Origin of the sequence: Pseudomonas sp. NPDC090208, assembly GCF_044746785.1 — a bacterium.
Lineage (GTDB): Bacteria > Pseudomonadota > Gammaproteobacteria > Pseudomonadales > Pseudomonadaceae > Aquipseudomonas.
In genome coordinates, this window is sequence record NZ_JBIVCU010000029.1 from 1 (window position 1) to 50,346 (window position 50,346).

General features: G+C 62.5%; 42 protein-coding genes. 15 read left to right on the top strand and 27 right to left on the bottom strand.

Annotated features, from left to right (window positions below):
* Nucleotides 1-399: 399 nt before the first annotated feature.
* The 11 genes from ACIPL0_RS29755 to ACIPL0_RS29805 form a co-directional block, all read right to left on the bottom strand.
* Nucleotides 400-1,383 (bottom strand): GlxA family transcriptional regulator, encoded by a 984-nt coding sequence (locus tag ACIPL0_RS29755; protein ID WP_400601214.1) that lies wholly within the window; start codon nucleotides 1,381-1,383, stop codon nucleotides 400-402.
* A 66-nt stretch (nucleotides 1,384-1,449) separates the two neighbouring features.
* Nucleotides 1,450-2,448, bottom strand: coding sequence for a 4-hydroxyproline epimerase (locus ACIPL0_RS29760; RefSeq protein WP_400601070.1), 999 nt, complete (start codon nucleotides 2,446-2,448; stop codon nucleotides 1,450-1,452).
* A 199-nt stretch (nucleotides 2,449-2,647) separates the two neighbouring features.
* A complete protein-coding gene (locus ACIPL0_RS29765) occupies nucleotides 2,648-3,496 on the bottom strand; it encodes an ABC transporter permease (protein ID WP_400601069.1) in 849 nt (282 codons plus the stop codon).
* Nucleotides 3,493-4,341, bottom strand: a complete 849-nt coding sequence (locus tag ACIPL0_RS29770) for an ABC transporter permease (RefSeq protein ID WP_400601067.1) — start codon at nucleotides 4,339-4,341, stop codon at nucleotides 3,493-3,495. Before ACIPL0_RS29770 ends, ACIPL0_RS29765 begins: the two co-directional genes overlap by 4 nt.
* Nucleotides 4,328-5,455: a glycine betaine/L-proline ABC transporter ATP-binding protein gene (locus tag ACIPL0_RS29775; protein WP_400601065.1), complete on the bottom strand. Its 1,128-nt coding sequence runs from the start codon at nucleotides 5,453-5,455 to the stop codon at nucleotides 4,328-4,330. Before ACIPL0_RS29775 ends, ACIPL0_RS29770 begins: the two co-directional genes overlap by 14 nt.
* A 210-nt stretch (nucleotides 5,456-5,665) precedes the next feature.
* Nucleotides 5,666-6,511 carry a glycine betaine ABC transporter substrate-binding protein gene (locus ACIPL0_RS29780; RefSeq protein ID WP_400731755.1) on the bottom strand — a complete coding sequence of 282 codons (846 nt, stop codon included), beginning with the start codon at nucleotides 6,509-6,511 and terminating at the stop codon, nucleotides 5,666-5,668.
* A 79-nt stretch (nucleotides 6,512-6,590) separates the two neighbouring features.
* Nucleotides 6,591-7,937: an NAD(P)/FAD-dependent oxidoreductase gene (locus ACIPL0_RS29785; protein WP_400601062.1), complete on the bottom strand. Its 1,347-nt coding sequence runs from the start codon at nucleotides 7,935-7,937 to the stop codon at nucleotides 6,591-6,593.
* Entirely contained in the window at nucleotides 7,934-9,451 is a 1,518-nt protein-coding gene (locus tag ACIPL0_RS29790) for an aldehyde dehydrogenase (protein WP_400601061.1), read from the bottom strand. The genes ACIPL0_RS29785 and ACIPL0_RS29790 overlap by 4 nt, the downstream gene beginning before the upstream one ends.
* Complete coding sequence (locus ACIPL0_RS29795) at nucleotides 9,444-10,355, bottom strand: dihydrodipicolinate synthase family protein (RefSeq protein WP_400601059.1); 912 nt, start codon at nucleotides 10,353-10,355, stop codon at nucleotides 9,444-9,446. The genes ACIPL0_RS29790 and ACIPL0_RS29795 overlap by 8 nt, the downstream gene beginning before the upstream one ends.
* Nucleotides 10,352-11,065, bottom strand: a complete 714-nt coding sequence (locus ACIPL0_RS29800; protein ID WP_400601058.1) for a GntR family transcriptional regulator — start codon at nucleotides 11,063-11,065, stop codon at nucleotides 10,352-10,354. The genes ACIPL0_RS29795 and ACIPL0_RS29800 overlap by 4 nt, the downstream gene beginning before the upstream one ends.
* 1,494 nt (nucleotides 11,066-12,559) lie before the next feature.
* Nucleotides 12,560-12,952: a tautomerase family protein gene (locus ACIPL0_RS29805; RefSeq protein ID WP_400601056.1), complete on the bottom strand. Its 393-nt coding sequence runs from the start codon at nucleotides 12,950-12,952 to the stop codon at nucleotides 12,560-12,562.
* 120 nt (nucleotides 12,953-13,072) lie between these two features.
* Between ACIPL0_RS29805 and ACIPL0_RS29810 the strand changes: the two genes are divergently transcribed.
* Together ACIPL0_RS29810 and ACIPL0_RS29815 are read left to right on the top strand one after the other, a co-directional pair.
* A complete protein-coding gene (locus ACIPL0_RS29810) occupies nucleotides 13,073-13,975 on the top strand; it encodes a LysR family transcriptional regulator (protein WP_400601054.1) in 903 nt (300 codons plus the stop codon).
* Nucleotides 13,976-14,414: 439 nt separating this feature from the next.
* Nucleotides 14,415-14,849: an NUDIX hydrolase gene (locus ACIPL0_RS29815; RefSeq protein ID WP_400601051.1), complete on the top strand. Its 435-nt coding sequence runs from the start codon at nucleotides 14,415-14,417 to the stop codon at nucleotides 14,847-14,849.
* 39 nt (nucleotides 14,850-14,888) lie between these two features.
* On the opposite strand, the gene ACIPL0_RS29820 is transcribed toward ACIPL0_RS29815, so the two are convergent.
* Nucleotides 14,889-15,866: a helix-turn-helix transcriptional regulator gene (locus ACIPL0_RS29820; protein WP_400601050.1), complete on the bottom strand. Its 978-nt coding sequence runs from the start codon at nucleotides 15,864-15,866 to the stop codon at nucleotides 14,889-14,891.
* Between the two features lie 177 nt (nucleotides 15,867-16,043).
* On the opposite strand from ACIPL0_RS29820, the gene ACIPL0_RS29825 reads away from it, so the two are divergent.
* Together ACIPL0_RS29825 and ACIPL0_RS29830 are read left to right on the top strand one after the other, a co-directional pair.
* Nucleotides 16,044-16,919 (top strand): hypothetical protein, encoded by an 876-nt coding sequence (locus tag ACIPL0_RS29825; RefSeq protein WP_400601048.1) that lies wholly within the window; start codon nucleotides 16,044-16,046, stop codon nucleotides 16,917-16,919.
* A gap of 106 nt (nucleotides 16,920-17,025) precedes the next feature.
* The gene (locus tag ACIPL0_RS29830; RefSeq protein WP_400601046.1) at nucleotides 17,026-17,319 is read left to right on the top strand and encodes a hypothetical protein; all 294 of its coding nucleotides are present in this window, start codon (nucleotides 17,026-17,028) and stop codon (nucleotides 17,317-17,319) included.
* Nucleotides 17,320-17,334: 15 nt separating this feature from the next.
* Here ACIPL0_RS29830 and ACIPL0_RS29835 read toward each other — a convergent pair whose 3' ends face one another.
* Complete coding sequence (locus tag ACIPL0_RS29835) at nucleotides 17,335-19,893, bottom strand: EAL domain-containing protein (RefSeq protein WP_400601044.1); 2,559 nt, start codon at nucleotides 19,891-19,893, stop codon at nucleotides 17,335-17,337.
* Between the two features lie 324 nt (nucleotides 19,894-20,217).
* Here ACIPL0_RS29835 and ACIPL0_RS29840 point away from each other — a divergent pair, with 324 nt between their 5' ends.
* Nucleotides 20,218-20,841: a CGNR zinc finger domain-containing protein gene (locus tag ACIPL0_RS29840; RefSeq protein WP_400601042.1), complete on the top strand. Its 624-nt coding sequence runs from the start codon at nucleotides 20,218-20,220 to the stop codon at nucleotides 20,839-20,841.
* Between the two features lie 745 nt (nucleotides 20,842-21,586).
* Entirely contained in the window at nucleotides 21,587-22,462 is an 876-nt protein-coding gene (locus tag ACIPL0_RS29845) for an alpha/beta fold hydrolase (RefSeq protein WP_400601040.1), read from the top strand.
* On the opposite strand, the gene ACIPL0_RS29850 is transcribed toward ACIPL0_RS29845, so the two are convergent.
* The 6 genes from ACIPL0_RS29850 to ACIPL0_RS29875 form a co-directional block, all read right to left on the bottom strand.
* On the bottom strand, nucleotides 22,463-23,206 hold the full coding sequence (locus tag ACIPL0_RS29850; protein WP_400601038.1) for an NAD-dependent epimerase/dehydratase family protein: 744 nt from the start codon (nucleotides 23,204-23,206) through the stop codon (nucleotides 22,463-22,465).
* Between the two features lie 145 nt (nucleotides 23,207-23,351).
* The gene (locus ACIPL0_RS29855) at nucleotides 23,352-24,680 is read right to left on the bottom strand and encodes an MFS transporter (RefSeq protein WP_400601036.1); all 1,329 of its coding nucleotides are present in this window, start codon (nucleotides 24,678-24,680) and stop codon (nucleotides 23,352-23,354) included.
* A gap of 58 nt (nucleotides 24,681-24,738) precedes the next feature.
* A complete protein-coding gene (lhgO, locus tag ACIPL0_RS29860; RefSeq protein WP_400601035.1) occupies nucleotides 24,739-25,932 on the bottom strand; it encodes an L-2-hydroxyglutarate oxidase in 1,194 nt (397 codons plus the stop codon).
* A gap of 110 nt (nucleotides 25,933-26,042) precedes the next feature.
* Nucleotides 26,043-26,753 (bottom strand): FadR/GntR family transcriptional regulator, encoded by a 711-nt coding sequence (locus ACIPL0_RS29865; RefSeq protein ID WP_400601033.1) that lies wholly within the window; start codon nucleotides 26,751-26,753, stop codon nucleotides 26,043-26,045.
* Nucleotides 26,754-26,840: 87 nt separating this feature from the next.
* The gene (locus ACIPL0_RS29870; RefSeq protein ID WP_400601031.1) at nucleotides 26,841-27,467 is read right to left on the bottom strand and encodes an FMN-dependent NADH-azoreductase; all 627 of its coding nucleotides are present in this window, start codon (nucleotides 27,465-27,467) and stop codon (nucleotides 26,841-26,843) included.
* Nucleotides 27,468-27,477: 10 nt separating this feature from the next.
* A complete protein-coding gene (locus tag ACIPL0_RS29875) occupies nucleotides 27,478-27,933 on the bottom strand; it encodes a GNAT family N-acetyltransferase (protein ID WP_400601030.1) in 456 nt (151 codons plus the stop codon).
* 86 nt (nucleotides 27,934-28,019) lie between these two features.
* On the opposite strand from ACIPL0_RS29875, the gene ACIPL0_RS29880 reads away from it, so the two are divergent.
* Both ACIPL0_RS29880 and ACIPL0_RS29885 read left to right on the top strand, forming a co-directional pair.
* Complete coding sequence (locus tag ACIPL0_RS29880; RefSeq protein WP_400601028.1) at nucleotides 28,020-29,444, top strand: PLP-dependent aminotransferase family protein; 1,425 nt, start codon at nucleotides 28,020-28,022, stop codon at nucleotides 29,442-29,444.
* Nucleotides 29,445-30,707: 1,263 nt separating this feature from the next.
* Nucleotides 30,708-33,131: a glucose/quinate/shikimate family membrane-bound PQQ-dependent dehydrogenase gene (locus ACIPL0_RS29885; RefSeq protein ID WP_400601026.1), complete on the top strand. Its 2,424-nt coding sequence runs from the start codon at nucleotides 30,708-30,710 to the stop codon at nucleotides 33,129-33,131.
* A gap of 231 nt (nucleotides 33,132-33,362) precedes the next feature.
* Here the strand turns inward: ACIPL0_RS29885 and ACIPL0_RS29890 are convergent, their stop codons facing one another.
* Nucleotides 33,363-34,265, bottom strand: a complete 903-nt coding sequence (locus ACIPL0_RS29890) for a LysR substrate-binding domain-containing protein (RefSeq protein ID WP_400601024.1) — start codon at nucleotides 34,263-34,265, stop codon at nucleotides 33,363-33,365.
* Between the two features lie 144 nt (nucleotides 34,266-34,409).
* On the opposite strand from ACIPL0_RS29890, the gene ACIPL0_RS29895 reads away from it, so the two are divergent.
* A complete protein-coding gene (locus tag ACIPL0_RS29895) occupies nucleotides 34,410-34,799 on the top strand; it encodes a RidA family protein (protein WP_400601022.1) in 390 nt (129 codons plus the stop codon).
* Between the two features lie 114 nt (nucleotides 34,800-34,913).
* Here ACIPL0_RS29895 and mug read toward each other — a convergent pair whose 3' ends face one another.
* Nucleotides 34,914-35,423, bottom strand: coding sequence for a G/U mismatch-specific DNA glycosylase (mug, locus tag ACIPL0_RS29900; protein WP_400601020.1), 510 nt, complete (start codon nucleotides 35,421-35,423; stop codon nucleotides 34,914-34,916).
* A gap of 36 nt (nucleotides 35,424-35,459) precedes the next feature.
* Nucleotides 35,460-36,083 carry a TetR/AcrR family transcriptional regulator gene (locus tag ACIPL0_RS29905; RefSeq protein WP_400601019.1) on the bottom strand — a complete coding sequence of 208 codons (624 nt, stop codon included), beginning with the start codon at nucleotides 36,081-36,083 and terminating at the stop codon, nucleotides 35,460-35,462.
* Between the two features lie 317 nt (nucleotides 36,084-36,400).
* Between ACIPL0_RS29905 and ACIPL0_RS29910 the strand changes: the two genes are divergently transcribed.
* The 4 genes from ACIPL0_RS29910 (at nucleotide 36,401) to ACIPL0_RS29925 (ending at nucleotide 41,542) form a co-directional block, all read left to right on the top strand.
* Nucleotides 36,401-37,528, top strand: coding sequence for an HlyD family secretion protein (locus ACIPL0_RS29910; RefSeq protein WP_400601017.1), 1,128 nt, complete (start codon nucleotides 36,401-36,403; stop codon nucleotides 37,526-37,528).
* A complete protein-coding gene (locus ACIPL0_RS29915; RefSeq protein WP_400601016.1) occupies nucleotides 37,525-39,021 on the top strand; it encodes a DHA2 family efflux MFS transporter permease subunit in 1,497 nt (498 codons plus the stop codon). Before ACIPL0_RS29910 ends, ACIPL0_RS29915 begins: the two co-directional genes overlap by 4 nt.
* 19 nt (nucleotides 39,022-39,040) lie before the next feature.
* Nucleotides 39,041-40,522 carry an efflux transporter outer membrane subunit gene (locus ACIPL0_RS29920; RefSeq protein WP_400601014.1) on the top strand — a complete coding sequence of 494 codons (1,482 nt, stop codon included), beginning with the start codon at nucleotides 39,041-39,043 and terminating at the stop codon, nucleotides 40,520-40,522.
* A gap of 84 nt (nucleotides 40,523-40,606) precedes the next feature.
* Nucleotides 40,607-41,542, top strand: a complete 936-nt coding sequence (locus tag ACIPL0_RS29925) for a LysR family transcriptional regulator (protein WP_400601012.1) — start codon at nucleotides 40,607-40,609, stop codon at nucleotides 41,540-41,542.
* 66 nt (nucleotides 41,543-41,608) lie between these two features.
* Here ACIPL0_RS29925 and ACIPL0_RS29930 read toward each other — a convergent pair whose 3' ends face one another.
* From ACIPL0_RS29930 to ACIPL0_RS29945, 4 genes are all read right to left on the bottom strand, one after another.
* Nucleotides 41,609-41,869 (bottom strand): DUF2790 domain-containing protein, encoded by a 261-nt coding sequence (locus ACIPL0_RS29930; RefSeq protein WP_400601011.1) that lies wholly within the window; start codon nucleotides 41,867-41,869, stop codon nucleotides 41,609-41,611.
* Between the two features lie 1,149 nt (nucleotides 41,870-43,018).
* Nucleotides 43,019-44,743, bottom strand: coding sequence for a hypothetical protein (locus ACIPL0_RS29935; RefSeq protein ID WP_400601009.1), 1,725 nt, complete (start codon nucleotides 44,741-44,743; stop codon nucleotides 43,019-43,021).
* Nucleotides 44,744-45,432: 689 nt separating this feature from the next.
* Nucleotides 45,433-46,104, bottom strand: coding sequence for an ATPase (locus ACIPL0_RS29940; protein WP_400601008.1), 672 nt, complete (start codon nucleotides 46,102-46,104; stop codon nucleotides 45,433-45,435).
* 175 nt (nucleotides 46,105-46,279) lie between these two features.
* Complete coding sequence (locus ACIPL0_RS29945) at nucleotides 46,280-47,614, bottom strand: PLP-dependent aminotransferase family protein (protein WP_400601007.1); 1,335 nt, start codon at nucleotides 47,612-47,614, stop codon at nucleotides 46,280-46,282.
* A gap of 97 nt (nucleotides 47,615-47,711) precedes the next feature.
* On the opposite strand from ACIPL0_RS29945, the gene ACIPL0_RS29950 reads away from it, so the two are divergent.
* Both ACIPL0_RS29950 and ACIPL0_RS29955 read left to right on the top strand, forming a co-directional pair.
* Nucleotides 47,712-48,605, top strand: a complete 894-nt coding sequence (locus ACIPL0_RS29950; protein ID WP_400601005.1) for a DMT family transporter — start codon at nucleotides 47,712-47,714, stop codon at nucleotides 48,603-48,605.
* Nucleotides 48,606-48,697: 92 nt separating this feature from the next.
* Complete coding sequence (locus ACIPL0_RS29955; RefSeq protein ID WP_400601003.1) at nucleotides 48,698-49,732, top strand: LacI family DNA-binding transcriptional regulator; 1,035 nt, start codon at nucleotides 48,698-48,700, stop codon at nucleotides 49,730-49,732.
* 206 nt (nucleotides 49,733-49,938) lie between these two features.
* Here the strand turns inward: ACIPL0_RS29955 and ACIPL0_RS29960 are convergent.
* Nucleotides 49,939-50,346 (bottom strand): hypothetical protein (locus ACIPL0_RS29960; protein WP_400601001.1); only part of this gene is annotated, 408 nt, incomplete at its 5' end.

The following is a 50,346-nucleotide window of genomic DNA, read 5'->3' on the forward strand; positions in this document are numbered from 1 at the left end:
AGCTTGGCTCCCTCACGTGCTCAAAAGGCACCGCTGCTCATCAGCTGCCATCCACCCCTCTCACCTCTGACATTACCTCAGCTAAAGACACAAGCTCTGCTCGCGATGGCGTCAGTCCTGACAATGCTGTGCTGACTGAGCCACCGCTATCGCGAGCAGAGCTCCCTCCCACAGTGATTTGGGCTGGTTACGGTCTTGTGGGGTGCCCGCAATATCGCCACCGCCGGCAAGCCGGACTGCTACGGAGCTGAAAAAACAAAGACCCACTGTGGGAGCGAATTCATTCGCGATGTCCGTCCAGCCGACACGCATCCATCGTCAGGAACACGGCTTCGCGAATGAATTCGCTCCCACAATTGTCTGTGGCGTCCAGCAGATTCGGCATGGTTTCAACGCCATTCACCTCACCAGGCGCTTTTCCTTTGACGGTCGATAACCGAAGTACGAGCTGTAGCATTTGCTGAAATGGCTCGGCGAGACGAAGCCGCAGGCGACCAGCACTTCCACCTGGGACATTTCGGTGTGTTGCAGCAGACGGCGGGCTTCGGTGATGCGCAGTTCCAGGTAGTAGCGTTGCGGGGTGGTGCCGAGTTGTTCGCGGAACAGGCGTTCGACCTGGCGCCGCGAACGGCCTGCATAGACCGCCAGTTGTTCCATCTCCAGCGGTTCTTCGAGGTTGGCGTCCATCAGTTTGATGACTTCGCGCAGCGGCGCGCTCACCGAGATGTGCCGCGACGGCTTGATCCGTCGGTAGCGCGACTCCTCGAACGACAGGATGTCTTCGATGCCTTCGATCAGCGCCTTGTCGTGCAGGCCCTTGATCCACTCCAGCGCCATGTGAAACGCCCCCGCCGGGCTCGATGCGGTCAGGCGGTCGCGGTCGACGACGAAGGCTTCGCTGGTGACATGGGTGACTTTGGACACCTCGGCCAATGCCGGCCGGTGTTCCGGGTGGATGGCGCAGCGGTAGCCGTCGAGCAGGCCGGCCATGCCGAGAAACCAGGCGCCGTTCCATAATCCGGCCAGTTGCACGCCGCGTTCGGCTGCTGCCTGCAACAGACCGATCAGCGATTCGCTGGCCTTGAGCTCGGTGCGGTAGCCGCCGCAGATCACCAGCAGGTCCAGTTGCTCGACCGCCGCCAGATCGATCCGGGCGTCAGGGCGGATCACCAGGCCCAGGTCGCTGATCACCTCGCCTTCCTGCAAGCCGAACGTGCGCGAGGTGAACAGCGCCGGGCGCAGCAGGTTGGCGGTGACGATGGTGTCCAGCACCTGGGTGAAGGCCGGCAGGGAGAAGTGTTCCAGCAGCAGAAAGCCGGTGCGCCCCTGCTGCGCGGATGCGCTGCGATCTTCCTGTACATAACGAAGGTTCTTGCCCTTCATGCCCCCGCTGAATTGACGCCGCTCCACCCGTTCTGCCTCTTTCTCGTTGTTATGTCCAAACACGCGCTACGCCAGTTGAAAGCCGTGGGCGAGCGGATCCCTGTCGTCGACAAAGATCGTGTTGTGCCCGGTAATCCGGGCCCAGCCACCGATGCTGGGTTTGATGCCGTCGAAGGTACCGACTTTTAGCGCAGACTCAACCTTCCCCTGAAAAATAGTGCCGATCAGGCTCTGGTGGCGGTAGCGGTCGCCGACCTTGAGCCGGCCCTTGCCATACAGTTGCGCCATGCGTGCCGAGGTGCCGGTGCCGCCGGGGGAACGGTCGATGGCCTTGTCGCCGTAGAACACCGCGCAGCGCCCGTCCGCCGTGTCGTCCTGCGGGCGGTCACACCAGATCACGTGATGAACGCCGCGAATCCTCGGGTTTTCCGGATGCTGCGGGTCGCAGATCGGTGCCAGCGCCGAGCGCAGTTTCTGGCTCAGGCCGACGATGTCGGCAGCGCTCATGCCTTCCAGGCCGGTCCAGTTGGCCTGGGGCTCGACCACCGCGTAGAAATTGCCGCCATAGGAGATATCGACGGTCAGGCTGCCGACACCGGGCACCTGCACTTCGACGTCGGCGCTGTGCAAATAGCTGGGGACGTTGAACAGGCGCACCGACTCGACGACATCGCCGCGCAGGTCATAGTCGACATCGACCCGCCCGGCCGGAGTTTCGATAGCCAGGGTGCCGGGGGTTTTCGGTGTCACCAGGCCCTCCTCGATCACCACCGTGGACAGGCCGATGGTGCCGGCGCCGCACATCGGCAGGCAGCCGCTGACTTCGATGAACAGCGCGCCGAAGTCACAATCGTCGCGGGACGACGGGTAGATGATCACGCCGGACATGATGTCGTGGCCGCGCGGCTCGAACATCAGCGCCTTGCGCACCCAATCGTGATCACGCACGAAGATCTCGCGGCGCTCGGCCATGGACACCGACGGCAACAGCGGCCCGCCCCCCGCGACCACCCGCACCGGGTTGCCGCACGCGTGGGAGTCGATACAGAAAAAACTGCGTTTCATGGATTCATCCTTAAAGCTCTTTTCGAAACGTTTTGACGCGAAGGTGAGGCAAGGCGCAACGAGCTCTGCGAGTAACAGCCGAAGGCTGGCCCGCAGGGAGAGCGCCAGCGAATAAAACAGCCGAGGAAGCGGAGTTTACGGGCTGTAAATGAGCATTCCGAGGCTGTTTTCAACGCAGCATCACCGAGTGTCAGGGCGTTTAGATCAGGCGCGGTGAATGACGTTGCAGCGCGCCCCGTGACAAGCGGTCCAGCAGCAGTGCAACGGCGACGATGGCCAACCCCGCACGCAAACCGAGGCCCATTTCCATGCGCGACAAACCACGGGTGACTTCCGCCCCCAGACCGCCTGCCCCCACCAGCCCGGCCAGTACCACCATCGCCAGCGACAGCAGGATGCACTGGTTCAGTCCGACCAGCAGGGTCGGCGCGGCGGTGGGCAGTTCGATTTTGAACAGGATGTCCCGAGGCGAGGCGCCGGAGGCCTGCCCCAGCTCCAACAGGTCCTTGGGCAATTGCTTGAAGGCCAGGGTGGTCAGGCGCAGCATCGGCGGGATGCCGTAGACGATGGTGGCGATCATCGCCGGCACGCGACCGAGGCTGAACAGCATCACCGCCGGAATCAGGTACACCCATGGCGGCACGGTCTGCATGATGTTGAGGATCGGCTGGAACGCTTCGTCGACCCGTTTCACCCGCGCCGCCAGTACGCCCAGCGGGAAGGCGATGGCAACCGAAATCAGTACCGCCACCGTGACCAGGGCGATGGTCTGCATCGACGCGGTCCACAGCCCGGAAAACAGACAGAACAGCAGCATCACGCCGGCGAACACCGCCACGCGCTTGTTGGCGAAGAACATCGCGGCGACCACGACGATGCCGATCAGCAGGTAAGGATGCGGCGCCAGCAACAGCGCCTCGACCCGCGACAGCACCGCTTCGATGACCGTGCTGATCAGCACGAACAGGCCATGCAGGTTGGCGTTCAGCCAGTCGACCGCCGGGGCGAGGATTTCCCCCGGCGAAAAACGCAGATCGGCGGCACTCATTGGCTTTCTCCGCGACGGGAATGGACGGCGCTTTGCGCCAGACGGTCGAGAATCATGGTGAGGATGACGATGGCGATGGCCGCGTTGATCGACTTGGCGATGTCCAGCGTGCGGATCGCTCCGTAGATCGATTCACCCAGGCCACCGGAACCGACGATCCCGGCGATCACCACCATGCCGAAGGCCATCATCAGGCTCTGGTTGATCCCGGCCATGATGCTCGGCATGGCGAACGGCAGACGCACCTTGAAGAACATCTGCGTGCCGGTGACGCCGCTGGCCTCGCCCAGCTCGATGAACTCCCGTGGGGTCATGCGGATGCCCAGCGAGGTCAGGCGCAGCGCTGGCGGCACGGCAACGATGAAGGTCGCCAGCAGCGCCGTGGCCGGGCCGTAGCCGAGCAAGGCAATCGCCGGCAGCAGGTAGATGTAGGGCGGCAGCGTCTGCACCAGGTCCAGACACGGATCGACCACGCGGTCCACCGACGGCGCCAGCCCCGCGACCACGCCCAGCGGGATCGCCACGATCAGCGCGAGGATAGTCGCGGTGAGCACCAGCGCCAGCGTGCTGACCGTCTCCGGCCACAGGCCGATGAAGTCACAGAACAACAGCGCAACACCGGCGAGGATGGCGAAACGCACGCCGATCATGCGCCAGCCGATCAGCGCGATCAGCACGGCGATGACGTAGAACGGCGGCAACCCGATGCACCACAGCACGCCCTTGTAGACCCCGGTCAGCACGCTGTTGGCGGCGTCGAACAGCGCCTCGCCATGGTCGGTCAGCCAGGCCAGCGCCGAATCGACCACCTCGTCGAACTGGCTGGAAAAGTCAGGCGTGTTCATTGGACGCCTCCGTCAGCTTTTCGGCCTGCGCCGGGGCGAATTCGTTGGCGACACCCTGCACCCCGCGCAACAGGTCGCGGGTGGTGATGATGCCGACAATGGCGCCGTTGTCGATCACCGCCAACGCATCGCGCTCGGAGCGCGTGGTCAGGCCGATCAGGGTGTCGAGATCGGCCTCGATCGGTGCCTTGCTCAGCTTGTTCACGTCGCAACCGGGGTTGGCGGCTTTGTACGCTTCGACCGGGGTCATCACCGAGTGGGCCTTGACCAGATGCAGCCGCGAAATGCCGGCGACGAACTCGGCGACATAATCGTCGGCCGGGTTGAGCACGATGTCTTCGGCGGTGCCGACCTGGATGATCACGCCGTCTTTCATGATCGCGATGCGGTCACCGATGCGGATCGCCTCGTCCAGGTCGTGGGTGATGAACACCGCCGACTTGCCCAGGTCCTTGGTCAACTGGCGGAACTCATCCTGCAACTGACGACGGATCAGCGGGTCCAGCGCGCTGAACGGCTCATCCATCAGAATCACTTCCGGGTCGGCGGTGATGGCACGGGCCAGACCGACCCGTTGCTGCATGCCGCCGGACAGCTCGCTCGGGTAGCGATTGACCCAGTCGGTCAGGCCGACCTTGGCCAGCGCCCGCCGCGCCACTTCATAACGTTCTGCCTTGCCGACGCCCTGCACTTCCAGGCCGAAGGCGGTGTTTTCCAGCACCGTACGGTTGGGCAACAGCGCAACACTCTGGAACACCATGCCGATGTGCTTGGCGCGCACTTCACGCAGTTGTGCGGCGCTGAGGCTGGACAGGTCCTGCCCCTTGACCAGCACCTTGCCGGCGCTGGGGGTGATCAGTTTGTTGAGCAAGCGAATCAGGGTGGATTTGCCACTGCCGGACAGGCCCATGATGCAGAAGATTTCACCGCGTCGAACCTGCAGGTTGACGTTCGAAACCCCGACCACGCAACTGTAGTCTTGCAGTATCTGGGTCTTGGTCAGTCCCTGCTGAACGACCGCATTCATCGCAGCAGGCGCACTCTTGCCGAAGATTTTCCAGACTGACTGGCAATCCACCAGGACTTCGTTACTGTCTATTTTGGGCGTTGTCATTTGGTAACCCGTCGAATCAGTTTTACCTGATCTCTCTAATTAATCGAAACGGTTATGGCAGTGGCAATAAACAAGCTTTATAACCTGTTGTCTGAAATAGAGTTGCGCGAAGCCCAGGCAAGGCGAAACGAAGTGAAAAAGCGGAGTTTACTTTAGTAAATGAGCATTTTGAGCTTCGTTTCAACGCCGCATGGGTGAGTGCAGACTATTTCACTTGATGTTTTCCCAACGCTTGAGCAAATCGGCATGACTGTCAGTCCAGCCTTTTACCGCTTCGTCCATGGTCTTGCCATCTTTGACTTCAGCGTTCATGGCGGTGATGTCCGCAATCGGCACATAAACGCTGGCCATCAATTCACGGGCGCGTGGGTATTCCTGAGTGAAGCCTTTATGACCGATCCAGTAGTAACCCTGCAGCGGCGGGAAAATACCTTTTGGATCTTTCAAGAACTTCAGATCAAACTTCTTGGTCATCCACGACGGGTCCCAAACAGTCACCACGACCGGCTCCTTGCGGTCGACCGCGGACTTCAGCGCGGCGGTCATCGCCGTGGTACTGCCCTCGACCAGCTTGAGCTTGAGGTCGTAGGCCTTGACCACGTTGGTCGCGTCGCTCATCAGGCCCGAACCCGGCTCGATGCCGATGATCTTGCCGCCGAGCTTGTCGGCGTTGGCGTTGAGCTGGTCGATGGAATCGATATCGACATAGTTGGGCACGGCCAGACCCTGGTACAGACCGAACGACACCGGCGACAACTTCTCCAGGCGGTTCTTGTTCTTGTTCCAGTAGTCCGATGCGGCGTAGTCGGTTTGCGAGGCCAGTACTTGTACGTCGCCTTTGGTCAACGCGGCGTAGGCAATACCCCACTCGGAGAACTCGACAACTTTTACGGTATAACCGGAGTCTTCAAGTACCTTTTTGGTAATACCGGTAATCGGCGTCAGATCTTCCCAGTTCATGGTGCCCATGGTGATGGTTTTTTCTTCCGCTTGAACGGTAAAACTCATCATGCTGGCCATGGCGACGGCGCAGACTGTCTTCCACATCTTTTTCATGGTATTCCCCGATCTATGTTGTTAGAGCAGAAATGCTTCTTTCTTTATTGATCTACAGCAGACAGTTTGAAACGGTGAATCAACCCTCTCGTCCCGCTCGCAGCGATTGCCAGCGAATGACGGAACTGACGCCCAGTTTTGTCAGTATTTTTGGCGGTAAGCGGCTGGGGCCCGGTGCGCGGCTGAAGTCGTCGAGAAACTTCGAGTGTTCACCGCTGGCCAGTTCGGCGGCCATGACCCCTGCCAGGGTGCTTTTCACCGTACCCAGCCCGTTTTCACAGCAGGCCGAATACAGGTTTTCTTCGATTTCACCGAAGGCCGGCGCGCTGTTGCGGCTCAGGCACAGACGCCCTGCCCAACTGAATTCCAGCGGCGTGCCCTTGAGCTCCGGAAAGCGCGCGTCGAGGGAGGCGCGTTGCTCTTCGGCCACTTCGGCAACCCGTCGTGGCGTCACCTGAATGCTCGGGTCATAGGTGAAACGGGTGCGGATGACGATCCGCGCCAGGCCATCGTGGGTAATCTTGCGCACCGTGGCGCCCATCGGATCGGCCGGAAGCAAGGCCCAGCGCGGCTGGCCGGTGACCGCGCGCCCGAACTCGTCGTGGCTGTACGCCGCCGTCATCGAGGCGTAGGTGAACACGTGCAGCAGACGGCCCTGGAAGTGCCCGAAGTCTTCGATATGGCCGTTGACCGCGAGAATCACCTTGGGCGCAGTGACGCTGCCGCTGTGGGAGCGCGCCCGCCAGTCGTTGCCGACCCGCGACAGTTCGACGATGGGCGAGCGTTCGAACAGGGTGATGCTACCCGCCAACCCCTGAGCGAGATCGCGGATGTACTGCGCCGGCTGAATCATCGCCGCGCCCGGCGTGTACAGGCCGCCGTGGTAATAGGTGGTGCCGGTGATGTCGCGCATCTGTGCGGCATCGAACAGCTCGAACCGTTCGTCGATGGCCTTCAGCGATTGCGCGTAATTGCCGTTGAGGCGCATGCCGCGCTCTGTGGCTGCAGCGTTGATCTTGCCCGACGGGTCGAACGTCTCGGCAGCCATTCCGTATTCCCGCGCCGCGTCGGCAGCAAAGCCGATGGCGAAGCGGTTCTGTTTGATCTCCAGCGCGGTGGCCGATTCGCCGGCCACCGAGTATTCGCCGGACGACAGGCTGTGGGGCACGTCGATCATGAAACCGGAGTTGCGCCCGGCCGGCCCCTTGGCCACTTCGTGGGCGTCGACCACGACAATCTTCGCCCCCGGGTGCAGTTGCGCCAGCCGCCGTGCAGCCGACAGACCGGCAAAACCCGCACCGATGATCAGCCAGTCCGCCGTCACCTGCCCATCAAGCAAATGCACAGGCATCGAGCGCGTGGAAATCGCCTCCCACCCCGAAACCCCGGTGTCTACCGGCAAACGCTTGATGGTATGGGTGCTCATTTTACGGTCTCGTCCACGGACCGGTCAGACACGTCGATCCAGACGGTCTTGATTTCGGTGTATTGATCGTGGGCGAACATGGACTTGTCGCGCCCGCCGAAACCGGACTCCTTGAAGCCGCCAAACGGCGTGGTCGCATCGCCTTCGCCGAAGCAGTTGACGGTGACGATGCCGGCGCGGATTTCCCGCGACAGCTTGATCGCGTTGCGCAGGTTGCCGGTGTAGACCGAGGCCGCCAGGCCGTAAACAGTGTCGTTGGCCAGGGCGATAGCTTCGGAGATCGAGGTGAAACTGGTCACCGACAGCACCGGGCCGAAGATTTCTTCCTGGAACAACCGGCTGTCACGGTCGACACCGTCGATCACGGTCGGCTGCACGTAGACACCGTCCTGGGTGTCGCCACCGTAGACCACGTCCAGTCTGCCCGCCGTGGCGTGCTCCAGGTACGACTTGACCTTGGCGAAGTGCTCGGGGCTGACCAGCGCACCGACGCGGTTCTGCGGATCCAGCGGATCGCCCATTTTCCACTCGCGGATGTAGGCGCCCATGCGTTGCAGCAGTTCGTCCTTGACCGAGGCGTGGACGATCAGGCGCGAGGTCGCCGAGCAGTTTTCGCCCATGTTCCAGAACGCGCCGTTGACCACCTGTTCGGCGACCAGATCCAGGTCCTCGGCGTCGTCCATCACCACCGCCGGGTTCTTGCCGCCGCATTCCAGCACCACGCGCTTGAGGTTGGAATCGGCAGCGTAATGCAGGAAGCGCCGGCCGGTCGCGGTGGAACCGGTGAAACTGACCATGTCGACGTCTTTGTGCAGACCGATCGGCTCGCCGACGTCCTTGCCGGTGCCGGTGACGATGTTCAGCACGCCGGCCGGTACGCCGGCTTCAAAGGCCAGCTCGGCCACACGCAGGGTGGTCAGGGAGGTCTGCTCGGCCGGTTTGACGATCACCGAACAGCCGGCCGCCAGCGCCGGGCCGATCTTCCAGGCCAGCATCAGCAGCGGGAAATTCCACGGCAGCACACAGCCGACGACACCGATGGGCTCACGGATGACCATGGTCAGCGCGTTGTTGCCGACCGGCGCGGTGTGGTCGTACAGCTTGTCGATCAGCTCGGCGTGCCAGCGCAGGGTGTGCACGGTGTCCGGCACGTCGACCAGTTGGCATTCGCTGACCGGCTTGCCACTGTCCAGACTTTCCAGCACCGCCAGTTCGTGGTGATTGCGCTCCAGCAGCTTGGCGAATTTCAGCAACACGGCCTTGCGCTCACCCGGCGCCAGCAAGCGCCAGCGGCCATCGTCGAAAGCCTCTCTGGCCTTGCTCACCGCGTAATCGACATCCTGCGCATCGCAGGCGGCGATGTCGGTCAAAAACGCACCGGTCGCCGGGTTATGAGTGGCGAAGGTCTTGCCGGACAGCGCCGGTTTGAACGCGCCATTGATGAAGGCGTTGGACGGATACGACATCGACTCGGCGATGGCGGCGTACTCCGCCGCAGTCAGCAAATTACGCATGGCGGGCTCCCGAAGTGATGTGGGCGACGGTACGTTTGACGTTGGTGATCACGGTCTGCAGGCTGCGCTTGTCTTCGCCGTTGAGCGGACGCAGCGGTGCGCGCACGTCGCCGACGTTCAAGCCGTTGAGCTCGCAGCCGAACTTGATGCACTGCACGAACTTGCCGCCGTCGAGGGCATTCATCAGCGGCATCATCGCCGACATGATCTGCCGGCCTTTATCGAAGTCTTTTTCCAGCACGCAGGCTTCATAGAGCGCGACGTGTTCCCTGGGCAAGAAGTTGGAACCGGCGCAGACCCAGCTGCGGGCGCCCCAGGCGAAGAACTCCAGGGCCTGATCGTCCCAGCCGCAGGACAGCGCGATGTGCGGAAACTCGCGGGCCAGCAGGTGCACGCGACCCATGTCGCCGGAGCTTTCCTTGATCGCCTTGACGTTTTTCGACTTGCCGACGCGAGCGAGGTAATCCTCGTTCATCTGCACGCACATCCGGCCGGGGTAGTTGTAAAGCATGATCGGCAGGTTGGCGGCGCGGTCGATGGTCAGCGCGTGAATGGCGTTTTCCTGGTCGGTCGGCAGCGCGTACGGCGGCGTGGTCACCAGAATCGCGTCGGCCTTGATCGCCTTGGCGTCTTCGGCAAACAGTACGGCGTCTTCGGTGCGGATGGCGCCGGTGCCGATGATCAGCTGCACCTTCGAGCCAATCACTTCCTTGGCGAAATGCGCCAGCTGGATGCGTTCTTCAGCGGTCTGCGCGTAGTATTCGCCGGTCGAGCCGCCGATGATGATGCCGTGGACCTTCGCCTCGATCAGCGACTCCAGCACCTCACCGAACACGCTGAAGTCGATGCTGCCGTCAGCCTTGTGCGGGGTCACCGCCGGCGTGTAGATGCCTTCGAATTTCACGACGATTTCTCCGAGAAAGAGTGACCGGGAATGTCCAGGCGGGCGTCGGTCTGCAGACCCTGTGGCGCGATGAACATTTCCATGTCGGCGCGGGACAGCTCCCAGTGCTCGAACACCAGATCGACCACAGCCCCTTCGTCGCGGCGCTCGATGGCTTCGATGAACAGGTCGTGGTGGCCGGCGGACAATTCGAGGTGTTCTTCCATCTGCTCGTTGTGCGGACGGAAGAAGGTGTGACCGATGCGGGCGTGGTCGATCAGCAGGCGCTCCAGGCTCGGCTCCAGGTACTGGTTGCCGGCCATTTCACCCATGATCGCGTGGAAGCGGTTGTTCTCCACCACCATGCTCAACGGGTCGCGCTCGTTGGTGGCTTTGCGGAAGCGGTACTGGGTTTCCTTCAGATCGAGCAACTGGCGCTGCTTGAAGTTCTGCACGGCCAGGCGGCCGATGGCAGCGTAGACCATGGGTGCGACGAGAAAGAAATTGCGCAGGGTCGAATGGTTCATCGGAATGACCCGGGTGCCGCGGTTTTCGCGGATATCCAGATAGCCTTCACCGGCCAGACGGCGGAACACTTCGCGAACCGGCGTGCGGGACAAGCCGTAACGCTCGCTGAGAACGACCTCGTCCAGCGCCTCGTCAGGGTCCAGCTCCATGGTCAGGATCTGACGTTTCAAATCTTCATAAAGCGTGCTCTTGCCGTTCTTCACAACAACCTCCGGAAGTTGTCAGAACCGTCTTGTGTGACGGCTTGATGAATTCAGACTCGCACGCGTTTTGGGGTCGGTCAATAGGTTGTATTTTCTATGTATACACACCGAATACGACAAAAACACATAAGCACATAACCGATTCCCATTGAATTCAGGGGTTTAGCCGAAAGGCCCGGAAAACGGGTGGTCGCAGGCGGGAAAGTGAGCTGTCGTTTTTGGAACGGCACGTCGTCGTGGCAGGTCGCCAGCGCGGTTTTCCGGTTGGCTGACTGCGACGTTTTGGCGGGTGGTTGCGACATTGGGGTGGTGGTGCAGAACTCAACGAACCTGTTCGTAGCAGTCCGGCTTGCCGGCGGTTGCGATCTTGAGGACGCCTTCGCGGGCGAGCCCGCTCCCACAGGTATCCGTGGCCCGCAAGACTGTATGCGTTCATCCAGAGCCAGGCCGACCGGTCGGTCGCCTCGGCGAGCTTTTGATTTTGATGTTGGGGCCCCGTCCCAGAAGGCCGAACGCAGGCGATGTGGAGTGGGTCGAGCGACAGGATGTCGCGAGAGCCGCGTGGGCCATGGATGGCCCATTCGCGGCGGGCCCACGGAGCATTGCCGGAGTGAGGGTATGCCGAGCCAAAGCGAGGCACCGTATGGCGGGGTAAAGAGCCCTTGGTTACTTGGGGCTTTTCCAAGTAACTCGCCGCCAGGCGAAACCAAGCTGCGTTAGCAGCTAAAGGCGTCATTCCAGACACACCGAGTGCGCAGGTTTTACGACGACTGCGTCGCCGGTCGCAGGACAAGCCAGCTCCTACAGTTGTCCGCGTAACTCGCCGCCGGGCGAAACGGGGCTGCGTTAGCAGGCTATGCGATCCTTCAGACAAACCGAGTGCACAGATTTTACGACGACTTCGTCGCCGCTCGCAGGACAAGCCAGCTCCTACAGGGTCCGCGTAACTTGCCGCCGGGCGAAAGAGGCCGGCTACGGGGGTGTCCTCGCTTTGGCTTTGGCTTTGGCTCTTGCTTTTGATCTGGGGCCCCGTTCCAGAAGGCCGAACGCAGGTGATGCGCAGTGGGTCGAGCGGCATGGATGCCGCGAGAGCCGCGTGGGCCATGGATGGCCCATTCGCGGCGGGCCCACGGAGCGTCGCCGGAGTGAGGGTATGCCGAGCCAAAGCGAGGCACCGTATGGCGGGGATAACAGCCCTTGGTTACTTGGGGCTTTTCCAAGTAACTCGCCGCCAGGCGAAACCAAGCTGCGTTAGCAGCTACAGCAATCAGCCAGACAAACCGAGTGCACAGGATTTACGACGACTTCGTCGCCGATCGCGGGCAAGCCACGCTCCTACAGGTCTGCGTAACTCGCCGCCAGGCGAAACAGGGCTGCGTTAGCAGACTCAGCAGAGTGTCAGACAAGCCAATGACACAGGTTTTACGACGACTGCGTCGCCGCTCGCAGGACAAGCCAGCTCCTACAAAAGCCCGCGTAGCGCTCCTGCGGACCTTACTCCACCGGCGCGTACTGCATCTCACCGTTGCCGAACGACCAGTCCTCACGCTTGACGTCGATCAGATTGATCCACACATCCTCCTTGCGCACACCGGTTCTGTCGTGGATACCCTCGGCCACGGCGCGGTAGAAGGCTTTCTTCACCTCAATACTGCGACCGGCGTTCCAGGTCACCTGAATGAAAATGATGTTCGGCGTGTAGGTCACGCCCAGATAACCGGCCGCCGGATAGATCAGCTCATCGCTGCGATGGCGATTGATGATCTGGTAACGGTCGTGCTCGGGAACGTTGGCGGTGCTGCGCATCGCCTCGTACACCACGTCGGAAATGGCGGAAATGGTTTCAGGGCTGGTTTCTGCGGCGACATCGATTCGGGCCAGTGGCATGGCTGTATTCCTTGTGATTGCAACAGGGCCGCCGACGACCGGCGGGGCTTGGGACTACAGTAGGCGCGGGCGTAGAATTCATCAAACGCATAATTTTTCGATTATAAATGAGAGATACGCATGCTAATTGAAGACCTGCGCGCCCTGACCGTCGCCATCGAGTGCGCCTCGCTGACCAAGGCCGCCGAGAAACTGCACCTCACTCAATCCGCCGTGTCGCGGCGCATTCAGCACCTGGAGGAATACCTCGGCGCCACGCTGTTCGACCGCACCTCTCGCCCGCCGCTGCCGACCGCCATGGGTTTGCGTGTCTATGAAAGCGCCGTGACGCTGTTGCGTGACGCTGAGCAGCTGCGCCGCATCCCTCAGGAATCGGCGACGCCCAGCGGCAAATTCCGCGTGGGTGTCACTCAAGTAGTAGCCGATGCCGTGGTGCTGGACACCGTGACCTCGATCAGAAAAGCCTTTCCGCAACTGGAAATGCAGATCGCGACCCACTGGAGTTTCGAGCTGGAAAAGCTGTTCGACGAAGGCCTTCTGGATGCCGCAACCCTGTTGCGTCCGGCGCCCAGTACGCTGGCGGCCGGGATGGATGGCAAACGTGTCGCCACGCTGGAAGTGCTGGTGCTGCAAAGCCGTGCGCACCCGCTGACCGACAGTGTCAGCGATCTGCAGCGCCTGGCCGCTCACGAATGGATTCTCAACCCGAAAGGCTGCGCCTATCGCTCGGCGCTGGAAACCGCCATGGGTCGCGCCGGGCACACGCTCCGCCTGGGTATCGACACCCACGGCGCGACAATCCAGACACGGATGATCGCCGCCGGCCTCGGCTTGGGCCTGCTGCCGCGCAGGTTGTATGAACAGAGTCCGTTTCGCGATGAGCTGGCGATTGTCGAGGTGGCGGATTTCTCGCTGCACATTGATGTGTGGGTGGCGCATCCGGCGCAGCCGGGCAATCTGAAACAGGCCAATGAACTGCTGATCGAGCAGGTCATGGCGGGGTTTGCTGATGATGGTCGGTAACGTTTTGGAGATCGCAAATCCTGCCTCTGACTGTAGGAGTGAGCTCTGCTCGCGATGGCGTCGGCTGATTCACCACTGATGGTATCTGAACGGACGCTATCGCGGGCAAGCGCGCTCCTACAGGGGATGGCGTTGGGTCAGACCATACGGCGGTGTCTGGACGGACGCTATCGCGAGCAAGCTCACTCCTACAGGGGATGGCGTTGGGTCAGACCATACGGCGGTGTCTGAACGGACGCTATCGCGAGCAAGCTCACTCCTACAGGGGATGGCGTCGGGTCGGTCAATACCGTGATCCCTGAACGGACGCTATCGCGGGCAAGCGCGCTCCTACGGGGGATGGCGTCGGGTCAGCCAACACGGTGGTGCCTGAACGGGCGTCATCCCGGGCGGCGGTGCTAATGTTATTCACGTCTGCCCCTGCCCCGGAATGCCTGCCATGCCTGCTCACTCCCCCTTCTCCGGCGCCAAGATCGCCCTGCTCTGCGGCAACCAGTTGCTGACCTACCAACGCGACGACAAACCCGGTATCCCCTGGCCCGGCCTGTGGGACTTGCCGGGGGGCGGGCGCGAAGGCAAGGAAACCCCGGAGCAATGCGCCTTGCGCGAAACCCATGAAGAATTCGGCCTGACCCTGACCCCCGCAGCGATCATCTGGAAGCGCGACTATCCGGGCCAGGGCCTCAATGGGTTGAACACCTGGTTTTTCGTGGCCCGGGTCACACCCGACACCTTCAATCAGGTGGTATTCGGCAATGAAGGCCAGCGCTGGGCGGTGACCACCGTGGAAGCGTTCCTGACCCGTACCGACGCCATCGAACACCTGCAGGATCGATTGTTCGAGTACCTCGAAGACGCCACGCATCTGGTGTGAGATCAGCCGCTTCGTTGCGCCGCCGACCTCGTCGATACCCTACTCGTATGCCGTCAGCGCCGCTGCCAGCGTATCGCGCATGTACTGGCGCAAGGCGGCGGGTGCGACCACTTCGATCTGATCGGCGTTGCTCAGCAGCCACAGACGCAGGCCCTGACCGTCATGAACATGGCATTGGAGCAGCCAGCTGTCCGGCCCTTCCTGCTCGATCACCTGATCGTCGGCCAGACGGTTTTCGCTCAAACGCTTGCGCAAATTGGCCTTGACCCGCAGGCGCAGCGCCATCGGCTCGCTGGAATACAGCGACAGCAAGTCCTTCCTGATCTGCGGGGCGTTGATGTCATAGCCGTCCGGCACTTCTGCGTCGGCGCGCGCCACGCTCGCGCTCTGTACGCGGTGCATCTGCAAAACCGAAAGGGTCCGCACGCCGTTGCTTTCGTACTTGTAGCGCGCCGCACCCGGCGCCGGCTCGTGGCCCTGCGGCCAACGCTCCTCCTGGATAAGACAGGAGACGTAAATATTGGCGTCCTGAAACGACAGGCCGAGCACGGTCAGCACATACTCGACCGACAGATCCCCACGCTCCGGCACGCAATAAGCGATTTTCAGCGCTCGCTCTTCCAGCAAGGCGCCCTGCACGGTTTTCAGCAATTGCGGATCGAACTCGGCTGGCTGCAGCGCGACAAACCGTGTGCTGCTGGTCAGACGACTCGACGACCAGTCGTGCTGTGCAGTGGCTTCAAGCAACACCCCCTGGGCGTAGTTCTTGATCACGTCCAGGCTTTTGACCTGCTCGCTCATGCCGAACCGGGCACCGTGCTCCAACAGGAGAACAAGGTTGATAGCCTCGTCTGCCTTGAGTTGCCCCATCCGCCCAAGCGAGGTCGCGATCTGTTTCCTGAACCAGAAAACCTTGTCGTCCTCCTTGTCGCACCCGGCTGCTCCCGCCTCCTCCAGGGTCTTGAGGTCGCGCTGGGTGGTTCTCAGCGAACGCTCCTTGCCCAACCGTGTAATCACTCTGTCGTGAACGGCACGGGTCTCAGCCTTCGCCGACCTCTCGCCGAGGCATTCCCACACCAACATCAGACGAATTGAAAGCCGCGCCATACTTTTTAACTGCCTGCGACAAAAAATGTCGCGAGTCTAGCGGACACTGCGCAACGCCAACAGACATACACCTCAAGGAAGCCCCGAATGAATCGCAGCGTCTATCTCGCCACTCCCGCCGTGCAGCATTTTGTCGAGTGGCTGAGCCGTCATCTGGACAGCGCCGCCTTGCAGCATCGCTACACCCACCGCAAGACCCGCCAGGACTGGCAATTCCAGGGCGTCAGCGATGCCTGGCGCCAATACCATTGGTCGCATCCGGCGATCAGCCGGCTCAACGTCGAGAAAGGCAGCACGGCCGCCAGCAACGCCAAGGCACTGGCGGCGTTGCAGACCGATCTGCAGGCCGCGTTGCAACGCATGGACGATGACGCTGCGTGCCAGGCCGCCATCGAGGTGATGATCTGGGGCGGCGTGCAGGGGCGCAACGTCAACTGGCTGCAGCAAAACCGCAAGGGGCTGGCCGCGACACTGGTCGCCACCCGTGACGCGATCGATCAGGGGCAACTGGACGTCGCCATCCTGTGCAACAAGGCGCTGCGCTTCAACGCCGGCATGACCAAGGTTTACTCGCTGATCTGCCGCGACTTCATCATTTACGACAGCCGTGTCGCCGCCGCGCTGGGCTGGCTGGTGGTCAGATACTGCGAGGAACAAGGCCTGTCTGCCGTGCCGAAGACGCTGGCCTTCCCCTGGGCAGCAGCCAAGGAAGACAACACCGCCACCCCCAAGAACCGCAACCCCGGCCAGGGCAGCCTGAGCTTCCCGCGCCTGCGCACCGGCGCCTTCCATGCGCAGTGGAACATGCGCGCCAGCTGGCTGCTGCACGCGGTGTTGGCAAGCGGCGCAGTGACCGGCGAGGCATTCACTGGCGAAAACGCACTGCGCAACCTCGAAGCCGCGCTGTTCATGCTGGGCTATGATCTCGGCGGGCACCGCAACGACAACAGCAGCGCCGCCTGACCCTTCTTGTTACCCGGCGCGAACACCGCGCCGGCCTCACTTTCAGCTCCAACCTTTCGCCACCGGAGGTCGCCATGTCAGCCAGATAATCCTTGGAGAATCCGACATGGCCCGCACCTTCCGTCGTCGTGGTTGCGACTACGACTACCCGTTTCCCCTGTGGCGCTTTGACGCCGACGAGATCATCGCCCGCATCCCCGCCGTTCGCCGGCAACTGGCGCGTTTTCACAGCGACAAACCCATGGGATTTCGCCCGCCGCCACCACGCGGCTTCCGTCGCGTCGATGATCGCAAGCAACGTCGCGACAACCGCCAGGTGCTGCGTCGATGGTGCCGTGACCCAACCCGCGAACCGCTGTTCGCCGACCACCGCCGGTGTCCGGCATGGATGCCCATGTAGGGCATCCCGCGCCCTTCACGCCCCGCTGGTTTCCACACCAAACAGCGGCCCCAGTTGCTCCGGCGGCAACGCCTTGCTGAAGTGGAAGCCTTGCACTTCGTCGCAATGACGCAGTTGCAGGCACTCCAGTTGTTCCAGGGTTTCCACGCCTTCGGCGGTGACGGTGATGCCCAGCGAACGGCCCAGGTCGATCATCGCCTGGACGATGGCCTGGTCGTTGCCGCGTACGGTCAGGTTGGAAATGAAACTGCGATCGATCTTGATGCCGTCCAGCGGGTAGTTGCGCAGGTACGCGAGCGAAGAAAAACCGGTGCCGAAGTCATCCAGACTCAGGCGCACGCCCAGCGCACGCAGCGCGGTGAGCGTCGCCAGCGCGCCGTGGGCATGGTCGAGAAACACCCGTTCGGTGATTTCCAGCTCCAGGCGGTGAGCTGGCAGACCGCTATCGCGCAGGGCATCGGCGACCACGGCGACCACGTCTTCGTTTTCAGCCAGTTGACCGGGCGACAGGTTGACCGACAGACCGACCTCGGCGGGCCAGTGCATGGCCTGACGGCAGGCGTGATTGAGCACCCAGCGGCCGAGGGGCTGAATCAGGCCGGTCTCTTCGGCCAGCGGAATGAACGTGTCGGGTTGCAGCAGGCCGCGCTGCGGGTGCTGCCAGCGCACCAGCGCCTCGAAACTGCGCAGGGAACCGGCGACGGTGGCGTAGCGTGGCTGGTAATGCAGGCGCAATTGATCGCCGAGCAACGCCTCGCGTAATTCGTGTTCCAGTTCGCGACGCGCCAGCAAGCGCGCGTTCATGTCTTCGACGTAGAAACGCCAGGTATTGCGCCCCGCCGCCTTGGCCTGATACAGCGCGATATCGCCCAGGCGCAGCAGCTCGGCCGCCGTGCGCGCATGGTCCGGGGCCAGAGCAACGCCGATGCTGGTGCCGATGAATACGGTATGGCTGCCCAGCTCGAATGGCCGGCGCAACTCCTCCACCAGCCGCGCGCACAGACCGGTCAGATCAGCCAGTTGCGGATCGCCCAGCAGCACCACAATGAACTCGTCGCCGCCGAGACGCGCCACCATGCCATCAGGCTGCCCGTGCCGTTGCAAACGCTGGGCGACTTCCTGCAGCACCCGGTCGCCGACCGCATGACCAAGGGCATCGTTGACCGGTTTGAAGCGGTCCAGATCCAGACTCAGCACCGCCAGCGCCTGCGGCGGCTGCCGGTCGAGTTGATCGGCGAGGAACTGATGCAGGCGATGGCGGTTGGGCAGACCGGTCAGCGAGTCGTGCAGCGACAGATGCCGCACTTCGGCCTGGGCTTCGACCTCGTCGGTGATGTCGCTGGCGGTGCCCCGGTATCCCGCTGCGCCCGGCATCGCCCTCGCCATCAGTTTGCAGATGCGCCGGCGCCCGCCGTGGTCGTGGTAGTGGCACAGCAACGAGCCGCGCTCGCCGCTGTCGCTCGCGGTCTGGCTCAGCCACTCAGGCAACGCCAGCCCTTCCGGCTTGAGCAAATCGGCAAGCGAGCGCCCCAGCCAGGCCTCGCGCTGCTCGCCGGTGACTTCAGTGAAACGCTCCGACAGGTAGGTCAGATGCCCCGTCGCGTCGACTTCCCACAGCCAGTCCGACGCGGCTTCGGCGATGTCGCGGAAACGCTGTTCGCTGCCACTCAGTTCGTCCTGACTGGCGAGCAACGCGGCGAACTGCGCGTCGATCTGCCGGGCCGAGGCCAGCGCGTGGCGCAGCAGCATGGTCAGGACGATGACCAGGGTCAGCACCCCGGCGATGAACAGCGGCAAAGTGCGCTGCAACAGTTCCATGCCCGGTTTGGGCGGCGTCCAGTCGAGCAGGATGTCCGAGCTCAGCAACGGCATCGACTCGAAGCCACTGCGCGGCTGCTCGGCGACGGTCAGGGCCGGCAGGCCGTAGGTTTCGCTGAGATGAGCGAGCTTGGCCGGATCGAGCACCGAGACGAAGATCATCACCGAGGCCGGCCCCGGAATCTCGGTAATCGACGGGTCCCAACCGGCGCTGATGGTCGCGGCGGCGGCCAGCGCCGGCATGCCGTCGACCTTGAGCGCGCGAACGATGCCGTCATCTTCCTGATGGGTGCGCCGCGCCTCGGCGATCAGCCCGTCGAGATCGCCCTTGAGCCAGTCGCGGACATCAATCTGCGAAGGTCGGCCGTCGATCACCGCGTAAGACGTGTGATCGTGACCATCGATCACCAGCACACCGTTGTAACCGTAGAGCTCGTAAGGCACTGCGCCGACGTTGCGCTGCTCGTCGGCCCAGACCTTGTCCACGGTGACATGCAGATGCTTGTAGGCCTCGGCCCACTTGGCGTAGTTGATGATGTTGCGCGCCACCTCGTTGCGCACCTGGTCCATGGTCCGCGAAATGAAAATCCGCGAGCGCTGCTGCACGTCCAGATCCTGGCTCAGGGCATTCTTGACCAGCAGGTAACCGCCCAGCCCGATCAGCAGCAACAACGCGCCGATCGCCGGAAACAGGCGCAGGATCAACTGCCGACTGCGGCGGTTGCCGACCCAACGTGCAAGGGCGGGTTTGGACATGCGGACACCCTGAAAACATCAACAATGGAACAGGCAGGTCGCAACGAAAGAGGGGCCAAACTCAGCCGTCCGTGGACCGATGATTGCGAATCGCTATCCTAACCGTCTGTTTCTACAGGGGCTAGGGCTTATCTCGCACAAGAGGGAGGCAATTTTCCGACCAGAAAAACGGTCAGTGGTCAGAATCACTCAAGAGCCAGGGGACGACAAACAGATAACCCGATTAAACTGACAATAAGGGTTATCCATCAGCACAATAACTTGTCAAAGTTTTCCTGACTGGTTACGCTTGCTCCAACTGTCACGAATTCTGAAGGCACCACCATGAGCAACTCCCTCCACGGCCCGGCGATGTTTCTCGCCGATGCCGCTGCCCTCGATTTCCTCAATTCGATTGCCACGCCGGTGGATCAGCCGGTCGACTGGATCAGCGACGGCGACGGCTGGCTGGACTGGCTGCAGCAGGCTGGCTGGGTCGAGCCGGCCGTGCTGGAGCGCCTGCGAGCCCAGGCCATGCCGGGTGAGCTGGAGGCGGTGGCCGCTCAGGCGCGGGCGTTGCGCGAGTGGTTTCGCGGCTTTGTCATGAAATACCGGGGCCAGCCATTGCCGGCTGCGGCGCTGGAAGAGTTGGGCGCGCTGAATCGCCTGCTGGAGCGGGACGAGCAGTACACCGAACTGACCCTGGGTGAAGCGGGCTTCGAGTTCCAGGCCAAACGCCGCTGGCGCGGGCCGGATTCGCTGCTGCTGCCGCTGGGGGAAGAGTTGGCGAAATTCCTCAGCAGCGAGGATTTTTCCGACGTGAAGTGCTGCGAAGGCGCCAGTTGCACGATGGTCTTTATCGACCATACCCGCGGCAAGAAACGCCGCTGGTGCAGCATGGCGATCTGCGGCAACCGCGCCAAGGCAGCGGCGCATCGGGAGCGGCTGAAGCAGAACGCCGGCGCCTGATCCTCCGGACAACACCGGCCGTGGAAGGGAGCTCTGCTCGCGATGGCGTCAGCTCAGTCAATGATGTGCTGGCTGACACACCGCCATCGCGGGCAAGCGCGCTCCTACAGGGCCTGCGGCCAGAATCAAAAGCGGCGGCGTGCCGAAATCCGGCTGCAAACACAGATCCGTGGGAGGGAGCTCTGCTCGCGATAGCGTCCTGTCAGTCCATGCAGTGCTCGGCCAGACCACCGCTTTCGCGACCCTCGTTACCTCGGATCCCTCCCACAAAAAGCCCACCCCTGCCTCTGCCAAATCTCCCAGGCAACAAGACCTCATCCCGGCCCTGCCAAATCTCCCAGACAACAAGACCTCATCCACAGCCCTGCCATATCCCCCAGACAGCGCAAGCCCCGTGGGAGGGAGCCCTGCTCGCGAAAGCATCAGCTCAGTCAATGATGTGCTGGCTGACACACCGCCATCGCGGGCAAGCGCGCTCCTACAGGGCCTGCGGCCAGAATCAAAAACGGCGGCTTGCCGAAATTCGACAGCAGACACAGATCCGTGGGAGGGAGCCCTGCTCGCGATAGCGTCCTGTCGGTGCATGCAGTGCCGGGCCAGCAACGGTCTCGGGGTGCTGTTCATCGGGATTCACGCCGCAAACAAAATAACCTGTCAAAATATATTTGACAGGTTATCAAACCTCTGCAAAAGTATCCCCACCAACCGCTCCAAACCAAACAAACCGGTTACGAGGATAACAGCCATGACTTCTTCCAGCGCAGTGATCACCTATCAGTTTGCCGACGCTGACGGCGTCCGTGTGTTCTACCGCGAAGCCGGTGACAAGGCTCGCCCGACTCTGCTGTTGCTGCACGGTTTCCCAAGCTCCTCGCACCAGTTCCGCCAGTTGATCCCGCTGCTGGCCGGGCACTTCCATATCATCGCACCGGACCTGCCAGGTTTCGGTTTTACCGAGGTGCCAGCCGAGCGTGGCTACGTCTACAGCTTCGACAACCTGGCGGAAACCCTGGCCAGCTTCGTCGATGTGCTGGGGCTGAAACAGTACGCCATGTACGTGTTCGACTACGGCGCGCCGACCGGCCTGCGTCTGGCGGTGAAACACCCTGAGCGCGTCACCGGGCTGGTGTCGCAGAACGGCAACGCTTATCTGGAAGGTCTGGGGGATGCCTGGGCGCCGATCCGCGCTTACTGGGCTGAGCCGTCCGCAGCGAATCGTCAGGTGATCGCCGATGCCATCCTGCACCTGGCGGGCACCCGCTGGCAGTACGAGCACGGTGTGAGCAATCCTGCACTGGTCGCGCCGGAGTCCTACACCCTCGACGCGCTGTTGCTGGAACGGCCAGGCAACAAGGAGATCCAGCTCGACCTGTTCCTCGATTACGCCAACAACCTGACCCGCTACCCCGACTTCCAGCGCTTCTTCCGCGAGGCGCAGATTCCGACGCTGGCGATCTGGGGCAAGCACGACCCGTTCTTCATTCCGCCAGGCGCCGAAGCGTTCAAGCGTGACAACGCCAACGCGGTCGTCGAGTTGCTCGACACCGGCCACTTCGCCCTGGAAAGCCATGCCGAGTACGTGGCCCAGCGCATCATCGAAGTGATCGGCGGCAAGGCCTGATCAGCGACCGTTCCGCTGCTGAAAACGCCAGCCCGGCAGCCAGCCCAACAGCTGCCGGGCTTTGGCGTTGCTGACCTGGGTGTCGTCTTCGACGATGTTGAAGATGCCACTGAGGTTGGACTGCATCGCCAGCACGGCCGCCCAGGCAGCCGCCTCGACATGCACCGGGCTGCTGCCGCCGGGTTGATCGGCGCCGGTACCGGGACCGTACAACTGGCCATAGCGCAGCACTACGCCCTGGCCCATCGGTGCTTCCAGCACGCTCTGCTCCAATGCCCTCACCCCGCCGACACTGACTCGCCGCAGCCCTTCGGCATCGATATCCAGCGCATCCACTTCCCGATACGGCGGCGTGCCGAGCGCGTAGGCCCAGGCAATGCTTTGCGCGACGAAGCGCCGACAATCGACGGCCAGCGCCGCTTCGACCAGATGCGCCGTGCCCTGCTCTCGCACCCTGGCGTTACGCACCACCGCCTCAGACATTTGCGCCGGATCAAGGCCGCGCGGCAGGTCCGTCAGTTGATGGATCACGCAGGTTGGCCGGATCGCCTGCAATTCCGACCGGAGCCAGGCCGCGTCCAGCACATCCACCACCACCGGAATCGCCCCTGCGTCCTGCAGCTGTTGCCTGCGTTCCTCGCGGCGGGTCGTGCCGTAGACGCTGTGGCCGGCCTCGACCAGCAGCTTGACCAGAACACGACCGATGACCCCGGTCGCACCCGCCAGAAAAATCCGTTCACTCATTGCTGATGCTCTCCTGCCTTGAAGATGAAAGTGCACCACGAGGATAAAACCGCAGGGATTGGCGAACAGTGGCAAGAACCGGCCAAAGCGCTGGGTCATCGCCGGCTGGCTTGGCATATGGCGCAGCCGGGCTGCGCCGTCGTGGTCAGTTCTTGAAGGTTGAATGTTTGTGGCCCTGGTCGAACAAGGCCGGCACGATCACGCACACCGCCGACAGCGCGAGGATGATCGCCACCCCATCAGTGGAATGGGTGGTCGACGCCGCCACCAGCGACAGCGCGCCCAACGGCGCAAGGCCACCGGCGATTGCCGTGCCGATTTCACGGCCCGTGCCGAAGCCGGACGAGCGCGTCTGCGTCGGGAATTGCCGGCTGAGGAACGAGCCCTGCGGCGCGAACATCATCGGCGCGAGCACGCCCGTGCCCACGCCGATGGCCAGGTAGATCAACAGGCTTTCGCCGGTGTTGAGCAAGGCCAGGAACGGCCAGGCGAACAGCGCCGAGAAGATGCCGCCCAGCACGATCACTTTCTTGCTGCTCCATTTGTCGCAGAGCCAGCCGAAAAACGGCACGGCCACGATGGCAACGAGGCTGGCGATGGTCACCGACAGCGAGGTCACGTGGACTTCGACGCCCTTGAACTGGGTCAGGTAGGCCAGGGAAAAGGTCTTGAAGATGTAGCTCAGCGCGTTGTAGCCAATGGCGACGAACAACACCACCAGCAGGCCCTTCAAATCATTCTTCATCAGGGCCTTGAGCGGCGAGGCTTTGGCTGCTGGCGCCTGATCGTTCAGCTCGGCGTACTCCGGCGTCTCGGGGATGCTGTTGCGCACCCACAGGCCGACGGCGACCAGCGCGATACTGGCGATGAACGGAATCCGCCAGCCACCGGCGAGAAGGAAGTCATTGCCGTTGATGGTCAGCAGATACACCGTCAGCGACGACAGCAGCAGGCCCAGATTGAGCCCCAGTGCCGGCCACGCGCCCTGGCTGCCGCGCTTGCCCTCGCTGGCGTGTTCGTAGGAGGTCACCGCCGCGCCGGACAATTCGGCCCCCGCACCAAGGCCCTGAATGATGCGCACCGCCACCAGCGCAATCGGTGCCCAGATGCCGATGCTGGCGTAGCCGGGAATCAGGCCGATCAGCGTGGTGCATACGCCCATCAGGCAGAAGGTCACCACCAGCACCTGTTTGCGGCCGAACTTGTCGCCGAGGTAGCCAAACAGGATGCCGCCGAATGGCCGCGCGATGAAGCCGATGGCGAAGGTCGAGAAGGCCAGCAGCGATGCGACCTTGGGGTTGGAGCCGTCGAAGAAGATCTTTGAAAAGACAATCGCGGCCATGGTCGCGTAGAGGTAAAAGTCGTACCACTCCAGCATCGAGCCGAAGATCGTGGCGGCGCGCACTTTACGCAGGCGTTTGCGGGTCTGTTCCGGGGTTTCGCCAGACGTGGCGGTGTTGCTGAGAATGGTCATCGTGTGTTTCCGCGGTCGTTGTAGTTGTTGTGGGGGATAACGCAGGTGCGCCCGGTGCTTAGCCGGGGCTGCCGATGCGGTCGGCGATCATCGAACCGATGGGGATGGCCGAGGTGGCGGCCGGCGATGGCGCGTTGCAGACGTGGAGCATGCGAGGCGTTTCGGCGAACAGAAAATCGTGGACCAGGGTGCCGTCGCGCATCACCGCCTGGGCGCGCACGCCGGCTTCATAAGGCAGCAGATCTTCCAGACGCAGCGACGGGCAATATTTGCGGCACTGTTCCAGATAGCCGCGTTTGAACAGCGAGTTCTTCATCTCGCCAAGGCCGGAGCCGAGGTTGTGCCAGATGGTTTTCCAGAACCCCGGAAAGCTGGCGAAGGTGGCGACGTCGCGCAGGTCGACCGAAAACTTGCGGTAGTTTTCCCGGGCGAAACCGAGCACCGCGTTGGGCCCGACGGTGACGCTGCCGTCGATCATGCGGGTCAGGTGTACACCGAGAAACGGCAGTTCCGGGTCGGGAATCGGGTAGATCAGGTGATTGACGATGTTGTTCTTCTCGGCGGGCAGCCGGTAGTACTCGCCACGGAACGGAATGATCTGGTGATCGATCTTGACCCCGGCCAGCTTCGCCAGACGGTCGGACTGCAAACCGCCGCAGACCACCAACTTGCGCGCACGCCAGCTGCCGTCGAGGGTGGCGATGTCGACGTGGTCGCCCTGCTCGGCGATCGCCGTCACCGTGCGCTGCAACAGCACCTCGCCGCCCAGCCGGGTGATCACTGCCGCCATCTGCTGGCAGACCTGGCGGTAATCGACGATGCCGGTGCTGTCGACGTACAGCCCGCCAAGGCCGACCACGTTGGGTTCGCGCTCGCGCAGATCACCCGCCTCCAGCCGCTCGACGTGCATGCCGTTGCTGGTTGCGCGACGGTGCAGGGCCTCCATGCGTTGCATTTCCAGCGGCGTCGAAGCCACCAGCAATTTGCCGCAGACCTCGTAGCGAATGCCGTGCTCGGCGCAGAAATCCTTGGTCGCCTGGGCGCCGCGCTTGCACAGATCGGCCTTGAGGCTGCCCGGTGCGTAGTAAATGCCGGCGTGAATCACCCCGCTGTTATGCCCGGTCTGGTGGCAGGCCAGGCTGTCTTCCTTTTCCAGCACCACCAACGAGGCGCCGGGATGGCGCTGCAGCAACTCCATCGCCGTGGCCAGGCCGACAATGCCGCCACCGATCACGCAAAAGTCATGAACCATTGTTTTTATCCTTGCCACTGTCATTCAAAAAGTCTGGTAGTCAGGTTGTCAGACTAACTATCCGGTAAAAAAGGGCGCGGATTTCTAACGTCATCAGCGCCCTGCTCTTTTCAGTTCATTTCAGGCAATTCGAGCCGCAAACGCTGGGCCGCTGCCCGCAGATGCGCCTCGGCGCACGCTGCTGCCGCTTGCCGGTCGCCTGCGGAAATTGCCTGAAACAGTGCCTCATGTTCCCGCTCGGCATCCGCCGAACCGCCGACCGCGTGGGCCGCCGAGTTTTCCCAGGCGGTCTTGCGTGCCTCGGCCAACTGGCTGCGCAGGAAATCATGAAACGCCACGAAGTATTCGTTCTTGCTGGCTTCGGCAATCGCCCGGTGAAACGCCACGTCAGCCAGTGCCGCCGCTGTGTGGTCGCTGGCCTGTTCGCGCATTTGCTTCAGCGCCCGCTCCATAGATTGCAGATCCGCATCGTTGCGCCGTTGTGCCGCAATGGACGCGGCCTGGGTTTCGATCCACAGGCGCATCTCGAACATCTGCGCCAGGTCGTGACGCTTGCCGGCCGCACCCGGAAAACGAAAAGCCATGCCCGCCGGAGTGCTGGAAATGTACGAGCCCAGCCCGCGCCGGGACACCAGCACGCCGTCAGCCTTGAGCTGGGAAATCGCTTCGCGCACCACCGAGCGGCTGACGTGCAACTGCTCCGACAACTGCTGCTCGGTGGGCAGGCGCGACTCCGGCGCGAGGCGTCCGGAGTCGATTTCCGCACGGATCGCACCAAGCACACGCTCGACCAGCGAATCCGGCCGTTCAAGTTGAAGCATATTGCAACACTCTTAATCAGGTTGTCAGACAATAGGAGTGAGGCCTTCTGCCGTCAAGCGCTACTGCGACCACCAGACAGGGAGATTTCAGGCGTCTTGCGGCGCAAGGCTTGTGAACAACGGTTCGAACGCCAGCTGCCGACGCGCCTGCGCAACAGCGTCCGCCACCACCTCAGGCCCCATGACCGTGCCTTGTAGGTACACGAAATGCAGATCGAAAAGGCCAATGCTGCCGAACAAATGGCGCAGGTACGGGGTCAGGAATTCCGGCTGGCGCGCCTGAGGCCCACTGTGTACCCCGCCGGAGCTGACCAGAATATAGACCGGACGGTCTTCCAGCAGGCCGACCTTGCCTTTCGGCCCATGGCTGAACGTACGTCCGGCGCGAACGATGTTGTCGATCCACAGCTTCAACACCGCCGGCAGGGTGAAGTTGTGGATCGGCGTCACGATGAGCAGCAGATCCGCCCGTTCCAGTTCGGCGATCAAGCGCTCGGACTGGGCAAAGGCCGGCGCATCGTCGGGCTGCCCTTGCAGGATCGCATCGGAGTAGTCCGCGCTGATCGGCAGCAACGGCTCGGCGACCAGATCACGCACACTGACCACGGCATCCGGGCAGGACTGCCGTGCGCTTTCCAGCATGTCCACGGCCAGGCGATAGCCGCTTGAGCGCGCGCCTTGCGGGCTGCAATTGAGCATCAACAGATTCTTCATCGCCCTGCCCTCACACCGACAATGGCTGAACGAAGTGCATGCCCTTCGCCAGCAGGCCTTCGCGGAAATAAAAGCGCTGGGCCAGTGGCATGTGCAGACCGGTGTCCAGCACCAGGTGCGCGCAACCGGCCTCGGTGGCTTGTGAACGCACGCTGTCGAGCAGCTGTGCGCCGAGGCCCAGATGGCGCGCGGACTCGTCGACGACCAGGTCATCGACATAGATGAAGCGCCCGTACAGCAGGTTTTCCAGCGGGCGGAAGCCGATCAGGCCGAGCACACGACCGCCCTGCACCGCGCCGAACAGGCGGTAGCCGTCATGGTGCTGGCGGGTGATTTGTTCGACGAATCCGGCTGCCGAACTGAGCGCCGGGCGCAGCTGCTTCATCACGTTGAATGCGCTGTGCAGGTCTTCTGGCGTGGTGAGTTCCTGGAGCGTCAGTGCTTGTCGATCCACGGCGTCGTTCATGGCGAACCTCGATTGAGAAAGTAAGTTCACTGTAATGGGGCCATGGCTTACCCTACAGAACCAAAAAATGATTAATCGGGTAGGACATGACCCAGCCGCCACTGACCGCAACCGAGCTGTCCGGGTCCACGGATCTGCCGGTGTATCGGCAGATTTACCTGCGTTTTCGCCGCGCGATCGAGGACGGTCGGCTGCGGCCGGGTGAGCGGGTGCCGTCAGTGCGCGCGCTGGCTGCGGAACTGAATCTGGCGCGGGGCACGGTGGAGTCGGCCTATCAATTGCTGATCGGCGAAGGTTATCTGCAAGCGCGCGGGCCGGCGGGGACGGTGGTCTCGCAATTGCTCAAGCCCGGCAGCCCGAAAGTCGCCAGCCAGCCGCCGCCCGCGCCTACGCTGCCACGCCTGCATTCGGGCGAGTTGCCGGCGCCGCTGCAAATGGGCATGCCGGCGCTGGATGCGTTTCCGCGCAAGTTGTGGAACCGCCTGATGGGCCGCGAACTGCGCGACAGTGGCCTGCTCGGGCTGGTGTATCCCGACGCCTGCGGCTATCGGCCGTTGCGCAGTGCCATCGCCGGTTATCTGGGGATTTCCCGGGGCATTCGCTGTTCGCCCGAGCAGGTGTTCATCTGCGCAGGCCACGCCGCCAGCCTCGATCTGATCTGCCGCACGCTGATGAGTCCGGGCGATCAATGCTGGTTTGAAGATCCCGGCTATGTCATGGCCCGGCACGTGCTCGAACGGGCTGGCGCGCAGCTGATTGCGGTGCCGGTCGATGACGACGGCCTGAATGTCGACGCCGCCCTGCAACGTGCGCCCGATGCCCGTTTTGCCGTGGTCACTCCCAGCCATCAGAGCCCGCTGGGGGTGTCGCTGTCACTGGCGCGGCGTCAGGCGCTGCTGGACTGGGCCAACCGTCGCGACAGCTGGATCATCGAAGATGACTACGACAGCGAATACCGTTATCAGGGCCATCCCCTGCCTGCGCTGAAGAGTATCGACAGTCAGGGTCGGGTGCTCTACACCGGCACGTTCAGCAAAGTCCTTGCGCCCGGCTTGCGGCTGTCGTATCTGGTGGTCCCGGAACACCTGATTGAGCGTTTCACCACCGTCGCCGACGCCCTGCACAACCATTGCCCGCAGCTGTTGCAGGCAACGGTCGCGGCGTTCATTCGCGATGGCCATTTCGCCCGTCATCTGAAAAAAATGCGCAGCCTGTACGCTCGCCGCCGTGCGTTGTTGATCGAAGCGCTGGAACGCGAGCTGGGGCAACACCTGCAGATCGACGCCCGTGCCGGCGGCATGCACCTGCTGGCACGGCTGCGAACACCGCTGGACGATCAGGCGATTACCCGCAACGCGAGAACGCTGGGCTACTCGGTCCTGGCCCTGTCGGCGGCCTGTCAGGAAGTACAGGGCCAAAGCGGCCTGCTGCTGGGCTTCACCAACGTCACCTCGGCAGACGTGGCGACGGAATGGGCCAGGGGGTTGGCTGGGGCATTCGACGGCGTGTGAACGCGACCTCGTAGCGGCATGGTTTGCCAGCGGTGGCGCCTTTGGCATCCCCGCCGCCGGCAAGCCGGACTGCTACGGAAATGGTGTGCAACCGGAACATCTGATTCTGGCCGAAGGCCGTGGGAGGGATCGGAGTTTACGACGGTCGCGAAAGCAGTGTGTCAGGCGAATCGCTTTCGCGACCGTCCTAACGTCCGATCCCTCCCACAAAATGCACGTACCTGCCACGGGGTAGATGCCTGGCCGAAGTACCTCAGACACCCTGAATCCTGTGGGAGGGAGCTCTGCTCGCGATGGCGTCCTTCCTGCTGAAACGATGTTGACTAATCCACCGCCATCGCGAGCAGAGCTCACTCCTACAAAAAAGCACGTCCTGCCGCAACGTGTATGGGTGGGTACACGCCTCTGCGTTTGATTCTGGCCGAAGGCCGTGGGAGGGATCGGAGGTTGCGACGGTCGCGAAAGCGGTGTGTCAGGCGAATCGCTTTCGCGACCGTCCTGACGTCCGATCCCTTCCACAAAAAGCACGTACCTGCCACGGGGTGGATGCCTTGCCAAAGTAGCTCAGACACCCTGAATCCTGTGGGAGGGAGCTCTGCTCGCGATGGCGTCCTCCCGCTGAAACGATGTTGACTAATCCACCGCCATCGCGAGCAGAGCTCACTCCTACAAAAAGCACGTCCTGCCGCAACGTGTATGGGTGGGTACACGCCTCTGCTTTTGATTCTGGCCGAAGGCCGTGGGAGGGATCGGAGGTTACGACGGTCGCGAAAGCGGTGTGTCAGGCGAATCGCTTTCGCGACCGTCCTGACGTCCGATCCCTCCCACAAAAAGCACGTACCTGCCACGGGGTGGATGCCTTGCCGAAGTACCTCAGACACCCTGAGTCCTGTGGGAGGGAGCTCTGCTCGCGATGGCGTCTTTCCTGCTGAAACGGTGTTGACTGACTTACCGCTATCGCGAGCAGAGCTCACTCCTACAAATAGTGGCGTCTGTAGCTATTGTTACCGAATCGACAACGGTGTTTATCCGCCGCATCCGTGGACAATTTGCCGCAGGGCGCGGTTTTTTTGTTACGATTCGCAAAATTAACTAACCAGTTAATTACGCTTTTCATGGATGAACCGGTCTGCCTCGCCTCCAACACAGGCGCTGACACGACCTGAATATCCGGGTTGTCGACACCTCGACGTCAGCCCGAAATCATCGTTCCCACCATCGCCGAACGCTCACCGACGTCCGGCGTCAGCAGGATCAAGCAACATGACTACGTCTCGACCTTCGGCACCCGTCAGCCGCTGGCCCCTTTGGGTCGTCGCCTTCGGCGTGCTGCTCTTTGGCTTACTGTTCACCGCCGGTGGCGGTTATCTCGTCACTCTCGGCGGCAGCTGGTATTTCCTGCTGGCCGGCCTGGGCCTGATCGCTTCTTCGTTTTTGCTGTTCAAGCGTCGTCTGGGCGGTGCCTGGCTGTTTACCGTGGTCATGGTCGCGACTGTGATCTGGGCGCTGGTCGATGCCGGTCTGGTGTTCTGGCCGCTGGTGTCGCGCCTGTTTGCCTTCGGCGTGTTGAGCCTGCTGGTGGCGCTGGTCTACCCGAGCCTGCGCAAGGCTAACGGCCTGGCGGCCGGTCGTGGCGGTTACGCCCTCGGCGCGGTGCTGGCGGTTGCCATGGCGGCCGGTTTCTGGGGCATGTTCCAGCCTCACGCTTCGGTCACACCGACCGGTGATGGCCCGGCGCTGACCAAGGTCGACCCGGCCAAAGCGCAGAAAGACTGGGCCCATTACGGCAACGACGAGGGCGGCAGCCGCTTCGCTGCGCTGGACCAGATCAACCGCAGCAACGTGTCGAAACTGGTGCCGATCTGGACCTATCACACCGGTGATGTGGCGATCAGCGACGGCAACGGTGCCGAAGACCAGATGACCCCGTTGCAGATCGGCGACAAGGTGTTCATCTGCACCCCGCACAACAACGTCATCGCACTGGACGCCGACACCGGCAAACAGCTGTGGAAGCACGAAACCAACGCCAAGTCTGCCGTGTGGCAACGTTGCCGTGGCCTGGCGTATTTCGACGCCACCGCCGCCGTGGCCCAGCCGACCGACGGCAGCACCCCTGCCCTGCCGGCCAGCGTTCCGGCCGGTGCCAACTGCCAGCGTCGCCTGTTGACCAACACCATCGACGCGCGCCTGATCGCGGTCGACGCCGACACCGGCGAGCTGTGCCAGGGCTTCGGCGACAACGGCCAGGTCGACCTGAAAGCCGGTCTGGGCAAGGTTCCGGATTCCTACTATCAACTGTCGTCCGCGCCGCTGATGGCCGGTACCACCGTGGTGGTCGGCGGCCGCGTGGCCGACAACGTGCAGACCGACATGCCAGGCGGCGTGATCCGTGGTTTCGACGTGATCACCGGGCAGATGCGCTGGGCCTTCGACCCGGGCAACCCGCAAGACAAGAGAGCCCCGGCCGACGGCAGCACCTACGTGCGCAGCACGCCGAACAGCTGGGCGCCGATGTCCTACGACCCGGCGATGAACACCGTGTTCCTGCCGATGGGCAGCTCGTCCACCGACATCTACGGTGTCGAGCGGACCAGACTGGACCACACCTACGGCGCCTCCGTGCTGGCGCTGAACGCCACCACCGGTGAGCAGAAGTGGGTGTATCAGACCGTTCACAACGACCTGTGGGACTTCGACCTGCCAATGCAGCCGAGCCTGATCGACTTCACCAAAGACGACGGCAGCAAAGTGCCGGCGGTGGTGATCGGCACCAAGGCCGGGCAGATCTACGTGCTGGACCGCCACACCGGTCAACCGCTGACCGAGGTCAAGGAAGTACCGGTCAAGCCGTCGAACATTCCGAACGAGCCGTACTCGCCGACCCAACCGAAATCGGTAGGCATGCCGCAGATCGGCGCGCCGACCCTGACCGAATCGGACATGTGGGGTGCTACCCCGTTCGACCAGCTGCTGTGCCGTATTTCGTTCAAGAAAATGCGTTATGAAGGCCTGTACACCGCGCCGGGCACCGACATTTCGCTGAGCTTCCCGGGTTCGCTGGGCGGCATGAACTGGGGCAGCATTTCCACCGACCCGGTACACGGTTTCATCTTCGTCAACGACATGCGTCTGGGCCTGTGGATTCAGATGGTGCCGCAGGAGAAAGACGCCAAGGCATCGTCCGGCGGTGAAGCGCTGAACACCGGCATGGGCGCCGTACCGCTCAAGGGCACGCCGTATGCGGTCAACAAGAACCGCTTCCTGTCGGTCGCCGGCATTCCGTGCCAGGCGCCGCCATTCGGCACCCTGTCGGCCATCGACATGAAAACCCGCAAGATCGCCTGGCAAGTGCCGGTCGGTACCGTGCAGGACACCGGTCCCATGGGCATCAAAATGCACATGCCGCTGCCGATCGGCATGCCGACGCTGGGTGGCACCTTGTCGACCCAGGGCGGCCTGGTGTTCATCGCCGGTACTCAGGACTACTACCTGCGTGCGTTCAACAGCGCCAACGGTGAAGAAGCCTGGAAAGCCCGCCTGCCGGTGGGCAGCCAGGGTGGCCCGATGACCTTCGTCTCGCCGAAAACCGGCAAGCAGTACATCGTCATCACCGCCGGCGGCGCACGCCAGTCGGCTGATCGCGGTGACTACGTGATCGCTTACGGCTTGCCTGACAGCAAGTAACTGCGTGAACACAAAAAAACCGCTATCGGCCTTTGGCTGATGGCGGTTTTTTTATGCCTGCGAATACACCCTCCCTGTAGGAGCTGGCTTGCCCTGCGAGCGGCGGGGCACCCGTCGTAAAACCGGTGTACGCGGTGTGTCAGACATACGGGGTCGTCAGGTTTTACGACTGCTCCGCAGCCGCTCGCAGGACAAGCCAGCTCCTACAGGATTCGCGTGTGGCGTTGACCCTCAGCCCTGCCCCGCCATCAACTCCACCACCCAATCGATAAACACCCGCAGCCGCAGGCTGACATGCCGTTTCGGCGTGTAGGCCAGGTACATCGGCATCGGCTGCAAGCGCCAGTCGGTAAACAGTGGCAGCAGTTCGCCGCGGCTGACCGGACCGTCGGCCATGTATGCCGGCAGCCAGAGCACGCCCATGCCGGCCAGCCCGGCGGCGAGGTAGGCATTGCCGTCGTCGACCGCCAGCGCGTACTGGCCCTGCACCTCCAGCGTCTCACCCTCCCGGCTCATCACTATCGGAAACAGCCGCCCCGTGCGCGCCCAACGAAAACCGACGATCCGATGGTCGGCGTTTTCCAGCGCCTGCGGATGCTCAGGCACACCGGCACGCTGCAAATAGCCGGGCGCGGCAAAGACACCCAGTTGCAGATCGCCGATATGCCGGGCCATCAGCGATTGGTCGGTCAGCTCGCCGCCACGGATCACGCAGTCGACGTTCTCATCGATCAGGTCGACCACACGATCGCTCACGCCAAGGTCGATGCGGATCTCCGGATATCGCGCATGAAACGCTGGCAATGCCGGAATCAGGATATGGCTGGCCCACGGGCTCGGCACGTCCACCCGCAGGCGCCCGCGCGGCACGGCGGCGGCACCGGTCAGGCTGGTTTCGGCGTCGTCCAGGTCCGCCAGCAGGCCGAGCACACGCTCGTAGAACACCGCACCTTCGGCGGTGACCTGCACTTTGCGCGTGGTGCGGTTGAGCAGGCGCACCCGCAGCCGCGCTTCGAGTTGCTGCACCAGTTGCGTCACGCTGGTCTTGCTCATGTGCAGGGTCATCGCGGCCTTGGTGAAACTGCCGGTCTGCACGACGCGGGCGAACGCCTGCATGGCGTCGAAACGGTCCATGAAAATCCCGATAAACGAAGTGATTGTTTGGTTTCTGCAAACAGTGTTGAGCAGCCTTGCGCGTTTATCGGTGTTCGGCAAGTGCCTACAGTCTGCCCATCGCTCACTGCGGCCCGAATCCGGGCCATCGATGGAGACAGCAACATGACGCAACGTGACGTGGTATTCCCGCCTGGACGCCAGGCGCTGTATGAACGCAACCGCTACTCGCCAGCGATCCGCGCCAATGGCCTGCTGTTCGTGTCCGGCCAGGTCGGCAGCCGGGAAGACGGCTCGCCCGAACCGGATCTGCAACAGCAGGTGCGGCGGGCCTTCACCAACCTCAACGCGATTCTCGCAGCCGCCGGTTGCACCTTCGATGACGTGATCGACGTCACCGTGTTCATGGTCGACCCGCAATCGACCTTCGAGCGCGTATGGGCGGTGGTCCCGGAGTTCTGGGGCGAAGCACCGCATCCGACCCTCACGGCGGTGGGTGTGACCTGGTTGTACGGGTTCGATTTCGAGATCAAGGTGATTGCGAAATTGCCGTAGATAGCACTGACGCCGTGGACCTTGTGGGAGCGGGCTTGCCCGCGAAGCGGTTTAATCAGACAACCTGGCAGCGCAGGACCTGACGCATTCGCGGGCAAGCCACGCTCCACTGGCTCAAGTCTGGGTCGCCAGGTAAAGCTCGCGATATGCTTCCACCAGTTGCACCTGGGAAAACGCCAGGTTGCGCCCGCTGGGGTTGGGCAGCACCCACACCGTCGCGCCGCCGAATGGCCGTGGCTGTCGCCCCCATGCCACTTCGCGCTGACCCGACAGCGCGGCATAGGCGGCCTTGCCGAGAAAAGCCACGAACCGTGGTGCGTAATGGATGATTTTCTGTTCAAAAGACGCGGCGGCCTCGGCGAATTCCGCCTGAGACAACTGGTCGGCCCGCGCTGTCGGGCGTTCGACCACCGCGGTCAGGCCGCAGCGGTACTGCAAAATCTGTCGATCGTCTTCCGGGCGCAGCGCCACCGGAGTAAACCCGGCCAGATGCAGCGTGCGCCAGAAACGATTGCCCCTGCCCGCAAAATGATGCCCTTGGGCAGCGGCGGTCAGGCCTGGATTGATGCCGCAGAACAGCACTGCAAGCTCCCCGGCAACAATGTCTTCCAGTCGTTCAGTCACGCCAAACCTCACAAAACCCGATGATGTCGGGGTCGATCATGCGCAAATGACACCGACCGCATGACGGGCGAGTTCCGTGAGTTCAGCGCGGGATTTGCCCGCCCGGGCGCGAATCGAAATGCTGTGCAGCAACGCCGACGCCAATACCGCAAGAGCCTTCGGGTCGATATCGCCGTCCAGTTCGCCGGAATCCACGGCCCGTTGCAGACGCACCTCCAGATCCTCATCCAGCCGGCTCAGACGGTCCGAGAGCAGCTCGCGAATCTCCACGTCCTCCACCGCTTCGGCCGTCGCCGTGCCAATGGCGAAGCAGCCTCGGGGTTGGCCTTCCCCGGAAAAATAGATCGCCAGTTGTCCTTCATAAAAACGCATCAGCGCGTCCGACAGGCTCATGTTTTCGTCCATCAACGCCAGGTGCATGTCGGCGACGGCGAAATCCCAGTACTGCTCCAGCGCCTTGATGTACAGCGCGTGCTTGTCGCCGAACGCCGCGTACAGGCTGGGGCGATTCATCCCCGCCGCCGTGGCGATGCTGTCCAGCGAGGCGCCGGAATAGCCGGTGTTCCAGAACACCCCCAGCGCCTGTTGCAGCGCGGTGTCGGGGTCGTACGCACGGGGGCGGCCGCGGCCTCTGCCCTCGGTAATCTTTTTTTGTGCCATGGTGTACAAAATCCTTGCGTGTCGGAGGAAGAGGTTATATTTTTACACCATCGCACAAAATTCAGAAACCAGAAATTTCTGAATCGCAGGTTATTCCCGCCCAGCTCGAACCGAGCGTCGTGGCGAAGAGACAAGCGCACGGGAGACACCCTCCGCAGCGCACAGGCTTTGGCAGTTTTGTGGGAGCGGTTGACGCAGCGCAACGTCGCCAGATCAACCGGGCTCAAGTCCTCACAACCCTTACATACGACATCCAGGGCCGCCGGCGTCCGCCGCAGGTGTGTGCCCGACTTCCCGGTTTACAGGTGAATTCGATCATGACCACACAGTTCGACAGCACAGCCAAGCAAGCCAACGAACACCCGGGCCCGGCCCCGGTGAAGAAGCCGTTCAGCGCCCGAATCCGCCCGTTTCTGCTGGTCGGCGTACCGCTGATCGCGGCCATTGCCGGGGCCATCCATTACAAGGCTGGCGAACCCTACGTTTCCACCGACAACGCCAACGCGCGCATCGCCAAGACCTCGATCAACGCCCGCGTGTCCGGGCAGATCAGCGAAATCGCCGTGCGCGACAACCAGCAGGTGCATAAAGGTCAGCTGCTGTACCGCATCGACCCGGAGCCGTTCCAGATCGCCGTCAACCGTGCCGAAGCGCAGTTGAACATTGCGCGCCTGCGCATCGAAGGCCTCAAGGCCAACTACCGCCAGCAGCAGGCCGACCTGCAATCGGCGAAAGAAACCGCCGACTTCGATCAGAAGGAATACCTGCGCAAGAAGGCCTTGGTGGCCACCGAATTCGTCTCGAAATCGATCTTCGAGCGCGCCGACACCGACCTTAAAGTGTCCCGCCAGCGCATCGCTTCCATCGAGCAACAGATCGCTAACACCGTGGTTGCCCTGAACGGCAACCCGGCGATCAACGCCGACGATCATCCGAGTGTGCGTGAAGCCAGAACCCAGCTCGACCAGGCGCAGCTTTACCTTTCTTACGCCTCGGTGTTCGCCCCGGAAGACGGCATCGTCGCCAAGGTCGACGATCTGCAGGTCGGCAGCTTCGTCAGCAATGGCGCGGCGACGTTCGCGCTGATTTCCGACAAGGACATCTGGGTCGAAGCCAACTTCCGCGAAACCGAAGTCACCCACATGCGCCCCGGCCAGGAAGCCGAGATCAGCATCGACACCTACCCCGGTGTCGTGTTCAAGGCCCACGTGGTCAGCATGAGCCCAGGCGCCGGTTCCGACTTCGCCCTGCTGCCGCCGGAAAACGCCACCGGCAACTGGGTCAAGGTGGTGCAGCGCGTGCCGGTACGTCTGGAACTGGACGAAGCCGACCCGCAACACCCGCTGTACTCGGGCATCAGCGCCACGGTCACCGTCGATACCGGTTTCCGCAGCCCGTGGTGGCGTCCGTTCAAAACGATGATGACCGCGAGTAGCTTCCGATGAACGCCCCTGCTGCAACGCCTTCGAGCGCGGCCACGCGGACGTTGCACATCGCCGCGTTGATCGCCACCTACATTCAGTCGGCCAACGTGTCGGTGCCCAACGCGGCGCTGCGGTTTATCCAGGCCGGCATCTCGATGACCGATGACGAAGCCGGCTGGATCTTCACCGCGTACCTCGCGGCCAGCGCCATCAGCATGCCGCTGGCCGGCTGGCTGTCCGCGCGCTTCGGCCTGAAAACCGTCTACCAGACCACCCTGCTGGTGTTCGCCTTCAGCTTGTGGCTGGCGACCTGCGCCACCACGCCGATGGAGTTCACCACCGCGCGCATCGTCCAGGGCCTCGCCGCCGGCATCATGGCGCCGCTGTCCATGGGCATCGCCATGGAAACCCTGGCCCCGGCCAAGCGGCCGAAGTTCGGCATCGCCTGGACCGCCATCGTCTTGCTCGGCATCGTCACCGGCCCCAGCGTCGGCGGCTACCTCAGCGAGTACTTCGGCTGGCACGCGCTGTTCCATGCCAGCCAGCCACTGGTGGCGTTCATCATGCTGGCGGTGGCCTTGCTGCTGCCGAACAAGAAAGCGGCGGGCGCCCCGGCGTTCGATTTCTTCGGTTTCGCCACCTTCACCCTGGGCATGATCGGCCTGCAGATGCTGCTGGACCGAGGCGAGCGCATGGAGTGGTTCGAGTCACCGGAAATCTGGGCCGAAGCCATCGCCTCGGGGCTGGGTTTCTACCTGTTTTTCGCGCATATCTTCACGGCGAAAACCCACTTCCTCGGCAAGCACCTGTTCAAGGACCGCAACTTCGTTCTCTCGACCATCCTCTTCTTCGCCTTCGGTTTCGTGCTGTTGCCAACCCTGGCGCTGACCTCGCCGATGCTCGACGAAATCCTCGGTTATCCGCCGATCACCACCGGCCTGATGACCGTGCCACGGGGTGTCGGTCTGGTCGGCGCGTTCCTGTTGATGGGGCGGATTCCGGCGAGCGTCGATCACCGCCCGATGGTCATGGCGGGAGCGGCCATCGTGATCTATGCCAACTGGACGATGCTGGGTTATTCGCCACTGATGGACTGGACGCCGGTGGCGCTGGCCGGGTTCATCCAGGGTGTCGGCATGGGCATCCTGATGCCGGCGCTGATGAAAATGGCCTTCAGCACCCTCGACCCGAAATTCCGCCCGGAAGGCACCGGCCTGTTCAACCTGGCCCGGGTGTACGGCAGCACGCTGGGCATCGCCATCGTCCAGGCGTACTTCTACAACAACACCCAGGCGATGCATCAGGCGCTGGTCAGCCACCTGACGCCGTACCACGCCGCCCAACACTCGATCAGCGCATCGGCCCCCTTGCCGTCACTGGCCGGCCTCAACGAGATGATCACCGGCCAGGCCGCGTTCATCGGGGTCATGGACCAGTTCAAGGTGCTGATGCTGGCGATGCTTATCGTCGCGCCGCTGATTGTCTTCCTTCGCAAGCCGACACCGGCCAACTGATTTTCGTGGAGTCTGCAAAATGAGATCTAACGCTCTGGACATCAAAAGACCCTTGCTGCGCGCGAAACTCAGTGCGCTGGCCGTCATGGTCATGCTCTCGGCCTGCACCGTCGGCCCCGACTTCGTGCGCCCGAACAGCGACACCTCGCAACATTACGATCCTCAGGCCGAACAGCGCCTGGGCGAGAACGGCACCGGCAAAGGCCAGCAGCGCATCGAGCTGGGCAAGCCGGTCAGCGGCAACTGGTGGTCGACCTTTCAGTCGGCCAAGCTCGACCAACTGGTGAACCGCACCATCAACGGCAACCTCGATCTGGTCGCCGCCGACGCAACCATTCGCCAGGCCGCGTCATCGGTCGCGGCGGCGGAAGGCGTGCTGTATCCGCAGGTGGATCTGGGCGCCCAGGCCGGACGTCAACGCACCCACAACGGCCCCGAGCCTTCGGTCGACAACTTCTACGCCATCGGCCCGCGCGTGACCTTCGACCTCGACGCCTTCGGCGGCAACAAGCGTGCGGTCGAACAGCAACAGGCCTTCGCCGAACTGCAAAAGCATCGTTACGAAGCGGCGTACCTGACCCTGACCGGCGATGTCGCCAGCCAGGCCATCCTGATCGCCTCGGCCAACGCGCAGATGCAGGCCGTGCAACGGCTGCTGGAAAACGACGAGAAGAACCTCAAGCTGGTGCGCATGGCCCACGCCAACGGCACCACCACGCAGATCGACGTGTCGCTGGCGGAAACCCGTCTGGCCCAGGACCGTACCCTGCTGCCGCCGCTGGCCCAGCAACGCGACGCGGCCCGCCATGCCCTGGCGATCCTGACCGGCAAAGGCCCGGGCGACTGGGTCGCGCCGGACTTCGAACTGAGCGAGCTGGTCCTGCCGGCCAGCGTACCGGTCAGCCTGCCTTCGGAAACCGCGCACAACCGTCCGGACGTGCTGCAAGTCGAGGCGCAACTGCACATGGCCAGCGCCGCTGTGGGCATCGCCACCGCCAATCTGTATCCGCACATCGAACTGTCGGCTTCGCTGGCCCAGGCCGCCTCCGGCAACGGCGGCGCGGCACTGTGGGGCTTCGCCGCGGGACTGACCGCACCGATCTTCAGCGGCGGTACCCTGGAAGCCGAGCGTCAAGCGGCGGTGGACGGCTACAAGGCCACCCTCGCCGGCTATCAACAGACGGTGATCAAGTCGTTCGGCCAGGTCGCCGATACGCTGCAGGCGATCAACCATGACGCCGAACAACATGTGGCCCAGCAAGACGCCCTGCGCGCGGCCGACACCAGCCGGCGTCTGAACCAGCAAGCCTACGCCCAGGGTGAGAACAGCATCCTGCAAGTGCTGGAAGCCGAACGCGCCTACGAGCAGGCACTGCTGGGCGAGATCAAGGTCAAGACCGAACGCTACCTCGACACCGTGCACCTGTTCGTCGCCCTGGGCGGCAATTCGGTGGGCGTGTTCGACCAGCGCTCGGCCAGCCCGGCGCCGGCCAAGTCCTGACCGGGCGTTCTTCCGACGAGGGCGGTTTTGCCGAACCGCCCTCTTTTTGCTTTCATCAAGCCATGACTTTTTCCGAGTGAAACGATGGACACCTTCCAGACCATGCGTTGCTTCGTTGCCGTGGCGCAGAGCGGCAGCTTCACCGGCGCCGCCGAAGTCCTCAACACCACGACCACCAACGTTTCCAAAGCCGTTTCCGCCCTTGAAGCGCGCCTGCACACGCGCCTGATCAACCGCACCACGCGGCGCCTGGCACTCACCGAAGCCGGCATTCGCTATTTGCAACGCTGCGAAAAGATCCTCGAAGAAATGCGCGAGGCCGACGAGGAAGCCGGCACCGCCCACACCCTGCCCGCCGGGCGTCTGAAGATCCACACCATGTCGGCCATCGGCAACCACTACGTGATCGACGCCATCGCCCGATACCGCGAAACGCACCCCTCGGTGATGTTCGATCTGGTGCTGACCAACCGCCTGCCCGACCTGCTCGAAGAGGGCTACGACATGTCGATCGTACTGGCACGGGACCTGCCCGATTCCGGTTTTGTCGCCCAACGCCTGGGGGTGACCTACAGCATCCTCTGCGCCTCACCAGGCTATCTGGCCAAACATGGCATGCCGCAGACGCCGGCGGAGCTGGCCGAATACGACTGCCTGCGCATCGTCAACACGGTGATGCCGGTCGAGCACTGGACGTTCAACGGGCCACAGGGGGAGGAAACCGTGCATGTGCTGACCTCGCCGTTTCACGTCAATACAGCGGACGGCATGACGGTGGCGATCAAGAACGGCATGGGCATTGGCATTCAGCCGATTGCGTCGGCCGTGGAGGGGTTGAAGGCGGGAACATTGGTGCGGGTATTGCCGGCTTATCGCCTCGAGGAATTGAATCTGTTTGCCATTTATCCATCGAGAAAGTTCGTCGATGCCAAAACAAAGACCTGGGTTGAATACCTCAAGTCATGCATTCCGCAATTACTGGCAGCCGATGAAGATATCGCAGGGTCGGTGACACGATAATAAAGATTCAGCGTTTCATTACAGCGGCGGTCATGGAGTGTCGACCCTCCATCGCCCGCACGCGCATCAGCCGTTAGTGCAATCGGTGCCCATCGCCTGATATTCGACGACGTGCTGCTGGCCCTTGGAATCCTGATATGTCATCTGCACCGGCGCTGGGCCGCAACGGTCGGAGATATCGGTCACGGCGATGACTTTGGCGATATCCAGCTTCATCGCGTAGTTGTAAGTTTCAACCGGCGCCTGGGCAGTTGCCGAACTTTCAGCAAACACCGGGGCCACCATACTGCCGAGCGCCAACATCATTGCAAACTTTGCAAGTTTCATGTGCTTCACCATTGATTAGAGAGTGACTTCAAGGCCGGACTGACCAGGAAGTTGATCGTGCCTATCGAGTTCTCCCGGCGAGCATTTGTTTACTCATCCGGTAGAAGCGATATTAGGCACTTGCAGGGTCGACAAACAGTCGCGAGTGAGACAAAGACTATTGTCGAATTCGGCATAAATGGTGGGTTTGCTCTGTAGCAGTTCGGCCTGCCGACGGTGGCGTCCGCATGATCGCTGCCGCCGGCAAGCCGGACTGCTACGGGTTTTGGGTCATCCGTTGGAGAGGCGGAAAACACACTAATACTGTGGGAGGGACCCCTGCTCGCGAAGGCGGTGGGTCAGTTGGCACTGTGTTGTCTGAACGAACGCCATCGCGAGCAAGCTCACTCCTACAGGGTTTGTGGTTTACGCATTTCTATCGAATGTCCCGAGAAGAACCTGTGGGAGCGTGGCTTGCCCGCGAAGGCGGTGGGACTGCTGGCATGGGGTTGTATGGACTGACGCTTTCGCGGGCAAGCGCGCTCCCACGGCCTGCGGCCAGAAGCAAAAGCGGCGGTGTTCGCCGGACTGCTACGGGTTTTGGGTTATCCGTTGGAGAGGCGGAAAACACATACATCCTGTGGGAGGGAGCCCTGCTCGCGAAGGCGGTGGGTCAGTCGGCACTGTGTTGTCTGAACGAACGCCATCGCGAGCAAGCTCACTCCTACAGGGTTTGTGGTTTCCGCATTTCTATCGAATGTCCCGAGAATAACCTGTGGGAGGGAGCTCTGCTCGCGAAGGCGGTGGGACTGCTGGCACGGTGTTGTCTGGGCTGACGCTTTCGCGGGCAAGCGCGCTCCTACGGCCTGCGACCAGAAGCAATTGCGGCGGTGTTCGCCGGACTGCTACGGGTTTTGGGTCATCCGTTGGAGAGGCGGCAACCACACATCCTGTGGGAGGGAGCTCTGCTCGCGAAGGCGGTGGGTCAGTCGGCACGGTGTTGTCTGGGTTGACGCTTTCGCGGGCAAGCCACGCTCCCACGGCCTTTGGCCAGAGGCAAAAGCGGCGGTGTTCGCTGGCCCGTAGCAGTCCGGCTTGCCGGCGGTGGCGTCCGCATGATCGCTGCCGCCGGCAAGCCGGACTGCTACGGGGTGCAGGTGATGGCGTTGCTTACCAGGGTGTCGGTTCCAGCGCGCCGACACCGGTTGGGGTGGTGGCACCCTCGCCGTTGCGCAGGAACGGCAGGTGCCAGAAGTCATTGGGTACCACCACATCCCCCGGCATGACGTTTTCCGGAAAGATGAATTCAAACACCGGCGCCACGTATTGACCGGCAACCAAGCCGTTGGCCACGGTCAGGCGACTGGCATTCTGCAGGCAGCTGTCCACCCCCGGTTGGGGCAATGTCGGCTGGGGTACGCACAGCGAGCGCGCCACGACCCGCAAGGTGCGGCTCGGCTGGCTGAGCAGCCCGGTCGGCGCCTTGCTGGCCCGCAACCGGGCGCGTTGCGGCTGGGCACCGACGTTCTGTGTGGTGATCCCGCCCGAAGCACCGGCACAGGAAGCCGCCAGCACGCCTGAAGGGTCGCACTCCCCTGTCATCTCGAACGGTGTGACCCAACGGTTGGTTTGTACGCCGGTCGCAGGGTCGACATCGATCAGGTAGATGTCCACCGGCGTCTTGACGTCAGTGGTCAGCGCTTCGAGGAAGATACGGTCCTGGGTTTCCTGAGCGGCGCCGTTGACCGCAATCAGTGTCGGATCAGCCGTGCCGACGCCGAACTCGCCAATCGCCAGATAGCTGGGCTGAGTGCCTGGCTGGGTATAAATGCCGAGATTGGCTTCGATGGTGTGAGCCGAGATGAAATCCGGATAACCGCCGCTGGTCGACTTGAACAGCGTGCCGGAATAGGTGATGAAGTCGCCGACCTCGAACGGCACTTGTTGCGTCGGATCCGGGTCGGTGGCGGTCCGGGTCGGGTCACTGAAACGCTTCATGACGAACTGGCTGCAATAGACCTGCCCCGGCCTCGGCGGTGTCAACTCGCCCGCCGCCGGCAAAGGCACGCCAGCCTGGGAGAAGTTGCGGCAGTTGTTGGTGGTTGTCGGGGTGACCACTTTGGGCCGGTTTTTCTGCGGGCAGAGCGCGTCATCGCCTGTACGCGGTACGCACATCGGATATCCGGTGGCCGAGTGAATCGTCGGGTTGGCGTCATCTACGGAAAAGCGCGGGTCGGGACTTTGCGCACGTCCGAAGCGCCCATTGGGATCGTTGATCTGCAGAATGGTCGGTTGCGACGAGTTGGCACTGGTCACTTCAATATTGCCGGTGGTCTCGTCGATCCGGCTGATATAACCGCTGCCGACATGGGCTGATTGCTGGGAAATAAAGATCAGTCCGGCGATCTGTTTGCCACTGACCGTGTTGCCGACAACATGAACTTCAAACGACGGATACGTGACCGGCAGTTGTTTGAGACCCAGCGGGCCACCGTGAACGAACTCGGCCCAAGTCAGTGTGTTGGCAGGCATCTGAATCACCGAGTTGCACGGCACGGTAATTGTCGTGCCATTGACCACCACGGTTCCGCCCAAACGACCCGGATTACTGGTATTGGGGCAATTGCTGTTACTGGCATCGACTGTCATGTCCTGAATGAAGCCGGTGATATCAAAGCCATGTATTGCCAACGGGTCGGTAAATACCGGGTCAGGCAATGTCGGCGTATTGAAAGGTGGTGTAGCGCCCTTGACCGGCTTGGCGGTCCCGCCTTTGGCCCAGGTATCGCCGACTCCGGCAAAGCTCAACGCCAGAGCGGTCAGCACCGCACCGGCGACCAGTGCCGGACGACCGAAAATACCGCCAGGCCGCTTTTGCGCGAGGGCTGCGGCCAAGGTTTTGATTCCTGCACATATGTTCATAGTGTTCTCCGAAACGCTGCCAGCCGTTTGCAACCGTTCGATTGTCCCGCAGACCCGACATGCACAAAGACCCGTGCAAACCATACGGAGCGATGCAGGTATCGAATGAATGGCTCGACCTGGAATACCGGGTAGCGGTTGTTCCATCGATCCCGCGCGGCAATGCACTGGCCGGTTTCGGGCACTTTCGCAGGAGATCATTTATTAGCCGACATTGCCCTAGCACTTGCCATGCCGTTATTTGATAAATGAGCACCGCCCGAAAAAACAACGATCAATTGTCAAAAAAATGTTGAACTTAGTCATTGTAATTAAAGGCCTTACCCAGAACCGGGGAAGTACCACCACGTTTGGGTTAACTATAAAACGGACGCACATACCCATACGCAGAAGTTCATCTGTATAAATAAGAACCGCTCACCATTCGAAAGACCGCAAGTTATGAATACGGCGTTAAATTCATGAAAATTTCGTGAATAACCTGTTCGAAACAATGCGGTATCGGGCCCGTTGAATAACGGAGAAAGAAAGTTTGCCTGACGCCATCCGCGTCAAACCAAAACAGCAGACGACAACACGGCTTGTCGACAGTGATGTCCATCAGGACACCGCCGTCGGCAAGCCATGCTGCCAGGGGAAAAGGAGAGCGACTCGCTGGGGGCTTACTTGCTGGCGACTTCCGCCATCTGCCCACCAGTCACCAGCGCTTTGAGCGAGGCGTCGAACTGTTTCAGGGCGTTGACCTGCAGGTCGCGCTGCTGGTTGATCTGCGCGGCGATTTCCGGGGCGCTCTTGTCGTGGACCCAGACCGATGACAGCTCTTTGGCGCCCACACCTTCGGCCTTGCCGATGTACTGCAGGTTGTTGTCGTAGAACTTGGCAACGAAGCGCGCTTCGAACTGGCTGTTGCGCTGGGTCACCAGTTGGCTGTAAGTGTCGAGCATCACCACCACATCAGGCCGTGCAGCCATCAACGCATCGAGGTTGTCGTAGACAGTCACCGAAGCAAACTCCTTCTCCAGCGAGCCTTTCAACCAGTCGATGGCCAGTTTCGGGTCAGAGCTGTTGACGAAGGCATCGCGAATCCGCGAGTCGAGCACGCCGCTCTTCACGCCTTTGAGGGCGGTGGCGTGGTAGCGCTCCAGATACTGAAGGGTGTTGACGGTGTTTTCGCTGTAGAGCACACCCACCGACTGGGTCGCTTTCAGGCCCAGGGTGCTGTCGGAAACCGGCATGAAATGGCAGGACTGCTCTTCAGCGGCGGACGCCGGAGCGGTGGCGATGAAACCGCCGGTCAATACGGCGACAAGAGCCAGCAGGGTTGAAATTCTCATCGCGTCGTATCCTTCTGAAGCCAGTTCGGTATGGCTCTATCCTGCTCCTTCCAGAAAAAAAAAGAACTCCCGATCCTTGATGTTAACTATCGATTTCAGAAATGGTACGCGGGCGAAGAAAGTCTTTTACGTTTTCCTGAATAAAGCCCCCGGCCCCTATGCTTTTTCGGCCTGATCACCAGGCGAAGCGGCCGACGATCTGGCTGACTTTATGCAGCGCCAGTTCCAGCGCTTCGCCGTCCAGCGAACCCAGCGCCAGACGGATCGCATGGGGCACCGGGCTGGATATCGCGAACGGTTCGGCGGTCGACACCGCCACGTTCACCTCCAGCAAGGCCACCGCCACCTGATCAGCGCGCACCTCTTCCGGCAACGGCAGCCAGAGAAAATACGATGCCGGATGGCTGATCACGTTCAGCCCCGCCAATATCCGCCGGGCAACGAGCTGGCGACCGCGAGCATCTTCGCGCTTCTGCCGTTCAAGCCGGGCCAGTGTGCCGTCCTCGATCCAGCCGCAGACCAGCGCAGTCATCACGCCCGGCGTGTTCCAGGTGGTGGCACGGATGGCGCGCTCCAGCAGCGGCACCCACCCAGGCGGCGCCACTGCATAACCGACGCGCAGGCCGGTGGCGATGTTCTTGGAGAACCCCGAGACGTAGACGGTCCGCTCCGGCGCCAGGGTCTGCACGGGCGCCGGCGCGTCCTCGGCCAGAAACGCATAGGCGCCGTCTTCAATCAACAGCAGATCGTGCTGACGGGCGATCTGCACCAAGCGCTCACGCCAAGGCAGATCCATGACCCAGCCCATCGGGTTGTGCAGCGTCGGCATCGTGTACACGGCCTTGACCCGCCGCGTGCGACAGAGCTTTTCCAGACCCTGCAGATCCGGCCCGTAGGTATTCAGTGGAATCGGCACCAGTTCCAGCCGCTGCGCCTCGGCGACCACCTTAAAGCCCGAATAGGTCAGCGCGTCCACGGCCACCACGTCGCCCGGTTTGAGCAGTGCCATGGCCGTCACCGCCAGGCCATGCTGCGCACCGCTGACGATCAGCACCTGTTCAGCGTCGACCCGCAGACCGCGCACCTGCAGATGTCGGGCAAAGCAGGCGCGCTCGTGACTGCGTCCGGCGTGGGGCTGATAGCGCAGCAGCGCCTCCAGATCGCCGGACAGCGCCAGCTGCCGCAACGCCCCGCGCAGCAATTCGGCCTGCTCCGGTAGCGCCGGGTAATTGAAATTGAGGTCGAGCACGCCGGCCGCTGGCGCCTCCTGATTGACCCCATGGCCGGGCGGCAGCGCGGTTTCCCGCACGAAGGTGCCACGACCGGTTTCGCCGCTGACCAGCCCCATGGCTTCCAGCTCGGCATACACCCGCGAGGCGGTGACCAGCGCCAGACCGTGGGCTTCGGCCAATTGCCGATGGGTCGGCAAGCGCGTGCCGGGGGCCAGTGCGCCGGAGGCAATATCGGCGGCGAAATCATCGACCAGGGTCTTGTAGCGGGCGCGTGGCATTGGCGATGTATCCATGACAATTTTTTGATTGTCATGATAATAGGTCGCAGGATGAGGGCCACGCAACCGCCCTCTTCACTGACCGAGCCGGCCGACCATGGAACATGCCTCCAACGTGCAGCAACAGCGCAGCACCCACAACACCCGCGGCTGGCTCAATGGCCTGCTGGGGGTGATCATTTTCAGCGGCTCGCTGCCGGCCACCCGCATCGCCGTGCAGCAATTCGATCCAGTGTTTCTCACCGTGGCCCGCGCCTCCATCGCCGGGGTGCTGGCGGTGTTGTTGCTGTGGCTGTTGAAGGAAAAACGCCCGGCGAAACATCAGTGGCTGCCACTGACCGTCGTCGCGCTCGGTGTAGTGCTGGGTTTTCCGCTGTTGACCGCGCTGGCGCTGCAGTACGTGACCTCGGCGCACTCCATCGTCTTTGTCGGCCTGTTGCCGCTGGCGACGGCCAGTTTTGCCGTGATGCGCGGCGGCGAGCGGCCACGACCGGCGTTCTGGCTGTTTTCCATCCTCGGCAGCAGCCTGGTGGTGGCGTTTGCCTGCCTGCAAGGCCTGACCGCTTCGCCGCTGGGCGACCTGCTGATGTTGCTGGCAATCCTCGCCTGCGGCCTGGGTTACGCCGAAGGCGCGAAATTGTCCCGCACGCTGGGCGGCTGGCAGGTGATCTGCTGGGCGCTGGTGGTGTCCCTGCCGGTGATGCTGGTGCTGAGCGCCTGGACCCTGCCACCGTCGTTCGCCCACGTCACCGCCCCGGCGTGGTGGAGCCTGGGCTATGTGTCGTTGTTCAGCATGCTGATCGGTTTCGTGTTCTGGTATCGCGGCCTGGCCCAGGGTGGCATCGCGGCTGTCGGCCAGTTGCAACTGCTGCAACCGTTCTTCGGCCTGACGTTGGCCGCCACCCTGCTGCATGAAGCCGTGAGCCTGGGCATGCTCGGTGTCACCGTGGCGGTGATTGCCTGCGTGGCCGGAGCACGGCGTTTTTCCTGAGCGGCACCGCGGGCATCTGGCTGTATATAATCGCCAGCCACACGCGCCCACCTGGGCGCCCTCGCCCGCAGCCGCAGGAAGTCGACCGACGTATGAGTGACAAGGAACCCGAGAAAACCGGCGGCGTGCCGCGCATGGCCGACGTCGCGCGGCTGGCTGGCGTGTCGAAGATGACTGTGTCGCGGGTGCTGGCCGGGCGCGATGTGTCGCCGCTAACCACGCAGCGGGTGCAGGCCGCCATCGACAGTCTCGGTTATCTGCCCGACGCCTCGGCCGGCACCTTGTCCAGCGGGCGTTCGGAGTTCGTGGTGGCACTGGTGCCGTCGCTGGTGAGTTCCAACTTCGCCGACACCGTGCGTGGGCTCAACGACGTGGTCCGCGAGCGCGGGCTGTGCCTGCTGCTCGGTGACACCGATTACCACCTCGATCAGGAAGCCTTGCTAGTGCGCACCCTGCTGCGGCATCGGCCGCTGGGGGTGATGCTGACCGGCAGCGCGCACCTGGACACGACCCGGCAGATGCTGCGCCAGGCCCAGGTGCCAGTGGTGGAAACCTGGGACGTGCCGGACGATCCGCTCGACCAGTCCGTGGGTTTTTCCAACGCTGAAGCGGCGGCGAGCATGGTTCGTCACCTGCACGCCAAGGGCTATCGACGCATTGCGTTTATCGGTGGTGCGTCGCCTCTGGATCATCGCGGCCAACAGCGTCAGCAAGGTTATCTACTGGCGCTGACGGCGCTGGGCCTTGCGCCGCGCCTCATCGAACACGGTGATTCGCCGATCACCATGAGCCATGGCGGCGAGTCCGTCGGGTTGCTGCTGGAGCAATGGCCGGACACCGATGCGGTGATCTGCGTCAGCGACCTGTCGGCGTTCGGCGCGATCATGGAATGCCACCGCCGAGGCCTGAAAGTACCGCAGGACATCGCCGTGGCCGGCTTCGGCGATTTCGAGGTGTCGCGCTACTGCACGCCGACCATCACCACCATCGCCGTCGACCCCTACCAGATCGGCCGCCGCGCCGGCGAACTGCTGCTCGCCGCCGACAAGGCCCGACGCGACGGCCAGCCCCGCCCGGCCGAAGTGGTGGTGACCGGCTACGAGATCGTTTCCCGGGAAAGCACCTGAGCTGAATCTGTGGGACATGCGATAGAAATGCGGAAACCACAAATCCTGTAGGAGTGAGCTTGCTCGCGATGGCGCTCGTTCAGACAAGGCTGCATCGACTGACACACTGCTTTCGCGGGCAAGCCACGCTCCCACAGGTTCTCGGGACATGCGATAGAAATGCGGAAACCACAAATGCGGTAGGAGTGAGCTTGCTCGCGAAGGCGTCAGTCCAGACAAAGCCGTATTGACTGACCCACCGCCTTCGCGAGCAGGGCTCCCTCCCACAGGTTTTCGGGACATGCGATAGAAATGCGGAAACCACAAATCCTGCAGGAGTGAGCTTGCTCGCGATGGCGTTCGTTCAGACAACGCCGTGCCAACAGGTCCACCGCCTTCGCGAGCAGGGCTCCCTCCCACAGATTCTCGGGACATGCGATAGAAATGCGGAAACCACAAATCCGGTAGGAGTGAGCTTGCTCGCGATGGCGTTCGTTCAGACAACGCCGTGCCAACAGGTCCACCGCCTTCGCGAGCAGCGCTTGTGTCTTTAGCTGAGGTAATGTCAGAGGTGAGAGGGGTGGATGGCAGCTGATGAGCAGCGGTGCCTTTTGAGCACGTGAGGGAGCCAAGCT

Bases quoted from the DNA above. Each gene is read 5' to 3' on its own strand.
- ACIPL0_RS29755 (WP_400601214.1), bottom strand. From the start codon at position 1,383: ATGAAGGGCAAGAACCTTCGTTATGTACAGGAAGATCGCAGCGCATCC.
- ACIPL0_RS29760 (WP_400601070.1), bottom strand. From the start codon at position 2,448: ATGAAACGCAGTTTTTTCTGTATCGACTCCCACGCGTGCGGCAACCCG.
- ACIPL0_RS29765 (WP_400601069.1), bottom strand. From the start codon at position 3,496: ATGAGTGCCGCCGATCTGCGTTTTTCGCCGGGGGAAATCCTCGCCCCG.
- ACIPL0_RS29770 (WP_400601067.1), bottom strand. From the start codon at position 4,341: ATGAACACGCCTGACTTTTCCAGCCAGTTCGACGAGGTGGTCGATTCG.
- ACIPL0_RS29775 (WP_400601065.1), bottom strand. From the start codon at position 5,455: ATGACAACGCCCAAAATAGACAGTAACGAAGTCCTGGTGGATTGCCAG.
- ACIPL0_RS29780 (WP_400731755.1), bottom strand. From the start codon at position 6,511: ATGAAAAAGATGTGGAAGACAGTCTGCGCCGTCGCCATGGCCAGCATG.
- ACIPL0_RS29785 (WP_400601062.1), bottom strand. From the start codon at position 7,937: ATGAGCACCCATACCATCAAGCGTTTGCCGGTAGACACCGGGGTTTCG.
- ACIPL0_RS29790 (WP_400601061.1), bottom strand. From the start codon at position 9,451: ATGCGTAATTTGCTGACTGCGGCGGAGTACGCCGCCATCGCCGAGTCG.
- ACIPL0_RS29805 (WP_400601056.1), bottom strand. From the start codon at position 12,952: ATGCCACTGGCCCGAATCGATGTCGCCGCAGAAACCAGCCCTGAAACC.
- ACIPL0_RS29810 (WP_400601054.1), top strand. From the start codon at position 13,073: ATGCTAATTGAAGACCTGCGCGCCCTGACCGTCGCCATCGAGTGCGCC.
- ACIPL0_RS29815 (WP_400601051.1), top strand. From the start codon at position 14,415: ATGCCTGCTCACTCCCCCTTCTCCGGCGCCAAGATCGCCCTGCTCTGC.
- ACIPL0_RS29825 (WP_400601048.1), top strand. From the start codon at position 16,044: ATGAATCGCAGCGTCTATCTCGCCACTCCCGCCGTGCAGCATTTTGTC.
- ACIPL0_RS29830 (WP_400601046.1), top strand. From the start codon at position 17,026: ATGGCCCGCACCTTCCGTCGTCGTGGTTGCGACTACGACTACCCGTTT.
- ACIPL0_RS29835 (WP_400601044.1), bottom strand. From the start codon at position 19,893: ATGTCCAAACCCGCCCTTGCACGTTGGGTCGGCAACCGCCGCAGTCGG.
- ACIPL0_RS29840 (WP_400601042.1), top strand. From the start codon at position 20,218: ATGAGCAACTCCCTCCACGGCCCGGCGATGTTTCTCGCCGATGCCGCT.
- ACIPL0_RS29845 (WP_400601040.1), top strand. From the start codon at position 21,587: ATGACTTCTTCCAGCGCAGTGATCACCTATCAGTTTGCCGACGCTGAC.
- ACIPL0_RS29850 (WP_400601038.1), bottom strand. From the start codon at position 23,206: ATGAGTGAACGGATTTTTCTGGCGGGTGCGACCGGGGTCATCGGTCGT.
- ACIPL0_RS29855 (WP_400601036.1), bottom strand. From the start codon at position 24,680: ATGACCATTCTCAGCAACACCGCCACGTCTGGCGAAACCCCGGAACAG.
- lhgO (WP_400601035.1), bottom strand. From the start codon at position 25,932: ATGGTTCATGACTTTTGCGTGATCGGTGGCGGCATTGTCGGCCTGGCC.
- ACIPL0_RS29865 (WP_400601033.1), bottom strand. From the start codon at position 26,753: ATGCTTCAACTTGAACGGCCGGATTCGCTGGTCGAGCGTGTGCTTGGT.
- ACIPL0_RS29870 (WP_400601031.1), bottom strand. From the start codon at position 27,467: ATGAAGAATCTGTTGATGCTCAATTGCAGCCCGCAAGGCGCGCGCTCA.
- ACIPL0_RS29875 (WP_400601030.1), bottom strand. From the start codon at position 27,933: ATGAACGACGCCGTGGATCGACAAGCACTGACGCTCCAGGAACTCACC.
- ACIPL0_RS29880 (WP_400601028.1), top strand. From the start codon at position 28,020: ATGACCCAGCCGCCACTGACCGCAACCGAGCTGTCCGGGTCCACGGAT.
- ACIPL0_RS29885 (WP_400601026.1), top strand. From the start codon at position 30,708: ATGACTACGTCTCGACCTTCGGCACCCGTCAGCCGCTGGCCCCTTTGG.
- ACIPL0_RS29890 (WP_400601024.1), bottom strand. From the start codon at position 34,265: ATGGACCGTTTCGACGCCATGCAGGCGTTCGCCCGCGTCGTGCAGACC.
- ACIPL0_RS29895 (WP_400601022.1), top strand. From the start codon at position 34,410: ATGACGCAACGTGACGTGGTATTCCCGCCTGGACGCCAGGCGCTGTAT.
- ACIPL0_RS29905 (WP_400601019.1), bottom strand. From the start codon at position 36,083: ATGGCACAAAAAAAGATTACCGAGGGCAGAGGCCGCGGCCGCCCCCGT.
- ACIPL0_RS29910 (WP_400601017.1), top strand. From the start codon at position 36,401: ATGACCACACAGTTCGACAGCACAGCCAAGCAAGCCAACGAACACCCG.
- ACIPL0_RS29915 (WP_400601016.1), top strand. From the start codon at position 37,525: ATGAACGCCCCTGCTGCAACGCCTTCGAGCGCGGCCACGCGGACGTTG.
- ACIPL0_RS29920 (WP_400601014.1), top strand. From the start codon at position 39,041: ATGAGATCTAACGCTCTGGACATCAAAAGACCCTTGCTGCGCGCGAAA.
- ACIPL0_RS29925 (WP_400601012.1), top strand. From the start codon at position 40,607: ATGGACACCTTCCAGACCATGCGTTGCTTCGTTGCCGTGGCGCAGAGC.
- ACIPL0_RS29930 (WP_400601011.1), bottom strand. From the start codon at position 41,869: ATGAAACTTGCAAAGTTTGCAATGATGTTGGCGCTCGGCAGTATGGTG.
- ACIPL0_RS29940 (WP_400601008.1), bottom strand. From the start codon at position 46,104: ATGAGAATTTCAACCCTGCTGGCTCTTGTCGCCGTATTGACCGGCGGT.
- ACIPL0_RS29945 (WP_400601007.1), bottom strand. From the start codon at position 47,614: ATGCCACGCGCCCGCTACAAGACCCTGGTCGATGATTTCGCCGCCGAT.
- ACIPL0_RS29950 (WP_400601005.1), top strand. From the start codon at position 47,712: ATGGAACATGCCTCCAACGTGCAGCAACAGCGCAGCACCCACAACACC.
- ACIPL0_RS29955 (WP_400601003.1), top strand. From the start codon at position 48,698: ATGAGTGACAAGGAACCCGAGAAAACCGGCGGCGTGCCGCGCATGGCC.